Raw genomic sequence first — 55,460 nt, forward strand, 5'->3', positions numbered from 1 at the left:
GCGTAGCGTGGCAGCAGGTCCTGGTCGACAAGGCGGACTTCGATCTTGTTGGCGATGCGCACGTGGTCGGGATTGTCGGCAGAAAAGGGCGCATCGACGATGCTGACGATGAGGGTGCCGGCCTGCTTGTGCGGTTCGCCCATGACAAGCAGAAGGGCCGCTGCTTCGGGAACTTGCTGCACCGTGAGGACGGTGGGCAGATAGAGCATCCAGCCCGCACCCGGGCGGTCAGGGAACACTTTCTTCCGTGTCTGGTATCTGGTCGGCGCCACCTCCAGCGTTCTGGCCCGCCAGATACGCAGCAGGCCCTGAACCACCGTGACGACATTCTGTGTGTCCTGCAAGGACTCGACACCCCTGGCGTTCAGCCGCACCGTGCAATTGGCGAGATACGGGTCCACCGACAGGGCGTTGACGCAGACCACGCCGCCAGGCCCTTCCTTGCCATTCCAGACGGCGGTGTCGCGGCGCCAGGGCGTTTGCAACTGTTGCATCTCCGCCTTGAGAATCGCCACGGCGGCAGGCGTCGGGCCCTGGTCATCGAAGGCCCGGTTGAGCAACGACTGCTCCGGGGTGTCGGCCGGGGGATACCAATCGTTAAGCGGAAAGCCGAGCGGTTCGAGCAGCCGCGCGACCCGCCACAGGTCGTACAGTTGCTCGGTTTCGGTGGGAAGGGTGTTCCTGTCCAGGTGGAAGGTCAGTGAGATATTCATGTTACGGCTGCAGCAAGGTGCGAATGCCAAGGCCATCGAGCAAAAAAAGCCGCGCGAAATACTCGTGGGCAATGGGCTCCATGAAGTACCAGTTCAGCTGGCTCGGGGGATTTGCACGCGTGGCCCTGGCCTGCGCCGATGCCTGCCTCATGATCTTTCGCTCGCCGCCGCCAAGGCTGAAAAAGAGCCGCGGTTCGCCATCTTCCGGGTCAAAAAATTGGTCGTACCTTGCTTTTGCTTCCTGCAGCATGCATTCCGACGAACGAAATCCGTCGAAATCGATACCCGCGAAGCTCCATTCCGTGAACGGCGCGAAGCCAGTAATCCGCGCTTGGTAGTCGCGCGCAACCTCCGACATGTTCCAGTTCCGCTCGACCAGACTTCCACAGTCGGGCGGGCATGGCTGGCAGCGCTTGCCTGATTGCGTGTGGGCATCGGTGCGGGCAATCGGCGTATCCCTGGAGCGCTCGGCCTCCTCGACGCGCCGCCGCGCGACTTCGGCCGCGGTGCCGGCTGCGGCGCCGGCGCCCAATGCGATGAGGATGCGTGTGGCAAGCCCTTCGAGTAATGGCCATGCAAGCGCCGCGATCACAGACGCCCGATGGGGATGCTGCCGCCGCCGTGACTGGTACGGGCGGCGACAGTGATGATTTCTGAGGTCAAGGAGCCTCCGCGGGTGGACTGCAATCGTCGGCATGGTAGAACCCGCGGCATGTGCCTGTGACGCGAAAATTCAGCAACGCACAGGCGCAATTTCGCTGTTGGCGGCATGCTGATGTTTCTTCGAAGCATGCGGCCAGGTCGGGGATGCAGAAGGCACTTTCGCCTCAGCTCTTGGAACTTTCTCTCACCTGTTTCAGGTCGTCGCTGTTATCGGCGCCTACGAACCGCTGAAGGTTGGCCCTGTCCTGCTTGCGGGAGCGGTCGGGTAGGGCATGCACTGCCATCTAAAGGTCATGACTTTGTCGATACGCCCGCCCTCACCCCGACCCTCTCCCGCAAGCGGGAGAGGGAGTACACAAGCGGAAGCTGGAAAAGCTCGAGGCGGTTGATGCTGCTGCGGGTTTGCTCCCCTCTCCCGCTTGCGGGAGAGGGGCGAGGGTGAGGGCCGGAGCATCAATGAAGTCCGGCGCTCGCACCCGAACACAACAGCCCGATATGCATCCACCCGAGCCACAAAGCCAGCGTCAGGCCGCAGCCGCTCCTCGCGGCCTCGAACTCCACGCCACATACGCAAACGTCAGCATCCGCGCGCCCTCATATCCGCGCGCGGGCACCAGCGCGCCGCTGGCCAGCTGGTAGGCCACGACCGCATGCAAGGTCTTTTCCGGGGAATACCGGTCCCGCAAGGGGAGGTGGGGATGGAGCCGGCGCCAGCCGGGGGCGGCGCCGTCCAGGGTGGTCCAGGCCAGTGCGCAATAGCACAGGCCACGGGACGAGAGGTGCCAGAGCTGCCAGTAGCGGCCGGTCGTCTGCACGCGCTGCATCCTTGATGGCTGCAGGGCCGGCGGGGGCGACCGGCCTGCGGCTTACTGGATCTTGGCCTTGTCCTTCAGTGCCTTCATCATGGCCTGGAACTGCTCGCGTTGCCAGTTCTGGTCGCCCATCAGCATCTGCGTCAGCTGCGGCTTCACCTCTTCGAACGACGGGATCTTGGCGTCGCGCACGTCGACCAGCTCGATGATGTGCCAGCCGAACTGGGTCTTGACCGGGGTGTCGGTCATCTGGCCCTTCTTCAGGCCGGTCATCGCCGCCGAGAACTCGGGCACGTAGCTGCTGCTGTTGGCCCAGTCCAGGTCGCCGCCGTTGGCGGCCGAGCCCGGGTCCTTCGACGCGGCCTTGGCCTGGTCCTCGAACTTGGCGCCGCCCTTGATCTTGGCGATGATGGCCTTGGCGTCGGCTTCCTTTTCCACCAGGATGTGGCGGGCGTGGTATTCCTTGCCGTTGCCGAACTGCGACTTGATCTTGTCGTATTGCTTGCGCAGCTCGGCGTCGCTGGCGCCGTGGGTCTTGACGTAGTCTTCGAACACCGCGCCGGCCAGCACGTTCAGGCGGGCCTGTTCCAGTTGCTCCTGCACGTCGTCGCGCTGGGTCAGGCCGCGCTTGTTGGCTTCCTGCACGAGCAGTTCGCGGTCGATCAGCATGTTGCGGGCGCGCGTGCGCAGCTCCGGGCTGTCGGGCTGGCCGGTGCCGGCGATCAACTTGTCCAGCTTTGCCGACGGAATGGCCTTGCCATTCACGACGGCGGCATTCTGGGCGATGGCCGGCAGGCTGCCGGCAGCAAGCACAGCCGCCAGGCTGAACGAGAGGACGGTGGTCTTCATGGAATCAGGTCTGAGAGTTGCTGGAAGAATCGCGTGAGGGTGCGAGGGATTGTGCGCGGGATTGGTACTCTTGGTCGGTGAACGCAGTCACGGCGAGGGCGTGGATCTGCGTGGGGAACAGACCGCGCAGCGCATCATACACCATGCGGTGTCGAGCAACCCGGTTGTGACCCGCAAAGCGCTCGCTGACGATTGTCACGTCGTAATGTCCGCCGCCGGACGCGGCGCCGGCGTGTCCGGCGTGCAGCGCGCTGTCGTCGCGCACGGCCAGGTGGCTGGGGGCGAGTGCTGCGCGCAGCATTGCCTCGATCGTGGCGGGATCGGCTGCCATCAACGGTTTCCTTCGGTTCGTGGGGGCGGAACGGGGCGGGGCGGCGCCGTCAGTCCTGGGTGTTTTCCGGCATGTGGCGCGACAGCCAGACGCTTTGCGCGACGATGAAGACCAGCATCAGCCCCATGCTGCCGAACAGCTTGAAGTTGACCCAGGCCTCGGTCGAGAACTGGTAGGCCACGTACAGGTTGAGCACGCCCATGGCGGCGAAGAAGCCGGCCCAGGCAAGGTTCAGGCGCGCCCACACCGGATCGGGCAGGGCCACCTGCTTTTCCATCATGGCGCGGATCAGGTTCTTGCGCCACACCAGCACCGCGCCCAGCAGCGCGGCCGCGAACAGCCAGTACAGCACGGTCGGCTTCCACTTGATGAAGGTCTCGTTGTGCAGCACCAGCGTGGCGCCACCGAAGACCGCGATGATCAGCAGGCTGACCCACTGCATCGGCTCGACCTTGCGGTGCCGGAACCAGACCCAGCCGATCTGCACCACCGTGGCGGCGATGGCCACGGCGGTGGCGGTGTAGATGTCGGCCAGCTTGAATGCGGCAAAAAAAAGGATGACCGGGAACAGGTCGAACAGGAATTTCATGCGGGTCCAGGTTGTGTCCGGCGTTTTCGCCGGACCGTTCGGTATCAGGGCTGCGGGTCGCGCTTGGGCGCTTCGGCAGCGTGGGCATCATCCGCCGCACGCTGCGCGGGGTCGCGATCGTCGAATTTTAGCGCAGCCGAGTTGATGCAATAGCGCAGGCCGGTCGGCGCGGGCCCATCCTCGAACACGTGGCCGAGGTGGCTGCCGCATTCCTTGCAGCGGACTTCGATCCGCGTCATGCCGTGGCTGTGGTCGACATGCTCGGCAATGACCTCGCCGTTGATCGGGCGGAAATAGCTGGGCCAGCCGCAGCCCGCATCGAACTTGGTGGCGGATTCGAACAGCGGCGTGCCGCAGCCCACGCAGTGGTAGATGCCCTGGTCCCAGTGGTCCCAGTAGCGGCCGGTGAAGGGGCGCTCGGTGGCTGCCTCGCGCGTGACGCGGTATTCGATCTCGGAGAGTTGTGCACGCCACTCGGCGTCGGTCTTGGTGGTGGTCATGGTTGTCCTCGCGGTGTTCCTTGGAGTGGATGGCCGGTCAGGGGTTCGGCGTCCACGCTTGTCCTTGCGGCTTGTCCACGGCATTCGTCGCCGGAAATGCGCGAACCTTACACCGGCTTGCGCCGGCTTGCAGGGGCGCGGTGGCGGTCGCCGGCGTCAGGATGAGCAACTGACTTCCAGCCCCGCGGCCCAGTCCGGCGGCAGTGCGGCGTAGTGCTCGGCCTCGGGCTGTTCGTCGAAGGGGCGCGACAGCACCGCCAGCAGCCGGTCCACCTCGCTGAAGTCCTTGTCCTCGCGTGCACGGCGGATGGCGGTCTCGGCCAGGTGGTTGCGCAGCACGTATTTGGGGTTGACCGCCAGCATTTCCAGTTCGCGGGCGGCATCGTGCGATTGCTCGGCACGCAGGCGCACGCGGTAGTCGGCCATCCAGGCGTCGAAGGCGGCGCGATCGAGGAACAGGTCGCGCACCGGCGCGTCGCGCGAGGCATCGGTGGACGAAATGCCGCACAGCTTGCGCCAGAACAGCGTGTAGTCGACGCGCTGGCCGTGCAGCAGCTGGAACAGGCTGGTCAGCAGCGGCTCGTCGGTCTTGTCGTCACCCCCGGCAGGCGGGCGCAGGCCGAGCTTGGCGCGGTAGTGGCGGAAGAACGCCGCGGCGTAGCGCTCGCGGAACGGGTCCAGCGCCGCGCGCGCGGCTTCGACCGCGGCATCGCGCGCAGCTTCCTGGTCGGCCTGGCCGGGCGGCAGCCACAGCGGCAGCAGCGCCTGCGCCAGGCAATGCAGGTTCCAGAACGCCACCTGCGGCTGCTGGCTGTAGGCGTAGCGGCCCTGCGTGTCGGAGTGGTTGCAGATATGGTTGGCGTCGAACGCATCGAGGAAGCCGAACGGGCCGTAATCGATGGTCAGGCCCAGGATCGACATATTGTCGGTGTTCATCACGCCGTGGCAGAAGCCCACCGCCTGCCAGTGCGCGATCAGGTCGGCGGTGCGCAGCGAGACCTCGCGCAGCAGCGCCTGGTACGGCTGGCCGTCGTCGCGGCAGGCGGGCATGAAGTTGTCGATGACGAAATCCGCCAGCTTGCGCAGCGCGGCCACGTCGTCGTGCGCGGCGAAATGCTCGAAGTGCCCGAAGCGTATGAAGGTGGGCGACAGCCGGGTCACGACCGCGGCGGTCTCGATGGTCTCGCGCCGCACCGGCGCGTCGGAGCCCATGATCGACAGCGCGCGCGTCGTGGGCACGCCCAGCGCGGCCATCGCCTCCGAGCACAGGTACTCGCGGATCGACGAGCGCAGCACCGCGCGCCCGTCGGCCATGCGCGAATAGGGCGTCAGGCCCGCGCCCTTGAGCTGGATCTCCCAGGGGCCGGTGTCGGTCTGCGCCTGCGCCAGGCGGATGGCGCGGCCGTCGCCGAGCTGGCCGGCCCAGACCCCGAACTGGTGCCCGGAATAGACCGTCGCCAGCGGATCGGCCCAGTCCGGCACCTGGTTGCCGATAAAGGTGTCGATGAAATCTTGCCGGCTGCCGATGCTGGCGTCCCAGCCCAGCAGTGCCGCGGCCGCCGGCGCCACGCTGACCAGGTACGGCGAGGGCAGCGGCGTCGGACGCAGGCGCGTGAAGAACTGCGGGCCTAGTTCGGCAAAGCCGGGCGCGGTCGGGAATGGCAGCGGCAGGGTCGCCGGCGTGGCGGTATCGGCAACGGCTTGCGGAGCGTGCGGCGGGGGCGTGTCAGGCATCGCGTAGGGCGCTGGGGCGCCAGGTGGCAGTGCGCTTTCGTTGCGTTCGGCGCGGTGCCGCGGCACGCGTCTGAGGCGGTGCGGCGCGGCATGCGGAAGGCACGAAAATGCGATGGTGGCTAGGGAAAACGACATGTTGAGGTGCAACATGCCACGCAGTATTGTACGTCCTCAACGGCATGAGACTGCGCCCTGCCCGGACATGCCGCCATGCACCGCAAGGTTATTTCCCGCCTTCACTGAGCCCATGAATCCGGTGCATGGACTTCCGCAGAATTGCGGCCCCGACCACAGCAACGCGACGACGACAGTACGGCAGTGCACGACCGGATCGGCTTCTTGCCGATGCCATACATGCGAACGACCGTCCAAAAATAGTACGGTTGTTCGTTTTTCGGTGGAACAGAACAGCATTCAGGAGGCAGGTTCATGGCATTGATGGGTCAAATGATGAGCGCACCGCTGCTCATTTCCTCCATCATCAAACACGCCGCGCGTTATTACGGCAGCACCGAGATCGTCTCGCGGCGCACGGAGGGCGACCTGCATCGCTATACGTACCGCGACTGCGAGCTGCGTGCCCGCAAGCTGGCGCAGGCTCTCGGCGCGCTCGGCGTGAAGCAGGGCGAGCGTGTCGGTACGCTGGCCTGGAACGGCTACCGCCACCTGGAGATCTACTACGGCGTGTCCGGCATGGGTGCCGTCTGCCATACCGTCAACCCGCGCCTGTTCCCCGAGCAGATTGCCTATATCGTCAACCACGCGGAAGACGGCTATATCTTCTTCGACCTGACCTTTCTGCCGCTGGTCGAGGGCGTGGCCCCGCATTGCCCCAACGTCAGGGGCTGGGTGGCGATGACCGACCGCGCGCACATGCCGGCCGAGTCCAAGGTGCCGCTGCTGTGCTACGAAGAACTGATCGACGCGCAGGACGGCAACTACGAATGGCCACAGTTCGACGAGAACCTTGCGTCGAGCCTGTGCTACACCTCCGGCACTACCGGCAACCCGAAGGGCGCGCTGTATTCGCACCGCTCCACGGTGCTGCACTCCTACGCCTCGGCCATGCCGGATGCGCTGGGCTGCTCGGCCAGCGACGTGATCCTGCCGGTGGTGCCGATGTTCCACGTCAATGCCTGGGGCCTGCCGTATTCGGTGCCGCTGGTCGGCGCCAAACTGGTGCTGCCGGGGCCCAAGCTCGACGGTGCCTCGCTCTATGAGCTGTTCGAGCAGGAAAAGGTGACCTTCTCCGCCGGCGTGCCGACGGTGTGGCTTGGCTTGCTGCAGCACATGCAGGCGAACCAGCTCAAGTTCTCCACCTTCCGCCGCACCGTGATCGGCGGTTCGGCCGCGCCGCCGGCGATGATCCGCGCGCTCGAGGCGCTTGACGTGGAAGTGATCCATGCCTGGGGCATGACGGAGATGTCGCCGCTGGGCACCGCGAGCAAGCTGCTGGCCAAGCACCACGACCTGCCCGACGCCGAGCGCCACAAGATCCAGGAAAAGCAGGGCCGCGTGATCTACGGCGTCGACATGAAGATCGTCGATGGCGAGGGCAAGGAGCTGCCGTGGGACGGCAAGGCCTTCGGCGACCTGCTGGTGCGCGGGCCGTGGATCATCGACCGCTACTTCCGCAATGACGCCAGCCCGCTGGTCGACGGCTGGTTCCCGACCGGCGACGTCGCCACCATCGATGCCGACGGCTTCATGCAGATCACCGACCGCAGCAAGGACGTGATCAAGTCCGGCGGCGAATGGATTTCGTCGATCGATATCGAGAACGTCGCCGCCGCGCATCCGGCGGTGCACATGGCGGCCTGCATCTCCGCCTACCACCCCAAGTGGGACGAGCGCCCGCTGCTGGTGGTGGTAAAGAAGCCCGGCGCCGAGGTCAGCCGCGAGCAGCTGCTGCAGTTCTTCGAAGGCAAGGTCGCCAAGTGGTGGATTCCGGACGACGTGGCCTTTGTCACCGAGATTCCGCTGACGGCCACCGGCAAGATGCAGAAGCTGCGGCTGCGCGAGCAGTTCAAGGACTACAAGCTGCCGACTGCCTGAGGCCGGCAGGCCAGCATCCGGTGCGCCGGCCAGCTTGCGGCACGGCGCTGCCGGGGGCCGGCCACGCGGCGCGAACAGGAGGGCGCCACGCGGCCGGCCGCATCGACGACATCGAACGACAAGCCACGATAAGAGTGAAGGAGACAGGTATGACGAAAATGCGTCCGCTGGTGGCCGGTGTGGCCATGTTTGCCGCACTGGGTTCTGCGCTGGTTTCGGGGTCCGCGCTCGCGGATACGGTGAAGATCGCCTTTATCGATCCGCTCTCGGGGCTGATGGCCCCGGTAGGCCAGAACCAGCTCAAGAGCTGGCAGTACGTGGCCGATGTCGCCAACCAGAAGGGCTGGGCCGGTCCGCACAAGTTCGAGGTGGTGGGCTTCGACAACAAGCTGTCGCCGCAGGAAAGCCTGACCATCCTCAAGCAGGCGATCGACCAGGGCATCCGCTACGTGGTGCAGGGCAACGGCTCGTCGGTCGGCCTGGCGCTGCAGGATGCGGTGGCCAAGCACAACGAGCGCAACCCCGGCAAGGAGATCGTCTACCTGAACTACGCCGCGGTCGATCCGGACATGACCAATGCCAAGTGCAACTACTGGCATTTCCGCCTGGACGCCAACTCGGACATGAAGATGGAGGCGCTGACCACCTTCCTGGCCAAGGACCCGAACGTCAAGAAGGTCTACCTGATCAACCAGAACTACTCGTTCGGCCACCAGGTGGCGCGCGCCGCCAAGGACTACCTGAAGCGCAAGCGCCCGGACATCCAGATCGTCGGCGAAGACCTGCATCCGCTGGCGCAGGTCAAGGACTTCGCGCCGTACGCCGCCAAGATCAAGGCCTCCGGCGCCGATACCGTGATTACCGGCAACTGGGGCAGCGACCTCGCGCTCCTGATCAAGGCCGGCAAGGACGCCGGGCTCACCACCAACTACTACACCTACTACGCCGGCACCACCGGCGTGCCGACCGCGATGGGCGCGGCCGGCGCCGAGCACGTCAAGTACGTGGGCTACTACAACCCCAACAACAAGGGCTTCCGCGGCGCCGACATCATCGAGGGCTACAAGAAGAAGTACAACGACGACTTCTACGTGATGGCCTCGTACACCGGCATTGCCATGCTGAGCAAGGCGATGAAGGACGCCAACTCGACCGACCCGGTCAAGGTGGCCAAGGCGCTGGAAGGCATCAAGGTCGACAGCATGAACGGCACGGTCGAGATGCGCAACACCGACCACCAGGCGCAGCAGCCGCTGGTGGTGGCGACCTGGACCAAGGTCGACGGCAAGGAAGTCAAGTACGACCAGGAAAACACCGGCTACGGCTGGAAGACCAACGCGCTGATGGACCAGTACGTGTCGGCCCAGCCGACCTCGTGCCAGATGAAGCGGCCGGGCTGACCCGGCGCGGCGCGCGGCCACGCTGACAAGGTGGCCGCGCGGCCGGCATACTTCCGGTCTTTCCGGCCGGCATTCCGGCCGGCTTTCCGGTCTTTGTTCCGGACCATAACGGGGAGTGTCCGGGGGCGATGCCTGCCCCTGGCGGAGGCGCTCACCCTCGATCGACCCGGACGGTTGCCGCCGTGCGCGCGCATGGCGGCACCAGCTTGAAGGACACGCTGTGGAATTCTTCGTCATCTCACTGCTGAACGGCATCAGCTACGGGCTGCTGCTGTTCATGCTGTCGTCGGGCCTTACGCTGATCTTCAGCATGATGGGCGTGCTCAACTTTGCCCATGCCAGTTTCTACATGCTGGGCGCCTACTTTGCCTACACCATCGCCAGCAAGATCGGCTTCTGGCCGGCGCTGATCTTCGCGCCGCTGCTGGTGGCGGGCGCGGGCGCGCTGGTGGAGCGCTTCGGCCTGCGCACGGTGCACAAGTACGGCCATGTGGCCGAGCTGCTGTTCACCTTCGGCCTGGCCTACCTGATCGAGGAGGGCGTCAAGCTGGTGTGGGGCCTGGCGGCGGTGCCGTACCGGATTCCGGCCGAGCTGGACGGGCCGCTGTTCACGGTGTTCACCTCGTCGTTCCCCAAGTACCGCGCCTTCATGATGCTGGTGTCGCTGGGCATGCTGGTGGCGATCTACCTGGTGCTGACGCGCACCCGCATCGGGCTGGTGATCCAGGCCGCGCTGACCCACCCGGAGATGGTCGAGGCGCTGGGCCACAACGTGCCGCGCGTATTCATGATGGTGTTCGGCGGCGGCGCCGCGCTGGCAGGGCTGGCCGGGGTGATCGGCGGCAATGCCTTCGTCACCGAGCCGTCCATGGCCGCGGCAGTGGGGTCGATCGTGTTCGTGGTGGCGGTGGTGGGCGGCATGGGGTCGCTGGTGGGCGCGTTCATCGCGTCGATCCTGATCGGCGTGCTGCAGACCTTCGCGGTCACCATCGACGCCTCGCTGGCGGGCCTGATGACCAGCCTGGGGCTGGCGGTCAGCGAGGCCACGCCGTTCTATTCGCTGTGGAAGCTGACGGTGGCCCAGGTGGCGCCGGTGCTGCCGTACCTGCTGCTGGTGGTAATGCTGATCTTCCGCCCGCGTGGACTGATGGGAACCCGGGAGAGCTGAGGCCATGGAGCAAGCAATGCAACAACCGCGCGAGCCGGTGGCAACCGGCCGCACCCTGCGCTACCGCCCGCTGAACCTGGCGCGCTGGATCATCTGGAGCCTGACCGTGGTGGTCATGCTGGTGCTGCCGCTGTTCTTCACCGGGGGCTTCGCCATCACGCTGATGTCGCAGATGGGCATCATGATCATTTTCGCGCTGTCGTACAACATGCTGCTGGGACAGACCGGCATGCTGTCGTTTGGCCATGCGGTGTATTCCGGGCTGGGCGCCTTTATCGCGGTGCACGTGCTGAACATGGTCGGCGCCGGCAAGGTGTGGCTGCCGGTGTCGATGCTGCCGCTGGTGGGCGGGCTGGCCGGCGCGTTCTTCGGCGTCATCTTCGGCTACGTCACCACCAAGAAGGCCGGCACCACCTTCGCCATGATCACCATGGGCATCGGCGAGATGGTCTTTGCCAGCTCCCTGATGTTCCCGGAGTTCTTCGGCGGCGAGGGCGGCATCTCCACCAACCGCGTGGTCGGCGACCCGTTCCTTGGCATCAGCTTCGGGCCCGGGCGCCAGGTCTACTACCTGATCGCGGCGTGGTGCCTGGTGTCGATGGTGGCGATGTACGCCTGGACCCAGACCCCGCTGGGCCGCATTGCCAACGCGGTGCGCGACAACCCCGAGCGGGTCGAGTTCATCGGCTACAACACCCAGCGCGTGCGCTACCTGGTGCTGATCCTGTCGGCGTTCTTCGCCGGCATCTCCGGCGCGCTGGCGGCGATCAACTTCGAGATCGTCTCGGCCGAGAACGTCAGCGCGGTGCGTTCCGGCGGCGTGCTGCTGGCGGTGTTCATCGGCGGCGCAGGCGTGTTCTTCGGGCCGATCATCGGCGCGGTGGTGTTCGTGCTGTTCGCGGTGGCGCTGTCGGACCTGACCAAGGCCTGGCTGCTCTACCTCGGCCTGTTCTTCGTGCTGATGGTGATGTTCGTGCCGGGCGGCCTGGCCAGCCTGCTGCTGATGCAGCTGCCGCTGGCGGCGAAGGGCAAGCTGCGCCGCATGCTGCCGTCCTACGCGAAGGCCGGCGCGGCCGGCGTGGTGCTGCTGGTGGCGATGATCCTGACCGTCGAGCTGGTCTACAAGGTGCAGGTCGACAGCGCCAACGGCACCGCCATGAAGCTGTTCGGCATCGGCTTCGATGCCGCGACCTGGATGCCATGGCTGGCGGCCGCGGCGCTGTGGGCGGTGGGGCTGGCCGCGTGGCGGCTGGCGGTGCGCGCGTCGCGCGCGCAATGGGACAAGGTGCAGGCAGAAATCGCAGGAGGCAGGGCATGAGCGCGGCGGCACTGGAACTGACCGATGTACGCAAGAAGTTCGGCCAGACGGAAATCATCCGCGGCGTGAACCTGAGCATTCCCAAGGGCGAGCGCCACGCGCTGATCGGCCCCAACGGGGCCGGCAAGTCGACCACTTTCAACCTGATCTCGGGCCGCTTCGCGCCGAGCAGCGGCACGGTGCGCCTGAACGGTGAAGAGATCGGCGGCCTGCAGCCCTTCGTCATCAACCGCATGGGGCTGTCGCGCAGCTTCCAGATCACCAATATCTTCCACCGTCTGTCGGTGTTCGAGAACCTGCGCTGCGCGGTGCTGTGGTCGCTCGGCTACAAGTATTCGTTCTGGCACCGGCTTACCGGCCTGCGCGACGCGCGCGAGCGCGCCGAGGACGTGCTCGAGCTGATCGGCATGCAGCATCGCCGCGATACCCAGGCCGGCCTGCTGACCTATGCCGAGCAGCGCGCGCTGGAGATCGGCATCACCATCGCCGGCGGCGCCGAGGTGATCCTGCTGGACGAGCCCACCGCAGGCATGAGCCGCTCGGAATCGGACCACGCGGTCGAGCTGATCCGCAAGGTCACGGTGGGCAAGACGCTGGTGATGGTCGAGCACGACATGAGCGTGGTGTTCGGGCTGGCCGACCGCATCTCGGTGCTGGTCTACGGCGAAGTCATCGCCACCGATACCCCGCAGGCCATCCGCAACAACCGCAAGGTCAAGGAAGCCTACCTGGGCACCACGCTCGACGAGGCCACCACCGAAGGAGCGCACTGATGGGCAAGCGCATGCTGGAAGTCACGGGCCTGCACGCCTATTACGGCAAGAGCCATATCCTGCACGGCGTCGACGCGCATATCGACGAAGGCGAGATCGTGGCGCTGCTGGGGCGCAACGGGGTGGGGCGCTCGACCATGGCCAAGGCCATCCTCGGCATGGTCAAGGCCGAAGGGTCGGTGAAGTTCCGCGGGGAAGAGATCCTCGGGCGGCGCACCTTCGAGATTGCGCACCTCGGCATCGGTTACGTGCCGGAGAACCGCGACATTTTCCCCACGCTGACGGTGCGGCAGAACCTGCTGCTCGGGGAGAAGCGCAACCCGCGCCAGCCGAAGCCGCGCTGGAGCGTGGAGGATATGTTCAACATGTTCCCGCGCCTGAAGGAGCGCGAGAACACCTCGGCCGGCGTGCTGTCCGGCGGCGAGCAGCAGATGCTGACGCTGTGCCGCACGCTGATGGGGGATCCCGACCTGATCCTGATCGATGAGCCCACCGAAGGGCTGGCGCCGATGATCGTGGCGCTGGTGGGGGATTACCTGAAGACCCTGAAGGAACGCGGCGTCTCGGTGCTGCTGATCGAGCAGAAGCTGGCCATTGCGCTCGATATCTCGCAGCGGGTCTATGTCATGGGCCACGGGCATATCGTGTTCGAGGGAACGCCGGGCGAACTGAAGGCGAATGGGCAGATCAGGAAGGAGTGGCTGGAGGTATAGCTCCAGCCCTGCGAATCCCGCTTGTTTTCTCCCCTCTCCCGCTTGCGGGAGAGGGGCGGGGGAGAGGGCCGGAGCCTCAACGAAGTGCAATGCTCCGCTGTGCCCGGCCCCAACTTCTTACGCGGCCTCTCGCGTGTCCTCCGCCTTCCGCTCCGCAAACTCAAACGGCATATCCTCATACGCAATCAACCGCGACCCGGTGACCAGCCGATATCCCAGCCACAGCACCAGAAACACCGGCACGCCAATATAAGTGGCGACAATCTCCGGCCACCGGTTCGGGATGTCGGCAAAGGCCTGGAAATTCTGCCCGCCGATGATCACCACGCACAGCACCGCCGAGAAGATCGGCCCGAACGGATACAGCGGCGAACGGTAGGCGAGCTGGCTGACGTCATGGCCCTGGCGGGCCATGCCGCGGCGGAAGCGGTAGTGGCTGACGGCGATGCCGAGCCAGGCGATGAAGCCGGTCATGGCCGAGGTGTTGAGCAGCCACAGGTAGGCGGTCTTGTTGCCGAGCAGCGAGCTGAGGAAGCACAGCGCGCCGATGCCGGTGGTCGCCAGCAGCGCGTAGAACGGCACGCCGTTGCGCGTCAGCCTGGCGAACACGCGCGGGGCGCGGCGGCTGACGGCGAGGCCGTACAGGATCCGCGTCGACACGTACATGCTGGAAGTGCCCGCCGACAGCAGCGCGGTCAGCACCACCGCGTTCATCAGCCCGGCGGCGAAGGCCAGCCCGGCGTGGCGGAACACCAGCGCGAACGGGCTGACGCCCACGTCGGTCACGTCGTTGCGCAGCAGGTTGGGATCGGTATAGGGAATCAGCACCCCGATGACCAGGATCGCCAGCACGTAGAACAGCAGGATGCGCCAGAAGGTCTGGCGGATCGCGCGCGGAATGGTGACGGCGGGGCGTTCGGCCTCGCCGGCGGCGACGCCGACGGTTTCGGTGCCGAGGAAGGAGAAGCCCGCGATCATGGCCACGCCGAACATGGCCGGGATGCCGCCGACGAAGGGCGCGTCGCCGGCGGTGAAGTTATGCCAGCCGGACTGCGGGCCGCCCTGCATGATGCCGAAGATCATCAGCAGCCCGACGCCCAGGAATACCACCACGGTGATTACCTTGACCAGCGCGAACCAGTATTCGGCCTCGCCGAAGCCGCGCACCGAAAACGCGTTGAGCCCGAACATCAGCAGCAGGAAGCCGGCGCTCCACAGCACCCCGGGCACGTCGGGGAACCAGTACTGCATTACCAACTGCGCCGCGGTCAGCTCGACGGCGATGGTTACGGCCAGGCTGAACCAGTAGTTCCAGCCCAGCGCGAAGCCGAAGCCCTCGTCGACATAGAGCGCGCTGTAGGTGACAAAGGAGCCCGCCACCGGCATATGCACCGCCAGTTCGCCCAGGCTGGTCATCAGGCAATACACCATCAGGCCGAGCAGCATATACATCAGCAGCGCGCCGCCCGGGCCGGCCTGCGCGATCGACGCACCCGAGGCCACGAACAGGCCGGTGCCGACCGCGCCGCCGACGGCGATCATGGTCAGGTGGCGGGCCTTGAGCTTGCGCTGGAGGTCGTCGTGCTCGACCACCGGATGCTGGTGCCCGTGTGCCGTGGCAGCGCGCGGGGACGAAGAATGAGTTGGGGAAGACATCAGGGTCGCTGGAACTTCCGCCGCCCGGCGTCTTGTGAAGGCCAGGGGGCAAAAAACGAAAAGCCGCGAGTCTACCGCGTCTGCGCCGGCGATTTTCCCGTATCGGTCAAATAAAGGCCGATACTGGTCTGGGAGGCGGCGCGAGCGGTACGGCGAAGTGCCTTAACCGGCATCGCATGCGCTTCGCAGGAAGTCGTTAAGCACTGGCTCCATGCAGCGCGGTCAGGGGCGGCATTCGCGTTGCGCATGGCCCCGAAATGTTCGGAAATTGAAATTGAACGACCGTGCTATTTTGTGTATGCTTGTTTCGCCCAAGCGCCGGAAGGCGTTGTGGGGCGCGGGAATGCGGCGGATCGGGTCAAGGGTTAACCCGCCAGACCGCCGTGACCCGGGGCCAGTACCGGCACCAGCCGGGCTCGCCCCGCGCTGCAGAGAACATTCATTCGAGAATTCGAATCCCGAGACAACTTCTGACACCAAAGGAACCAGCATGACAGCGCAGTATCAGGTTCAGGACGGCGTAGCCGTCATCACGCTCGACAATCCCCCTGTCAACGGCCTGGGTCACAGCACCCGGCTTGGCATCGTCGAAGGCATGACCCGTGCGCTGGACGATGCCGCCGTCAAGGCGATCGTCATCACCGGCGCTGGCAAGGCTTTCTCGGGCGGCGCCGACATCCGCGAATTCAATACGCCCAAGGCCATGCAGGAGCCGACCCTGCACTCGGTGATCCGCGTGCTGGAAGCCTCGTCCAAGCCGGTGGTGGCGGCGGTGCATTCGGTCGCGATGGGCGGCGGCCTGGAACTGGCGCTGGGCTGTAACTACCGCGTCGCGTCCAAGGGCGCGCAGATCGCGCTGCCGGAAGTCAAGCTGGGCCTGCTGCCCGGCGCGGGCGGCACGCAGCGCCTGCCGCGCGTGATCGGCCTCGAGGCCGCGGCCAACATGATCGTGTCGGGTACCGCGGTGCCGTCCGAGAAGTTCGCCGGCACCAAGCTGTTCGATGAAATCGTCGAGGGTGACGTGCTGCCCGCGGCGGTCAAGTTCGCGCAGAACGTCGGCGCCGCCAGCGGCCCGCATCCGAAGGTGCGCGACCTGAAGGTGCGCCACGAGAATGCCGAAGGCTACCTCGGCTTCGCCCGCAACACCGTGGCCGCGATGGCCAAGAACTTCCCGGCGCCGCTGAAGTGCCTGGAAGCCGTGGCGGGCTCGCTCAAGCCGTTCGAGCAGGGCCTGAAGCAGGAGCGCGAGGGCTTCCTGTTCCTGGTGACCACGCCGGAATCGCGCGCGCTGCGCCACGCCTTCTTCGGCGAGCGCGCCGCCAGCAAGATTCCCGACGTGCCCGAAGGCACCCCGGTGCGCAAGATCGAGAAGGTTGCCGTGATCGGCGCCGGCACCATGGGCGGCGGCATCAGCATGAACTTCCTCAATGCGGGCATCCCGGTCACGATCCTGGAAACCAAGCAGGAAGCGCTCGACCGCGGCGTCGGCATCATTCGCAAGAACTACGAAAACAGCGCCAAGAAGGGCAAGCTGACGCAGGAGAAGGTCGAGCAGCGCATGGGACTGCTGAGCACCACGCTGTCCTATGACGACATCAAGGACGCGGACATGGTGATCGAGGCCGTGTTCGAAGAGATGGGCGTCAAGGAAATCGTCTTCAAGAAGCTGGACGAAGTGATGAAGCAAGGCGCGATCCTGGCTTCCAACACTTCCACGCTGGACGTCAACAAGATTGCCTCGTTCACCAGGCGTCCGCAGGACGTGGTCGGCATGCACTTCTTCAGCCCGGCCAACGTGATGAAGCTGCTCGAAGTGGTGCGCGGCGACAAGACCGGCAAGGACGTGCTGGCCACGGTGATGCAGGTGGCCAAGAAGATCAAGAAGACCGCGGTGGTGTCGGGCGTGTGCGACGGCTTCATCGGCAACCGCATGATCGAGCAGTACAGCCGCCAGGCCGGCTACCTGCTGGACGAAGGCGCGCTGCCCGAGCAGGTCGACAAGGCCATCGAGAAGTTCGGCTTTGCCATGGGCCCGTTCCGCATGGGCGACCTGGCCGGCAACGACATCGGCTGGGCCATCCGCAAGCGCCGCGCCGTGGACAAGCCGGACATCCAGTATTCGAAGACCGCCGACCTGCTGTGCGAGATGGGCCGCTTCGGCCAGAAGACCGGCGCGGGCTGGTACGACTACAAGGCGGGCGACCGCAAGCCGTACCCGAACCAGCAGGTCAACGACATGATCGTGCAGCATTCGAAGGACCTGGGCATCACGCGCCGCAAGATCTCGGACGAGGAGATCGTCGAGCGCCTGGTGTTCGCGCTGGTCAACGAAGGCGCCAAGATCCTGGAAGAGGGCATTGCTTCCAAGGCCTCGGATATCGACATGGTGTACCTGACCGGCTACGGCTTCCCGCTGTTCCGCGGCGGCCCGATGCTGTACGCGGACCAGGTCGGCCTGTACAACGTGGCGCTGGCCATGAAGCGCTACGCCAAGGGCTACCACGGCGAAGCCTGGCAGGTCGCGCCGCTGCTGCAGAAGCTGGCGGACGAAGGCAAGGGCTTCAACGGCTAAGACGCCATCACGGTTCTCCCTGGCACTGACATGGACACCACCCTCCGACCTGACGATTGCCTGCTGGTGATCGACGTGCAGAACGACTTCATGCCGGGCGGCGCGCTTGCCGTGCCCAACGGCGATGAGGTGGTGCCCGTCATCAACCGGCTGGCGCGCGCCTTCGGGCACGTGGTGCTGACGCAGGACTGGCATCCGGCCGCGCACGTCTCGTTCGCGGCCAGCCATGCCGGTACGCAGCCATTCCAGATGCTCACGCTGCCGTATGGCGAGCAGGTGCTGTGGCCGGTGCACTGCGTGCAGGACACGCCCGGCGCCGCGCTGCATGCGGGCCTGCACGTGCCACATGCGCGGCTGGTGATCCGCAAGGGCCACCATGCCGGCGTGGACAGCTACTCCGCCTTCATGGAAGCGGACCGCACCACGCGCACCGGGCTGGCCGGCTACCTGCGCGAGCACGGCGTCAGGCGCGTGTTCTGCGCCGGGCTGGCGACGGACTACTGCGTGGCCTGGAGCGCGCTCGATGCGCGCGCGGCCGGCTTCGAGGCCGCGGTGGTCGAGGATGCATGCCGGGCCATCGACCTGCAAGGGTCGCTGGCGCAGGCGTGGCAGGACCTCGGCGCCGCCAGCGTCGCGCGCGTGATGTCCGCCGAACTGCTCAAGGGCCAGGGCTGAACCGAAACACCGAACCGAACGACACAAGAGATTCCGAGGAGCAACACATGAACGAAGCAGTCATCGTATCCACCGCACGGACCGGCCTGGCCAAGAGCTGGAAGGGCGCCTTCAACATGACCCACGGCGCCACGCTGGGCGGCCATGCGGTCCAGCACGCCATCGCGCGCGCCAAGATCGAGGCCGCCGAGGTCGAAGACGTGCTGATGGGCTGCGCCAACCCGGAGGGCGCCACCGGCGCCAACATCGCGCGCCAGATCGCGCTGCGCGCCGGCTGCCCGGTCACCGTGCCCGGCGCCACCGTCAACCGCTTCTGCTCGTCGGGCCTGCAGACCATCGCCATGGCGGCGCAGCGCGTGATCGCCGACGAGGGCGACATCTTCGTTGCCGGCGGCGTCGAGAGCATCTCGTGCGTGCAGCAGGAGATGAACCGCCATATGGTCCAGGAAAGCTGGCTGACCAAGAACAAGCCGGAAATCTACTGGAACATGCTGCAGACCGCCGAGAACGTGGCCAAGCGCTACAACATCTCGAAGGAGCGCCAGGACGAGTACGGCGTGCGCAGCCAGCAGCGCGCCGCGGCCGCGCAGGAAGCCGGCAAGTTCAACGACGAGATCGTGCCGATGACGGTGCTCGCCGGCGTTGCCGACAAGTCCACCGGCCAGCTGGTGACGAAGGAAGTCACCATCGACCGCGACGAGGGTATCCGCCCGGATACCACGCTGGAAGGCGTGGCCAAGATCCGCAGCGCGGTGCCGGGCGGCGTGATCACCGCCGGCAATGCCTCGCAGTTCTCGGACGGCGCCTCGGCGGCGGTGGTGATGAACGCGCGCGTGGCGGCGGCCAGGGGCCTGCAGCCGCTGGGCGTGTTCCGCGGCTTTGCCGTGGCCGGCTGCGAGCCCGACGAGATGGGCATCGGCCCGGTCTTTGCCGTGCCCAAGCTGCTGAAGAAGGCCGGCCTGAAGGTCGACGACATCGGCCTGTGGGAGCTGAACGAAGCTTTCGCGGTGCAGGTGCTGTATTGCGCTGACACGCTGGGCATCCCGATGGACCGCCTCAACGTCAACGGCGGCGCGATCGCGGTGGGGCATCCGTACGGCGTGTCGGGCGCGCGCTTGGTCGGCCATGCGCTGATCGAGGGCAAGCGCCGTGGGGTGAAGTACGTGGTGGTGACCATGTGCATCGGCGGCGGGCAGGGCGCGGCCGGGTTGTTCGAAGTCCTGTAACGACCGACCGCCTGTTTGCTCCCCTCTCCCGCAAGCGGGAGAGGGGGCCCGCCATTGGTCATCCAAAGCAAGGCGTTCTTCAAGCGCTACGCCGTCCCGAGAACAGAAAAGAATTCACGGCGCCCCACGCAGTGCGCCGCCTGGAGACACCATGTCGATGATCCTTTCCCGCCGCGACCTGAATTTCATCCTGTACGAATGGCTCAAGGTCGACGAGCTGACCCGCATCCCGCGCTACGCCGACCACTCGCGCGAGACCTTCGATGCCGCGCTGGACACTTGCGAGAAGATCGCCACCGACCTGTTCGCGCCGCACAACAAGAAGAACGACCAGCAGGAACCGGAATTCGATGGCGAGACCGTCAAGATCATCCCCGAAGTCAGCACCGCGCTAAAGGCCTTCTGCGACGCCGGCCTGATGGCCGCCGGGCAGGACTACGAACTGGGCGGCATGCAGCTGCCGGTGGTGGTCGAGAAAGCCGGCTTTGCCTACTTCAAGGGCGCCAACGTCGGCACCAGCTCCTACCCGTTCCTGACTATCGGCAACGCCAACCTGCTGCTGACGCACGGCACGCCGGCGCAGGTCGAGACTTTCGTCAAGCCGGAGATGGAAGGGCGCTTCTTCGGCACCATGTGCCTGTCGGAGCCGCAGGCGGGCTCGTCGCTGTCGGATATCACCACGCGCGCCGAGTATGAGGGCGAATCGCCGCTGGGCGCGCAGTACCGGCTGCGCGGCAACAAGATGTGGATTTCCGCCGGCGAGCACGAGCTGAGCGACAACATCGTCCACCTGGTGCTGGCCAAGATCCCCGGCCCGGACGGCAAGCTGATCCCGGGCGTGAAGGGCATCTCGCTGTTCATCGTGCCCAAGTACCTGGTCAACGAAGATGGCTCGCTGGGCGAGCACAACGACGTGGTGCTGGCGGGCCTGAACCACAAGATGGGCTATCGCGGCACCACCAACTGCCTGCTGAACTTCGGCGAGGGCATGAAGTACCGGCCGGGCGGCAAGGCCGGCGCGATCGGCTACCTGGTGGGCGAGCCGCACAAGGGCCTGGCCTGCATGTTCCACATGATGAATGAGGCGCGCATCGGCGTGGGCCTGGGCGCGGTGATGCTCGGCTATACCGGCTACCTGCACGCGCTGGACTATGCGCGCAACCGTCCGCAAGGCCGCCCCGTCGGCCCCGGCGGCAAGGACGCCGCCAGCCCGCAGGTGAAGCTGGTCGAGCATGCCGATATCCGCCGCATGCTGCTGGCACAGAAGAGCTATGTCGAAGGTGGCCTGGCGCTGAACCTGTACTGTGCGCGGCTGGTGGACGAGGAGGAAGCCGCTGCCGCCGCCGGCGACCAGGAGGCGCATGCGCGCCTGGCGTTGCTGCTCGACATCCTGACCCCGATCGCCAAGAGCTGGCCGTCGCAATGGTGCCTGGAGGCCAACAACCTGGCGATCCAGGTGCATGGCGGCTACGGCTACACCCGCGAATACAACGTCGAGCAGTTCTACCGCGACAACCGCCTGAACCCGATCCACGAAGGCACGCACGGCATCCAGGGCCTGGACCTGCTCGGCCGCAAGGTGGTGATGAAGGATGGCGCCGCGTTCAGACTGCTGGGCGAGCGCGTGCAGGCCACCATCGGCCGCGCGCTGGCCGCGGACGATGCCGAACTGGCGCAGCAGGCGCGCGCACTCGGCGCCGCAACCAAGCGTCTGGCCGAGGTCACACAGACGCTGTGGAGCGCCGGCGATGCCAACGTGACGCTGGCCAATGCATCGATCTATCTCGAAGCCTTCGGACACGTGGTGGTCGCGTGGATCTGGCTGGAGCAGGCGCTGCTGGTGCAAGCCGCGCTGGCGCAGGCGAGCGGCCAGGAAGACCAGGACTTCTATCGCGGCAAGCTGGCTGCGGCGGCGTACTTCTTCCGCTTCGAGCTGCCCAGGGTCGGTCCGCAGTTCGACCTGCTGGCATCGCTCGACCGCACCACGCTGGACATGCAGGACGCCTGGTTCTGAGCGCCGGTCCTGACTGCTTACTGCCTCACTCAAGACAACCAAGGAAGAGACAACATGCGCACCATCCAGCAACTGTTTGACCTGAAGGGCAAGACCGCGCTGATCACCGGCGGCTCGCGCGGGCTTGGCCTGCAGATTGCCGAGGCGCTGGGCGAGCAGGGCGCGCGCATCGTGCTGTCGGCGCGCAAGGCCGACGAGTTACGCGCCGCGCAGGAACACCTGAAGGGCCTCGGCATCGAAGCCGACTGGATCGCCGCCGACGGCTCGCAGGAAGCCGAGATCGCGCGATTGGCCGACGAGGCCATCGCCAAACTGGGCCACGTCGACATCCTGGTCAACAACGCCGGCGCCACCTGGGGCGCCCCGGCGGAAGACCATCCGCTGGAAGCCTGGGACAAGGTGATGAACCTGAATATCCGCGGCCTGTTCCTGCTGAGCCAGCGCATCGGCAAGCTGTCGATGATCCCGCGCCGCTACGGCCGCATCATCAACGTGGCGTCGATCGCCGGCCTGGCCGGCAATCCGCCGGGCACCATGGAGACCATTGCCTACAACACCTCCAAGGGCGCGGTGGTCAATTTCACGCGCACGCTGGCGGCGGAGTGGGGCGAGCACAACATCACCGTCAACGCACTGGCGCCGGGCTTCTTCCCATCGAAGATGACCAAGGGCTCGCTCGAGCGCATGGGTGTCGAGGCCATGTGCGCGGGCGTGCCGTTGCACCGCCTGGGCGACGACGAAGACCTGAAGGGCGCGGCGCTGCTGTTCGCCAGCGATGCCGGCAAGCACATCACCGGGCAGATCCTGGCGGTCGACGGCGGCGTCAGCGCGGTTTGAGCGCAGTCCGAGCGCAGTCCGAGCGCAGTCCGAGCGACAGCCTTCGTTTGCGGCAATAATTCGGGGTCGGCGCCGGCGGGCGAACCGCCGGTGCCTCTCCAACCCCCACTTCCACTCGCATTGCCATGAACCAGTACACCGGCTCCCTGAGCCATATCCCGTTTCTCGCCGAGCTCGGCGTGACCTGCAGCCTGGCCGAGGGCGGGCGCAGCGAGATCTCGCTGCCGACCGAAAAGCGCCACCAGAACAGCTGGGACATGGCCCACGGCGGCGTGATCATGACGCTGCTCGACGTCGCCATGGCGGTGGCCGGCCGCAGCAGCGATGCCGATGGCCGCGGCGTGGTCACCATCGAGATGAAGAGCAGCTTCATGGCGCCGGGCCGCGGCCACCTGACCGCGCGCGGCACCACCGTGCACCGCACCACCACCATGGTGTTCTGCGAGGCCGAGATCGTCGATGCCGACGGCAAGACCGTGGCGCGCGGCTCGGGCACGTTCAAGTACATCCGGCGCATGCCGCCGCAGCGCCCGGGTGAAACCGATACCGGCGCCGACGGCTGAGCGCCGGCGCCAGGACAGGCGGGGCGCTCCATGTGCCGCATTGCCCCGCTTTAGCAGTTTCCATGCAGTTTCCATCTCCCATTGGAAGGAACCCGACCATGTCCAACACGTTCAAGCGCATCGTCCTGGCCTCGCGTCCCGAAGGCGCGGTCACGCCGGCCAATTTCCGGCTGGAAGAGGTGCCCGTGCCGCAGATCGCCGACGGCCAGGTGCTGGTGCGCAACCACTATCTGTCGCTCGACCCGTACATGCGCGGCCGCATGAACGAAAGCAAGTCCTACGCCGCGCCGCAGCCGCTCAATGAAGTGATGATCGGCGGCACCGTCGGTGAAGTGGTGGAAAGCAAAAACAGCAAGTTCAAGCCGGGCGACAAGGTGGTCGGCATGTTCGGCTGGCAGGAAATGGGCGTCAGCGACGGCACCGGCCTGCAGCCGGTCGATACCACGCACATCCCGCTGTCGGCCTACCTCGGCGCGGTCGGCATGCCGGGCGTGACCGCGTGGTATGGCCTGAACAAGATCATCCAGCCCAAGGCGGGCAAGACCATCGCGGTCAGCGCCGCCTCGGGCGCGGTCGGCAGCGTGGTGGGCCAGTTGGCCAAGCTGGCGGGCTGCCGCGCGGTGGGCTTTGCCGGCGGCAAGGACAAGTGCGACTACGTGGTCAATGAGCTGGGCTTCGACGCCTGTATCGACTACAAGGCGGCGAAAGACCCGAAAGAGCTCTACACCATGCTCAAGGAGGCCACGCCCGACGGCATCGACGGCTACTTCGAGAACGTCGGCGGCGATATTTTCGACGCGGTGCTGTCGCGCATGAACGCCTTCGGCCGCATCGCCCTGTGCGGCATGATCGCCGGCTATGACGGCCAGCCGCTGCCGCTGAAGAACCCGCAGCTGATCCTGGTGTCGCGCCTGACCATCGAAGGCTTTATCGTCTCCGAGCATATGGAAGTGTGGCCGCAGGCGCTGAAAGAGCTGGGCACCGCGGTCGCACAGGGCAAGCTCAAGTTCCGCGAGAGCATCGCCGAAGGCCTGGCCAGCGCGCCGGAAGCCTTCATGGGCCTGCTCAAGGGCAAGAACTTCGGCAAGCAGCTGGTCAAGCTGGTCTGACCGGCGCATGCAGGGCCGCGGCGCGCCGCACCGGCGCCGCGGGCAACGGATATCACTGGACCGACTCAGGAGACACCGATGAATGCCCCGCAAGCCCCGCAAATCCAGAGCGCCGACGAGATCGGCGCCGGCCTGCCCGAAGAGGTCAAGGCGCGCTACCGCAACCTGCCGCGGCCGCCGCAGTTCGCCACCGTGGCCGAAGAGCGCCTGCACCGCAAGCAGCGCCTCGCCGCCGCCTTCCGGCTGTTCTCGAAATTCGGCTTCGACGAAGGCGTGGCCGGCCACATCACCGCGCGCGATCCCGAGTTTCCCGATACCTTCTGGGTCAATCCCTTCGGCGTGCATTTCAGCCAGGTCCGGGTCTCCAACCTGATCCGCTGCGACCACCACGGCGACGTGGTCGAGGGCGACTACCCGGTCAATGCCGCGGCCTTCGCCATCCACTCGCGCGTGCACCAGACCCGCCCCGACGCGGTCGCCGCCGCGCATTCGCACAGCACCTATGGCCGCGCCTGGTCGACGCTGGGGCGCCCGCTCGATGCGCTGACGCAGGACGTATGCGCGTTCTACAACGACCATGCGGTCTATGACGACTTTGGCGGCGTGGTGGTGGAGCTGGACGAGGGCCAGCGCATCGCCAACGCGCTGGGCCAGAACAAGGCCGCGATCCTGCAGAACCATGGCCTGCTGACGGTCGGCAAGACCGTCGACGAAGCGGCGTGGTGGTTCATCACCATGGAACGCTCCTGCCAGGTGCAGCTGCTTGCCGAAGCGGCCGCGGCGCGCACGCAGGCGCCGCTGAAGGTGATCGCCGACGCCGCCGCACGGCAGGCGTATTCGATCGTCGGCACGGCGCAGGCGGGCTGGTTCCAGTTCCAGCCCCTCTATGCCCGCATCGTCAAGGAACAGCCCGACCTGCTGGACTGAACCCGCCTGCCCGCCATGCTGCGGGCAGCGCCCATTCGACTCACGCGACAGGACAGACGACATGAAGGATTTCTCCAACAAGGTGGCCGTCATTACCGGCGGCGCCTCGGGCTTCGGGAAGGAATTCGCCCGCATCGCCGCCGACCTCGGCATGAAGCTGGTGCTGGCCGACGTGCAGGAAGACGCGCTGGACGCGACCGTCGCCGAGTTCCAGGCGCGTAACGTGCCGGTGATCGGCTTGCGTACCGACGTGTCGCAAGCCGGGCAGGTGCAGGCACTGGCCGATGCCGCGATCGAGGCCTTCGGCAAGGTCAACCTGCTGTTCAACAATGCCGGCGTCGGCGCGGGCGGCCTGATCTGGGAAAACTCGGAGCGGGACTGGGAATGGGTGATGGGCGTCAACCTCTACGGCGTGGTACACGGGGTGCGCATCTTTACGCCGCTGATGCTGGCCGCCGCGGAGAAGGACCCGGCGTTCGAGGGGCATATCGTCAACACCGCATCGATGGCGGGCTTGCTGAATCCGCCGGCGATGGGCGTCTACAACGTGTCCAAGCACGCGGTGGTGGCGCTGACCGAAACGCTGTACCAGGACCTCGGGCTGGTGACGCAGCAGGTGCGCTGCTCGGTGCTGTGCCCGTACTTCGTGCCGACCGGCATCAGCCAGTCGCAGCGCAACCGGCCCGCCGACCTGGCCAACCAGGCGCCGCCGACGCGTTCGCAAATGGTGTCGCAGGCCTTGTCGGACAAGGCCGTCGGCTCGGGCAAGGTGAGCGCGGCGGAGGTGGCGCAAATCACCTTCGATGCCATCCGCGATGAAAGCTTCTATATTTATTCCCACCCCCAGGCGCTCGCTCCCGTGCGCCAGCGCTTCGAGGATATCGTCGGGCAGCGCAACCCCGGCGATCCGTTTGCCGACAAGCCCGAGGTCCGCGCGGGCCTCGTTGCCGCGCTGCGCGGCTGACCACGCGCCGCACAACGCCGTCACGAGGAGGACCGCATATGGAGAACAACATGGCAGCCCCCGCCGCCGTGATCCGCCACCTGCAGTACGCCACGCTGCCCAACGAAACCCGGCTGCACTACGCCAGCGCGGGCGAGCGCGGCAAGCCGCTGATGCTGTTCGTGCACGGCTTTCCGGAATTCTGGTTCGAATGGGAGGCGCAGCTGGCCGAGTTCGGCCGCACGCATTTCGCCGTCGCGCCCGACCTGCGCGGCTTCAACCTGTCGAGCAAGCCCGCCGACGTCAGCGCCTACCGGCCGCGCCATATCGTCGAAGACCTGGTGCAGCTGGTCGGCGCGCTGGGCTATGACCAGGCCGTGGTGGTGGCGCACGACTGGGGCGGCGCGATCTGCTGGAACCTCGCGATCCAGTTTCCGCAGCTGGTGCGCCAGCTGGTCATCGTCAATTCGCCGCACCCGTACCTGTTCGCGCGCGCGCTGGCCACCGATTCCGCGCAGCAGGCCGCCTCGGCGTACATGAACTGGCTGCGCAAGCCGGGCTCGGAACAGGCGCTGGCGGCCAACGACTTCGCGCTGCTGGACCGGATGCTGTCCGACGACAACGGCAAGCCGGCGGCGTGGTACACCGCCGAGACGCGCGCCAGGTATCACGCGGCGTGGTCGCAGCCGGGCGAGGGCAAGGACGCCGGCGTGCATCCGCTGACCGGCGGCGTCAATTTCTACCGGGCCTCGCCGATGCATCCGCCAGGCGAGGGCGAGCCGCCGCCCGATATTTCACGGCTGGATCCGGCGGCGTTCGTGGTCAGGGTGCCGACGCTGGTGGTGTGGGGCGAGCGCGACCGCGCGCTGCCGAAGTCGCTGGTCGACGGCCTGGCCGATTTCGTGCCCGACCTGCGGCTGGAGCGCATCCCCGAGGGCACCCACTGGGTGATCCACGAGCAGCCGGAACGGATCAACCAGCTGATCCGCAGCGCGCTGCCGGCCTGATCGGTGCGCACGCATGCGGCGGCCCAGGCCGCCGCATGCAGGCTTCAGCTCAGCCGCTCGCGATAAAGCCGGTAGTTCTCGTCGTCGAAGCAGACGAAGGTGACCTGCTCGATCTCCGGCGCGCCGGCCAGCGCTTCGCGCACCGCGGCGATGGCGATATCCGCCGCGCGTTCGCGCGGGAAGCCATAGATGCCGGTGCTGATGTTGGGGAAGGCCAGCGTGCGCAAGTGATGCTGCGCCGCCAGCCGGATGCTGTTGCGGTAGGCATTGGCGAGCTGCTCTTCCTCGCCCTGGCCTCCGCCTTGCCACACCGGCCCGACCGCGTGGATCACGTACGGTGCCGGCAGGCGGCCGCCGGTGGTCAGCACCGCCTCGCCGGTCGGGCAGCCGCCCTGCGCGTCGCGGATCGCGCGGCAGGCTTCCATGATGGCGGGGCCGCCGGCCCCGTGGATGGCCCCGTCGACGCCGCCGCCGCCGAGCAGGCCGCTGTTGGCCGCATTGACGATGGCATCGACTTCCATGCGGGTGATATCGCCATGGACTACCTGCAAGTGCTCGCCGCTCATGTTGTCTCCTGCGCTGTGGAGGGAGGGCCGCCGGACAGCCGCTTGGTCGGTCCGACCGGCGGGAGGCCGCTGGGTGCTACGCGGTGTGCTACATGGACTGCTCAAGCATACGCCGATAATCCGCGGCGCTGGCTTCTTTCGGGTTGGTCTTGTGGCAGTGGTCGAGCAGCGCGCCCGCGATCACCTTGTCGAACATGTCCTCGGTGACGCCCATCTGGCGCAGCCCGGTGGGCAGGCCCAGGCGCGCGGTCATGTCGTGCACCGCCTGCGCCAGGTCGGCGCCGTCGGGCAGGTGCATGGCGCGGCGCAGGCGCGCGTAGCGGTGATCGCGCACCACGGTGGGCGCGTCGGCATTGAAGCGCAGCACCGCCGGCATCACCACCGCGTTGAGGGTGCCGTGGTGCAGGCCGGTGCGGCCGTCGATCTTCAGCCCGCCGAGCGGGTGCGACAGCGAATGCACGCAGCCCAGTCCCTTCTGGAACGCCATCGCGCCCTGCATCGACGCGCTCATCATGTTCAGGCGCGCATCGCGGTCGTTGCCGTCGCGGGTGGCGCGCTCGATGTGGGTCCAGCCGCGCTCCAGGCCGTCGAGCGCGATACCGTCGGCGGGCGGGTTGAAGGCGGGCGCCAGGAAGGTCTCGATGCAGTGGGCGATGGCGTCCATGCCGGTGGCGGCGGTCAGGCCGGCGGGCAGGCCCAGCGTCAGCTCGGGATCGCACACCGCGGACTTGGGCAGCAGGTGCCAGGAATGGAAGCCCAGCTTGCGGCCGTCGTCCAGGATGATGATGGCGCCACGCGCGACCTCGCTGCCGGTGCCGGACGTGGTGGGCACCGCGATCAGCGGCGCGGCCCGGTCGGTGATCTTGCCGCTGCCGCCTTCGATGGTGGCATAGGTGGTCAGCTCGCCCTCGTGCGTGGCCAGGATCGCAATGCCCTTGGCCAGGTCGATCGAGGAACCGCCGCCCACCGCCACCAGCCCGTCGCAGCCTTGCTCGCGGTACTGCGCGGCGGCCTTGCGCACCATCGCCTCGGTCGGGTTCGACGGGGTCTCATCGAACACCGTCACCGGCAGGCCCGGCATCGCGTCGATGGCGCGCTGCGCCACGCCGGCCGCGACCACGCCCTGGTCCGTGACCAGCAGCGGCCGGCGGATGCCGATGCGCTCGCATTCCGACTTCAGCACGCTGACCGCGCCGAAGTCCAGGTGAATGTGTGTCAGATAGTAGATGAACGCCATGTTTGCTTGTCTCCTGCTGGGATCTGCCGCGAAATGGTGGAATTCGCGCTGGAATTCCGCGTTGTCACGGGCCTGGCCTGTGGCTGGCGCCGTGCGCTGTGCTGGGGTTCAATGGACCTGCCGCAATCGTTTCCGCTCGCCCTCGGCGTGCTGCCAGCCGATCATCGCGCAAAAACTTGCCGCGTGGCACGATGGGTAGGACTTTTCGGGGTTATCTCGGACTGCCCGGGGTCGGAAACATCTGGCATCATACTAAAATCGAACGATCGTTCACTATTCGAACTTCTCCCGATGCCGACGCCGCGCCAGCGCTGCGCGCGGGGCCTGCAGCGGGGTTTGCGCCGCATTACGCCCTATGTCCGTCGTACCGTCTTCCCCATCCGCCACGCCAGGCCTGCCGGACAGTCCGCTGGACCCGCAGATGGCCGCGTTGCTGGCCTTGATCGCGCGCGCCAAGCGGCCGCCGATCCACGCCATGGCGCCCGAAGACGCCAAGATCGCCTACGAGAAAAGCGCGCCGATCCTCGACATCAACCCGCCGCCGGTGCATACCGCGGAAGACCTGCTGGTGCCGGCCCGCGACGGCCACGCCATCCCGGTGCGGCTGTACACGCCGCGCGAAGCCAGCTGGATCGAGCCGCTGCCGCTGCTGGTGTATTTCCATGGCGGCGGCTTTACGGTCGGCAGCATCGATTCGCACGATCCGCTGTGCCGCCTGCTGTGCGGCCAGGCCGACTGCATGGTGCTGTCGGTCGATTACCGGCTCGGGCCCGCATGGCGCTTCCCGACCGCGGTCAATGACGCCTTCGATGTGCTGCACTGGGTCTTCGCCGAAGCCGACAAGCTCGGCGCCGACCCGGCGCGCATCGGGCTGGGCGGCGACAGTGCCGGCGGCACGCTGGCCGCGGCCTGCGCGGTCGAGGCACGCGATGCCGGCCTGGCGCCGGTGCTGCAACTGCTGATCTATCCGGGCACCTGCGCGCGCCAGGATACGCCGTCGCACCGCGCGCTGGCCGACGGCTACCTGCTGACGGCCGACATGATCCGCTGGTTCTTCGCGCAGTACCTGGACCAGGACGCCAGCCGCGATGACTGGCGCTTTGCCCCGCTCGACGGCGGCGGCACCGGGGCCGAGGTGGGCGGGGTGTGCCCGGCCTGGATCGCGGTGGCCGGCTACGACCCGCTGCACGACGAGGGCGTGGCCTACGCCGACAAGCTGCGCGCCGCCGGCGTTGCCGCCACGCTGGCCGACTACCCCGGCATGATCCATGACTTCTTCAAGCTGGGCCGGTTCGTGCCCGCGGTGGCGCAGGCGCATGCCGATGCCGTCGCCGCGCTGCGCACCGCGTTCGGCACCTCGCAGGACTAGGCCCCGCCTTGCGGTCGCGCCGGTCCACGCATTTTTCAAGCAGTGATTTGCAGCACTAGGAGACATCGTCAAATGCAACGCCGCCACTTCCTCGCCCGCGCGGGCATCGCCGCCGCCACCGCGGCCCTCGGTCTTGCCGCCATGCCGGCCCAGGCCCAGGCCGACAAGTTCCCGCAGCGCCCGATCCGGCTGGTGATCGGCTACACCGCCGGCGGCTCCACGGATATCCCGTTCCGCGTGCTGGCCGACAACGCCTCGAAGATCCTGGGCCAGCCCGTGATCGTCGAGAACAAGCCGGGTGCCGGCGGCGTGCTGCCGGCGCAGCTGATGCAGAGCACCGCGCCCGACGGCTACACGCTGGCGCAGGTGGCCATGCCGGTCTACCGCCTGCCGTACACCACCAAGATCAACTGGGATCCGGTCAAGGACCTGAGCTACATCATCAACCTTGCCGGCTATTCGTTCGGCCTGGTGGTGCCGGCCGATTCGCCGATCAAGACCATGCAGGACTACATCGCCTACGCCAAGGCCAACCCGGGCAAGCTGACCTACGGCTCGCCGGGCTCGATGACCACGCTGCACCTGACCATGGAAGAGCTGGCGATGAAGCAGGGCGTGCAGTTCTCGCATATCCCGTACAAGGGCAATTCGGAATCGATGCAGGCGCTGCTCGGCGGCCACGTGATGTCGGTGGCCGATACCCCGGCCTGGGCCCCGTACGTGGAGCAGGGCAAGCTGCGCCTGCTGTCGACCTGGGGCGAGAAGCGCTCGGCGCGCTTCCCCAACGTGCCGACGCTGAAGGAGCTGGGCATGGGCATCGTGCAGACCTCGCCGTTCGGCCTGGTCGCGCCCAAGGGCACCGACCCGAAGATCGTGCAGAAGCTGCATGACGCCTTCAAGAAGGCCATGGAAATGCCCAACTACCGCGAGTCGCTGGCCAAGTTCGACATGGAGCCGTTCTACATGAACACCCAGCAGTACGCACAGTTCGCGGCCGACACCGTCAAGAAGGAAAAGGCGATCATCGAGAAACTGGGGCTGGCCAAGCCGCAGTAAGCCCGCGCCGATCCACCGAGGAGACCACGCCAATGGCCAAAGAGGAGTTCCGCCACACCATCCCGCTGCGCGTGCGCTGGTCCGAAGTCGATCCGCAATCGATCGTCTTCAATGCGCACTACCTGACGTATTGCGATATCTGCGTGACCGAGTACTGGCGCGCGCTGGGCATCCGCTATCCCGAGGACGTATTGCACGCGCACGGCGTCGATATCTTCGTGGTCAAGTCGACGCTGGAGTACCACGCGTCGGCGCGCTTCGACGATCAGCTCGACATCCGCGGCCGCATGGCGCGGTTGGGGCGGTCCAGCATGCTGTTCCGGGTGGAGATGTATCGAGGCGACGAGCACCTGATCACCGGTGAAATCGTCTATGTGTGCGCGGACCCGGCGACGCAGAAGTCGGCGCCGATCCCGGGGGTGGTGCGGGAGGTGATCGAGGGGTATGAGGTGGTGAAGCCGGCGGCGTAAGGAGTCGCAGCCATCCATCAAATCCCGCTTGTTTTCTCCCCTCTCCCGCTTGCGGGAGAGGGGCGGGGGAGAGGGCAGGCGTGTGCCTTGCGACAGGGCGCGTAAGGGCACGAAAGTCCTGCCCTCTCCCTAGCCCTCTCCCGCAAGCGGGAGAGGGGACCGGCTCTCAGCAACTGAACAAGCAGTCGCAATTGCGGAACGGCAGAAGTTTACTTGCCCACTCCCGCATCCTCCATATAAGCCCGGATCACCGCATCAAAGCTCGCGTCGCTCTCGAACCCCAGCGACAAGGCGCGCTCCGCATTCCACGCGGCCGGCCACGTGCCGACGATCTTCTCGACACGCTCCTCGCGTTCCCACGTCACCAGGTCCGCCACCGCATCGCCCGCGACGCGGCGCAGCGCGTCGACCATGCCCGCGGCGGTGACCGACAGGCCCGGCAGGTTGACCACGCGGCGGTTGCCCAGGCGCTCGCCCGCGAGCTCGATGCCGTTGACCAGCGCGGCCACCGCCGCGCGCGGCGATAGCAGCCACAGCTTGGTCTCCGGTGCCACCGGGCAATTGGCCGCCACGCCCGCCAGCGGCTCGCGGATGATGCCGCTGGCGAACGACGACGCCGCCGCGTTGGGCTTGCCCGGGCGCACGCTGATGGTCGGCAGGCGCAGCACGCGGCCGTCGACAAAGCCGCGGCGGCTGTAGTCCGACAGCAGCAGTTCGCCGATGGCCTTCTGCACGCCGTACGACGATTGCGGGTTCAGCGCGGTGTCGTCCTGCACCACCGGCGGCAGCTCGCCGCCGTAGACCGCGACCGAGCTGGTGAACAGCACGCGCGGCTTGTGGCCCAGTTCGCGGCAGGTTTCGAGCAGCGCGCGCGAGGCGTCGAGGTTGACGCGCATGCCCAGCTCGAAATCGGCCTCGGCCTGGCCGCTGACCACGGCGGCGAGGTGGAACACCGCGCCGGTGTCGTGGTCGATGGCCTGGCGCAGCACCGCGGGATCGGACAGGTCGCCGGTGACCACGCGCACGCGCGCATCGTCAAGACCTTGCGGCGCGACCACGTCGAGCAGCGTCAGGCGCTCGAAGGCAACGGCCTTGCCGTCGAGGTTAAGGGTGCCGCGTTGCAGCAGCAGGCGGGCCAGCTGCAGGCCGAGGAAGCCGGCGCCGCCGGTAATCAGTACGTTCATGGCAAGAGCTCTTCAGTGGTTTTGCATCAGCGCCCGAGGTAGGGCTTGAGCCAGCCCAGGCCTGCCGAGGTGCCGGCGCGCGGGCGGTATTCGCAGCCGATCCAACCGGCATAGCCGAGCGCGTCGATGACGTCGAACAGGTAGGGATAGTGCAGCTCGCCCAGGTCCGGCTCATGGCGCTCGGGCACGCCGGCGATCTGGATATGGCCGATGCCGGCGAAGTCGCGCCTGAGCTTCATCGCGACATCGCCCTCGACGATCTGGCAGTGGTAGCAGTCGAACTGCACCTTCAGGTTGGCAGCGCCGACCTCCTTGCAGATCGCCTGGCCGTCGTCCTGGCGGTTGAGGAAATAGCCCGGCATGTCGCGCGTGTTGATCGGCTCGATCAGCACGGTCACGCCCTGCGCGGCCGCCGCATTGGCGGCAAACGCCAGGTTCTCCAGGTAGGCGGCGCGGCAGCGCGCGGGGTCGGCATCGGCCGGGATCAGGCCCGCCATTACATGGATGCGGTCATTGCCGATCACGCCGGCGTAGTCGAGCGCGCGGCCGATGGTGCCGCGGAATTCCGCCTCGCGCCCCGGCAGCGCCGCCAGGCCGCGCTCGCCCGCCGCCCAGTCGCCCGGCGGGGCATTGAACAGCGCCTGCGCGAGGCCGTTCGCGTCGAGGCGCGCGCGCAGCTCGGCGGCGGGGTGCTCGTACGGGAACAGGTACTCGACCGCCCGGAAACCGTCGGCCGCGGCAGCGGCAAAGCGGTCCAGGAAGGCGTGCTCTTGGTACATCATCGACAGGTTGGCGGCAAAGCGCGGCATGGGAAACTCCGGAAGCGAAAGCGGGTTCAGCGGTTGACCAGTTTAGCGGGCGTCAGCCACACCAGCACGGCGCCGACCACCAGGATGGCGGACAGCACGTACATCGGCAGCTGGGTGCTCTGCGTCAGGTCCTTGAGCGCGCCCACCATGTACGGCGACACGAAGCCGGCCAGGTTGCCCACCGAGTTGACCACCGCAATGCCCGAGGCCGCGGCGATGCCCGACAGGAACGAGGTCGGCAGCGACCAGAACAGCGGCGCGCAGGTCAGCACGCCGGCGGCGGCCAGCGACAGCGCGGCAATCGCCACGGTCGTATTGTTGGTGAACGAGGCGGCGATGGCAAAGCCCAGGGCACCCATCAGCGCCGGCACGATCAGGTGCCAGCGGCGCTCGCGGCGCGCGTCGGCGCTGTGGCCCAGGATGTTCATCACCACCACCGCGCAGAGGAACGGGATCGCGGACAGCAGGCCGATATTGAAGTTGCCGGTCACGCCGCTGGACTTGACCAGCGTGGGCATCCAGAAGGTCAGCGCGTACTGGCCGGTGACGAAGCAGAAGTAGATCAGGCACATCCACCACACGCGGCGGTCGGCAAACACTGCGCCGAGCGAGTGGCCATGCCCCTTGCCCGCGGCGGCGCCGGCATTGCGCTGGTCTTCCTCGATATTGCGCTTGAGCACGCGCTTCTCGTCGGCGTCCAGCCACGGCGCCTTGTCGATGCCGTCGCGCAGCACGAAGATCGTCAGCAAGCCGATCACGAACGCGGGCAGCGCCTCGAGCAGGAACATCCACTGCCAGCCGCGCATGCCGTGGGTGCCGTTGAACGCGTCCATGATCCAGCCCGACAGCGGGTTGCCGAACATGCCGGCGATGGGGATGCCCGACATGAACAGCGCGATCATCTTGGCGCGGCGGTTGGCCGGGAACCAGTAGGTCAGGTACAGGATCACGCCGGGATAGAAGCCGGCTTCGGCCAGGCCCAGCAGGAAGCGCATCACGTAGAACTGGGTCGGCGTCTGCACGAACATGAACAGCGCCGAGATGATGCCCCACGTGATCATGATGCGCGCGATCCAGATGCGCGCGCCGATCTTGTGCATCAGCAGGTTGCTGGGCAGCTCGAACAGGAAATAGCCGATGAAGAACAGGCCGGCGCCAAGGCCGAACACGGTCTCGGAGAAGGCCAGGTCCTGGCCCATCTGCAGCTTGGCGAAGCCAACATTGACGCGGTCCAGGTAGGCGACCACGTAGCACAGCATCAGGAACGGCATGATGCGCCAGAACACCTTGCTGTAGGCGCGTTTCTCGATCTGGGTGTCGGTGTCGAGCCGGGCGTTGCCGCCGAGGCTGTCGAAGGCAGGCACGCTGGCCGCCGGTTGGTTGGATGGCATCGGTGGTCTCCGGGTATGGTGGTGAGTCTGGTCTTGTGGTTGCGGCCACGCGCGGATCGCAGGCGTGCGCGTCCCCCGCGCGGTGGCCGGGGCCGCCGCGCCGGGATCAGGCCGGGGTGGTCAGGGAAGCAGCGGGGCTGGTGCTACCAGCGCGCCTGGAAGGCCTCGCGCAGCTCAGCCAGGGCGCTGTCGGGCAGCGCCGCGCGGGCGGCAAAGCCGGGTACGTCTTTCATGGTCATCCATAGCTTGGCGGTCTCCTCCAGTTCTTCCAGCGCGAACGCAGCGCGCGATACGCTGGACTCCCACACCACCGGTCCCAGGCGCTCCAGCAGCACGCCGCGCACCTGCGCGGCCAGCGTGGCCACGCGCGCGGCCACCGCGGGATCGCCCGGGCGATGGTAGGGAATCAGCGGGACATGGCCGACCTTCATCACGTAGTACGGCGTGAGCGGCGGCAGTACGTCGTCCGGTTGCCAGACACCGGCCAGCGTCAGGGCCACGAGGTGCGTCGAGTGCGTATGCACCACGGCGTGCGCCCCGGGGTTGTTGTCATAGATGGCGCGATGCAGCGTCAGCGTCTTCGACGGCTTGTCGCCCGACATCCAGGTGCCGTCGGCGGCGACCTTGGCGACCGATGCCGGGTCCATCATGCCCAGGCACGCATCGGTCGGCGTGATCAGCCAGCCGTCGTCGAGCCGCGCGCTGATATTGCCGGCCGAGCCCACGGTATAGCCGCGCTGGTACAGGCTGGCGCCGATGCGGCAGATCTCTTCGCGCAGCTTGCTTTCGGTGCTCATCACTGGCCTCCCAGCTGGCGCAGCGCTTCGTCGAAAAAGTCCGGCCCGCCGAAGTTGCCCGACTTGAGCGCGAGCGCCAGCGGCGTGGCATCCAGCGTCACGGTGGCCGGCACGCCCGGCGCGATCTGCGCGCCGATGCGCAACGCGCGCACGCCCAGCGCCTGCACCACCGCGCCCGAGGTCTCGCCGCCCGCCACCACGAAGCGGCGCGTGCCGCGTGCCTTCAGTCCGGCGGCGACCGCGGCCAGGCATTGCTCGACCAGGTGGCCGGCGCGCGCCACGCCCAGCTCGGCCTGCACCGCCTTGACCTGGTCCGGGCTGGAAGTCGCATAGACCAGCACGGGCTGGTCATGTGCGGCGGCAAAGGCGAGCGCCGCATCGGCCACGGCCTCGCCGCGCGCCAGCGCGAGCGGGTCGATGCGCAGCGCCGGGCGGCCTTGCTCGAGCCAGCGCGCCACCTGGCCGTTGGTCGCGCGCGAGGCGCTGCCGGCCAGCACCACGCCGGGGCCGTCGATGGCCGGCACCGCGTCGGCGTCGGCGCGCTGCGGCAGCAGGCCGGCGCGGCGGAAGTTCTCGGGCAGGCCCAGCGCGATGCCGGAGCCGCCGGTGATCAGCGGCAGGCTGGCGCATGCCTCGCCCAGCGTGAGCAGGTCCGCGTCGGATACCGCATCGGCAATCGCCATGCGCACGCCGTCGCCGCGCAGCGCGGCGATGCGCGCGGCCGTGGCCTGCGCCCCGCGCGCGACCGCGTCATGGCGCAGCAGCCCGACCTTGTGCTTGCTCTGGCGCTGCAGCACGCGCACCAGGTTGGCATCGGTCATCGGCGTCAGCGGATGGTGTTCCATGCCCGATTCGTTCAGCAGCGCATCGCCGACGAACAGGTGGCCGCGGAAGATGGTGCGGCCGTTCTCGGGGAAGGCCGGGCAGGCGATGGTGAAGTCGCTGTCCAGCGCCGCCAGCAGCGCCTCGGCCACCGGGCCGATATTGCCGGCGTCGGTCGAATCGAAGGTGGAGCAGTACTTGAAGACGAACTGGCGGCAGCCCTGCGCGCGCAGCCACTGCAGCGCGGCCAGCGACTCGGCCACGGCCTGGGCCGCGGGCACTGTGCGCGACTTGAGCGCGACCACCACGGCGTCGGCGCTGCCGATGTCGGCCATGGAGCCGGGCACGCCGATGGTCTGCACAGTGCGCATGCCGTTGCGCACCAGCGTGTTGGCGAGGTCGGTGGCGCCGGTGAAGTCGTCGGCGATGCAGCCAAGGAGGGCGGTCATGGTCGGTGCTCCTTATTTGACCTGTCCGGCCTGGCCCGGCAGCTCGATGCCCGGGAAGATCTTGATGACGGCCGAATCGTCTTCGGCGCCGTGGCCGGCGGTGGAGGCCATCATGAACATCTGGTGCGCCGCGGCCGACAGCGGCAGCGGGAATTTGCTGGTGCGCGCGGTGTCGAGCACCATGCCGAGGTCCTTGACGAAGATGTCGACCGCGGACAGCGGGGTGTAGTCGCCCTTCAGGATATGCGGCACGCGGTTCTCGAACATCCACGAGTTGCCGGCGCTGTGCGTGATCACGTCATAGAGCGCATCCGGGTCCACGCCTTCGCGCAGGCCCAGCGCCATCGCCTCGGCGGCGGCGGCGATATGCACGCCGGCCAGCAGCTGATTGATGATCTTGACCCTGGAGCCGGCGCCGTGCGCGGCACCCAGGCGGTACACCTTGCCGGCGATGGCGGCCAGCACGTCCTCGGCCAGCGCATAGGCTTCGGCGGGGCCCGAAGTCATCATGGTCATCTCGCCGCTGGCGGCGCGCGCGGCGCCGCCGGAGACCGGCGCGTCGAGCATCAGCAGGCCTTTTTCGGCGAGGCGCTGTGCCAGGGTCTCGGCAAAGCCCGGCGGCACCGTGGCGCTGGCGATCACCAGCTTGCCCGGCTGCATCGCAGTCACGGCACCGTCGGCGCCGAACAGCACGGCCTCGGTCTGCTGCGCGTTGACCACCAGCGTCAGCACCACGTCGCAGCGGCTGCCCAGCTCGGCCGGCGAGGCGCACGGCACGCCGCCGGCATCGGCAAAGCGCTGCAGCACTTCGGCACGCAGGTCGCAGGCGTGCACGTTGAAACCGGCCCGCAGCAGCGACTGCGCGACACCAAAGCCCATGGCACCAAGGCCGATGACGCCGATATTCCTGGACATAGGGACTCCCTGAGACAGATACGGATGGTTCGTTGCGTGCGCCGGGGCGTCAGTTGGTGGCGCCGTGCGCGGCGCCGCTCTCGTCGGCGCCGAGCTGCGCCAGCCGGTGCGCGGCGTTGTACATGTGGTTCTGCGCGGCATTGCGCGCGGCCAGCGGGTCGCCGGCGCGGATCGCGGCGACGATGGCCTGGTGTTCCTCGCGCACCTGGCGCGAAAAGTCCGCGCGCCGCGCCTCGTTGGTGCGGGTCACGCGCGTGGCGGCTTCCAGGTACTGGCTCAGGAATTCGAGCGTCTTGAGGAAATAGGGGTTGCCGGTGGCCTCGGCGATGGCGCGGTGGAAGCCCACGTCCTCGGCAACGCCGTCGCCACCCTGCGCCACGACCTCGTCGAGGCGGGCCAGCGCGGCGTCGATCGCCGCCATCGAGGCATCGGTGCGGCGCCGGGCCGCCTGCGCGGCCACCTCGGCCTCGATCGCGCGGCGCAGCTCGACGATCTGCAGCACCGCTTCGAGCGTGCCGGTGTCGGTGTAGTCGATGCGCAGCGGGCGGATGCCGGCCTGCAGCGTCACGAACACGCCGCTGCCCTGGCGCGACTCGACCACGCCTTCGTACTTGAGCCGGGAGATGGCCTCGCGCACCACGGTGCGGCTGACGCCGAACTCCTCGGACAGCACCGCCTCGGTGGGGAGCTTGTCGCCGCGGGCGAAGGCGCCGCTCTGGATCTTGTCCAGCAGCTGTTCGGCGACGTTGTCGGTCAGGGCGCGGGCAGGGACTTTCTGGAACACAGCAGGTTTCCCGGTGATTCGGTAATCAGGTCATCATACAAATTTGCTATACGGCTGCCGACCCGGGGTATACCCTGAGTTGGTGCAAAGGACCGCCGTAGTGCGCAGTGGGCTCCACAATGGTGCGCCGGCGGGCGCGCCGCCGGTTCTTTGGCGCTGGCGTATCATTGGCGCCCGTCCGTGCTTCGGCCCGGGCACGCGTCTTGTCTTCATTTGCCGCATTTACCGCCATGCCCACCACCGTCCTGATCTGCCCCTGGTCCGAAGCCCGCGAACGCGCGCGCGCCATCCGCTACACCGTCTTCGTCGAAGAGCAGGGCGTGCCGGTGGAACTGGAATGGGACGAATGGGACGAGCCCAGCTGGCATGCGCTGGCGCTGGCCGACGACGGCACGCCGCTGGCCACCGGCCGGCTGCTGCCCGACGGCCATATCGGCCGCATGGCCGTGCTGAAGCCGGCGCGCGGCAGCGGCGTCGGCGCGCTGGTGCTGGAGGCGCTGATGCGCAAGGCGGAACAGCTGGGATATCCGGAACTGGTGCTCAACGCGCAGACCCACGCGGCGCCGTTCTATGCGCGCGCGGGCTTCGAGCAGGTGGGGCCGGAATTCGAAGAGGCGGGCATCCCGCACGTGGAGATGCGCAAGCGCTTGCAGCGATAAAGCGCCGGCGCGGCGCTCAGCGCGGCGCCTGCACGATGCCGGTGTCGCGCGACAGGTTCAGCGTGCCGTGGTAGGCCACGTCGCCGATACGGCCGTCGGCGTCGAAGCTGCGCTCGTTCAGGTCGAAGCGCCCGTCGTGGCGGATGCGCAGCACCGTGCTGGCGCGCGTGCCGTACATCGGCGAGCGGATAAAGGCGGACGACAGCAGCTTTTCCCACTCCGGCGCCACGCCGGTGGCGGGCAGCTCGAAATCCGCGGCCTGGCGTTCGTCGGCCAGCATCTGCAGATAGGGCTCGGCGCTGGCGGTGGCCTGGCCGCTGTCGGCGGCCAGCACTTCGGCCAGCGCGCCGACGCGGCTGCGCACCTTGGGCCAGGGCGTATCGAGCAGCGCGTTGGACAGGCCGTACAGGCCCGGACGCAGCCGTTGCGGCTGGCGCGACGCCGAGCGGTTGCTGTACCACCACAGTTCGCGCAGGTCGCTCGCCAGCAGATTGAAGCCGTTGTACGCGCCGTCTTCACCGGCGAGGCCGTCAAGGTAGTCGAACGGCGCCGCGTGGCCGCGCAGGAAGCCCGCCACCAGTTCGCCGCGCGAGCGCGCGTCGGTGCGTTTTTCGGAGGGGGCGCGGTAATTGGTCAGCGCGGCGAAGCGGCCGTCGGCGTTGACGCCCATCCACGTGCCGGGCTCGCCGATGACCTCGGCGAGGTCGCGGCCGGCCAGCACCTGGGGCGCATCCTGCCACCAGTGCGCGGCCGCCGCGGGGCGGGCATAGAATTCATCGCGGTTGCCGGCCACGACCAGGGCATAGTCCGGGTGGGATTGCCAGGCAACCAGGATCAGACACATCGTTTTGCTTCCTTTGCCGCGGGGTTGCCGCGCCAGCGGTCCCCGCGTACTTCAGTCCGACGGCGCCGACACCTCATGCAAGGGCGCCTACAGCACGTCCAGGTCGATAAAGTGTTCGGCGCGCCGCTCGCCTTCGACCCACTGGTCCAGCCCGCTCTGGCGCCACAGCCCTTCCAGCGTGGCATCGAACGCGGGCGGCACGTCGGCGTAGCACTCCATCCAGGTCTGCACGCCGGCGCGGGTTTCCGGCCTGCGCATCAGCGTACCACCAATTCCGGTGGCTTCGGCCACCGTTTCCATCCAGCGGTGCCAGTGCGGCAGCGCCTCGGCGGCAACTGCCTCCGGCACGCGGAAATAGACGTAGAGGTGATCGCTCATGGCGGGTCCTGTGGCAATCAGCCGGCGGCCTGGGCGGCCTCGCCAAGCGGCACTGCGTAGGGCAGGCTGGCGGTGGCCACGGCGGCGCCCTCGGCGCTGCCCAGCCGCAGCGCGCTGCCGGCGGCATCGATCTTCAGCTCGGCCAGCCCGGCCCAGCCGCCATCGGGCGCGGGCGCGGCGTTGACGATCATGCCGCAGGGCTGGCCCGGATCCTCCGGCCGATAGATCTCGGCGGCGGGCGCCGGCACCTCGCCTTCGCCCCGCACCAGCCACATGCGGCGCTTGAGCGTGCCGCGGTACTGGCTGCGCGCCACGATTTCCTGGCCCGGATAGCAGCCCTTGCGGAAATTGACGCCGCCGACCAGCTCGAAATTGATCATCTGCGGCACGAACTGCTCCTGCGTCGCCGCGACGATGCGGGGCAGGCCTGACTGCACTTCGAGCCAGTCCCACAACGCCGGCGCGGCGCCAGTCAGCGTCGCGGACAGCGCCGCGCGCACCGCGTCGGCGCGCTCGGCCGGCAGCACCAGCTGCCAGCGCGGCTGGCCGGCGCCGTCCGGCAGCCGGATCACGGTGGCACCGTCGGCCGTGGCCACGTCGAATGCCCCTGCCGGCGCGGAGAGCCCGGCCGCGGCCAGCGCCCCGGCGGCGCCGGCGCCGGCAACGCCGAGGATGGCGTGGGCCGGGGTGATATCCGACAGCCTGGCCTTGGCGCGCAGCACGAACATCGACAGCCGCTTCTGCACCGCGGCCTGGATCTCGGCCGACAGCTGCAGCACGATGCCGTCGGCGTCGCGCCACATCAGGAAGGTGGCCAGCAGCCGGCCCTTGGGCGAGCAGTAGCCGGCCAGGCGCGCCGTGCCCGGCGCCAGGTCGTCGACCGCGTTGGTCAGCTGGGTGTGCAGGAAGCTGGCGGCATCGTCGCCCGCCACGCGGACGAGGCCGAGCCCGGCCGGGGTGCAGACCACGCCGCCGGCCTGCAGCGCGTCAAGGTTTGCGGCGAGTTGCTGGGCTTGGGGATTCAATGCTGGCATTGCGAGGCAATCGTCGAGGCAAATCGGGAAGGGAAGGAAACGGGCTACCGACGGTGCGTGGTGCCGGATGCGCGGGAGGCGCCGGCGCCACGGCTTACGGTCGGTGCCGGGCTGCCGGTTATTATATGGGGCTACGAGATTTTCGGCCGGCGCCGGTGGTCCGCCGCGGTGCGCGCTTGCGCCGGTGGCGCCGACGGCCGGTCCCGACAACAGATACATGAAACGTTTACTCCTCAGCCTTGGGCTTGCCGTGCTGGTGTTCGCCCTGGCGGCCGCGGGCGGCTTTGCGTGGTGGGCCAATCACCCGGTGTCGCTGAGCAAGTCGCCGGTGGAAGTGGTGATCAAGCCCAATTCCGGCGTGGCCAGCGTCGGCCGGCAGATCCAGCGTGGCGGGGTGGGCATGGACCCGCGGCTGTTCGTGCTGCTGGCGCGCCTGACCGGCCACGGCGCCACCCTGAAGGCCGGCGGTTATGAATTCGAGACCGGCGCCACGCCGCTGTCGATCCTCGGCAAGCTGGCGCGCGGCGAGGTCACGCACTACGTGGTCACGGTGATCGAGGGCTGGGAATTCCGCAAGATGCGCGCCGCGGTCGATGCCAGCCCGGCGCTGCGCCACGACACCCGCGGGATGACCGATGCCGAACTGATGAAAGCCATCGGCGCGCCCGAGGCTTCGCCCGAGGGGCTGTTCTTTCCCGACACCTACCTGTTCGCGCGCGGCAGCAGCGACCTCGAACTGTACAAGCACGCCTACCGCGCCATGCAGCGCCGCCTGAACGAGGCCTGGAACGCGCGCTCGCCCGACCTGCCGTACAAGACCCCGTACGAGGCACTGGTGATGGCGTCGATCGTCGAGAAGGAAACCGGCCAGGCCGCCGAGCGCCCGATGATCGCCGCGGTGTTCATCAACCGGCTGCGCAAGAACATGCTGCTGCAGACCGACCCGACCGTGATCTACGGCCTCGGCGAGGCCTTCGACGGCGACCTGCGCAAGCGCGACCTGCAGGCCGACACCCCGTACAATACCTACACCCGCACCGGCCTGCCGCCCACGCCGATCGCGCTGCCGGGGCTGGCCTCGCTGGCCGCGGCGACCACGCCGGCACCGTCCGACGCGCTGTACTTCGTCGCCCGCGGCGACGGCAGCAGCCATTTCTCCAACTCGCTACCCGAACACAACCGCGCGGTCGACAAGTACCAGCGCGGCAAATAGGCATTCCATGCGCGGAAAATTCATTACCTTCGAGGGCATCGACGGCGCCGGCAAGAGCACCCATATCGACTGGGTTGCCGACCGCCTGCGCGCGCGCGCCGACATCGCCGGGGTCGTCACCACGCGCGAGCCCGGCGGCACGTCGCTGGGCGAAGACCTGCGCCAGATCCTGCTGCACCGCAAGATGCACCTGGAGACCGAGGCGCTGCTGATGTTCGCGGCGCGGCGCGAGCATATTGCCGAAGTCATCGCGCCGGCGCTGGAGCGCGGCAAGTGGGTCATTTCCGACCGCTTCACCGATGCCACCTTTGCCTATCAGGGCGGCGGCCGGGGACTGGCGACCGGCCGGCTCGAAGTGCTGGAGGGCTGGGTCCAGGGCGGCCTGCAGCCCGACCTGACGCTGCTGTTCGACGTGCCGCTGGAAACCGCCAGCGCGCGCCTGGCCGCGGCGCGCACGCCGGACAAATTCGAGGCCGAATCGCGCGCCTTCTTCCAGCGCACCCGCGACGAATACCTGCGCCGCGCGGCGCAGTCGCCGCAGCGCTTCCGCGTCATCGACGCCACGCGCAGCATTGCCGATATTCGCGACGAACTTGAGAAGATCCTCGCAACTATCTGATTCGCAGGGTATTTTTATCCGGCGTCACGGCAACATTCAGCCAGTACTCGAAGTTGGACCGCTAACCTGTTGATTTACATGCTCTATCCCTGGCAGAAAGAAGACTGGCAACGGCTGGGCGCGCTGCGCGAGCGGCTGCCGCATGCCTTGCTGATCCACGGCCAGCAAGGCATCGGCAAGCGCGACCTGGCGCTGCATTTCGCCCAGGGGCTGCTGTGCGAGGCGCCGCTGGCGGACGGGCAGCCGTGCGGACAGTGCGCCGCCTGCCACTGGTTCAGCCAGGGCAACCACCCGGACTTCACCGTGGTCCGGCCCGAGGCCCTCGATGCCTCGGCCGAGGCGGAAACCGACGAGGGCGGCAAGAAAAAGGCGCCCAGCAAGATCATCCGCATGGAGCAGGTGCGCGCGCTGATCGAGGCCGTCGGCGTAGGCACGCACCGCGCCGGGCTGCGCGTGGTGGTGGTCTATCCGCTCGACGCGCTGCAGGCCGAAGGCGCCAACGCCTTGCTGAAGACGCTGGAGGAGCCGCCGCCGTCGACCGTGTTCCTGCTGGTGACCGACCGCCTGGACCGCATCCTGCCGACCATCCTGTCGCGCTGCCGCCAGTTCTCGGCGCAGCGCCCGACCCCCGAGGCAGCGCTGGCGTGGCTGCGCGGGCAGGGCGTGGCGGATGCCGAGGCGCAGCTGGCGCTGGCCGGCGGCTCGCCGCTGACCGCGCTGCATGCGGCCGAGGCCGAGGAGCAGCCGCTGCAGCGCTGGCTGGTCGGGCAGCTCGGGGCCGCGGCCGCGTTCGACGCCGCCGCGGCGGCCGAGCAACTGCAGAAGCTTCCGGTGCCCGCCGTGCTTGGCATCCTGCAGCGCTGGACGTACGATCTGCTGGCACTGCGGCTGGATGGCGGTGCCACGCCGCGGTACTTCCCCAGGGAGCGCGCCGTGCTGGCGCGCTGCGCCGGCGCTACCGATGCCTACGGCCTGCAGGGCTTTGCCGCGCGCCTGAACGCGCACCGCCGCAGCGAGAACCATCCGCTCGCGGCGCGGCTGGTGATGGAAGCGGTATTTCTGGAGTACCGGCAGCTGTTCCGCTAGCGCAGCAGCCGGCCGGGCGCGGTGCATCACAACAAGCGATAACAACAAGCCATAACAACAGGCAGCAACGTCATCAGGGGGTCAACCATGAACACGGCAGTCGCCGGCACCGGGCCGGCCGAGGCGGGCTTTGGTAGCGTCACGGGAAGCGGCAGCGGGGCGGCCTCGCGGCCCAACGTGCTGTCGCTGTCGATCAAGGACCAGGCCGGGCTGTACGCGGCCTATATGCCGTTCCTGGCGCGCGGCGGCATCTTCGTGCCGTCGAACCGGCCGTTCCGGCTCGGCGAGCAGGTGTTCCTGGTACTGTCGCTGCTGGACCGGCCGCAGAAATACCAGATCGCGGGCCACGTGGCCTGGATCACCCCCGCGGGCACGCCGATGAAGACGCCAGGCGTCGGCGTGCACCTGCCCGACGACGACAACGGACGCAACCTGCGCCGCGCGGTGGAGGAAATCCTGGGCAAGATGCTGGAGTCCGGGCGCCCCACCCAAACTTTATGAGTGTTGTGAGATTTCACTCGCAACTATTTGATTTTCGATGAATTTTTCGCTACGCATTGCCGAACCCCGCGATCTGCCGGGCATCGTCGCCATCTACAACAGCACCGTGGCTTCGCGCATGGTCACCGCCGACACCGAGCCGGTCACCGTGGCCTCGCGCCAGGCCTGGTTCGACGCTCACCAGCCCGCGCGCCGTCCGCTGTGGGTGTGCGAGGATGCCGGCGGCAGCATGGCCGGCTGGATGAGCTTTTCCGATTTCTACGGGCGCCCCGCCTATGGCGCCACCGCCGAGGTATCGATCTACCTGGACGCGCAGCGCCGCGGCCAGGGGCTGGGGCGCTACCTGCTGCAGCAGGCCATCGACCACGCGCCCACGGTCGGCGTCAACACGCTGCTCGGCTTTATCTTCGGCCACAACGCGCCCAGCCTGGGCCTGTTCGCGGCGCTGGGCTTCACGCGCTGGGGCGACCTGCCGCGCGTGGCCGTGCTCGACGGCGTCGAGCGCGACCTGATCATCGTCGGCCGCCGCGTGGACGCGGCCTGAGCGCCGCCTGAACGCCGTACCTGAGATTTCCCATGTTTGTCGATTCCCACTGTCATATCGATTTCCCCGAACTGGCCGCGCGCCTGCCGGAACTGCTGGACAACATGCGCGCCAACCAGGTCACGCATGCGCTGTGCATCTCGGTCACGCTGGAAGACTTCCCGCGCGTGCTGGCGCTGGCCGAGCAGCATCCCAACCTGTACGCGTCGGTCGGCGTGCATCCCGACTACGAAGAGGGCGAGGACCCGACCCTGGAGCGGCTGGTGGCGCTGTCGGCCCACCCGCGCGTGGTCGGCACCGGCGAGACCGGGCTGGACTACTACCGGCTCAACGGCCGCAGCATCGCCGAGATGGAATGGCAGCGCGAACGCTTCCGCACCCATATCCGCGCCGCGCGCCAGACCGGCAAGCCGCTGATCATCCATACCCGTTCCTCGGCCGACGACACCCTGCGCCTGATGCGCGAGGAAAACGCGGGCGAGGCCGGCGGCGTGATGCACTGCTTTACCGAAACCTGGGAGGTTGCCCGCCAGGCGCTGGACCAGGGCTTCCATATCTCGTTTTCCGGCATCGTCACCTTCAAGAGCGCGGCGGACCTGCAGGAAACCGCGCGCAAGGTGCCGCTCGAGCGCATGCTGATCGAGACCGATTCCCCCTACCTGGCCCCCGTGCCGTACCGCGGCAAGACCAACGAGCCGGCCTGGGTGCGCCATGTCGGCGAGTTCATCGCGCAGCTGCGCGGGGTGCCGGTGGAGCAGGTCGCGGAACAGACGACGGAAAACTTCTTTAATCTATTCAAGCACATTGACAGGAAATCTCATGTTTGACATGAAGCTTGTCCGCCGTGCCGCCGGCGCTGTCGCGCTGGCCGCCGCCACGCTCGCCCAGGCCGCGCCGGCCGACGATATGCGCAAGGCGGTGGAATTCGACGACGCCAACACCGTCAAGAAGCTGCTTGCCAGGGGCGTCGACCCCAATGTGGTCGACAACCGCGGCAACCCGGCGCTGGTGCTGGCGCTGCGCGAGAAGTCTCTGAAGGCCGCCACGGTGCTGATCCGCGCCAAGGACATCGACTTTGACAAGGCCAACCCGGCCGGCGAGACCCCCTTGATGATGGCCGCGCTGCAGGGCCAGCTCGACATGGTCAAGCTGATGGTCGACGACATGGAGGCCGAGATCAACAAGACCGGCTGGGCCCCGCTGCACTATGCCGCCACCAACGGCCACAACGACGTGGTCAAGTACCTGGTCGACCATGCCGCGTATATCGACGCCGAAAGCCCCAACGGCACCACCCCGCTGATGATGGCCGCGCGTGGCGGCCATATCGAAACCGTCAAGCTGCTGCTGGACGAAGGCGCCGACATGCGCCTGAAGAACCAGCAGGGCATGACCGTGATCGACTTTGCCGAGCGCTACAACCAGGCCGAGATCGCCAGCGGCCTGAAGGCGCGCTGGCAGAAGCTGTATCCGCAGACGCCGATCGTGGCGGCGCCGCCGCTGAAGCCGCCCGTCGCCGAGCCCGGCGGCCAGCGCCCCGCGGCGTCGCAGAGCAAGGGCTGGTAAGGCGCGGCGGCAATGGCCAGCGGTTCGCGCCTGCGCCAGTGGGCGCGCGGGCTCAAGGGCAGCCTGCTGACGCTGTGGTTCTGCAGCCGCCATCCCGGCACGCCATGGGCGGCACGGCTGCTGGGCGCGTTGGTGGTCGCTTACGCCTTCAGCCCGATCGACCTGATTCCGGATTTCATCCCGGTGCTGGGCTATCTGGATGACGTGCTGCTGGTGCCGCTGGGCATCTGGCTCACGCTGCGGATGATCCCCGCTGCGGTCAAGGACGAATGCCGCGGCCGCGCCGAGGCCTGGCAGGAAACCCATGCGCAACGGCCGCGCAATCGCGCGGCCGCCGTGGTCATCGTGCTGGTGTGGGTGGCGCTGGCCTGGCTGGCGTGGCGCTGGCTGGCGCCATACCGGGCTCCGGCCTAGGCGTCGTCGGCCAGCCGCACGCCGGTGAACTGCCAGCGCTGGTGCGGATAGAAGAAGTTGCGGTAGGTTGCGCGGATATGCGATTCGGGGGTGACGCACGACCCGCCGCGCAGCACCATCTGGCCGCTCATGAACTTGCCGTTGTACTCGCCCACCGCGCCCGCGTTGGGGCGGAAGCCCGGATAGGGCAGGAAGGCGCTGGCGGTCCATTCCCAGACGTCGCCGAACATCTGGCGCAGCACGCCGGCGGTGTTCTGCCGGTCCGGCAGCGGCCGCAGCGCGCGCCCCTCGACAAAATTCCCGGTGGCCGGCAGCCGGCTGGCCGCGTGCTCCCATTCCGCCTCGGTCGGCAGCCGGCGCTCGGCCCAGCGCGCGAACGCGTCGGCCTCGTAGAAGCTGACATGGGTCACCGGGCTGTCCGGGTCGACCGGATGCATGCCGCGCAGCGTCATCTGCCACCAGGTGCCTTCGCGCTCTTCCCAGTAGAGCGGCGCCTGGATGCCTTGCTCGCCGACCCAGCGCCAGCCGTCGGACAGCCACAGCCCGGCGCTCTGGTAGCCGCCATCCTCGATGAACTCGAACCATTGCCGGTTGCTGACCGGGTGCGAGCACAGCGTGAAGGGAGCCAGGTAGGTCTTGTGGCGCGGCGTTTCGCAATCGAAGGCGAAGGTCTCGCCGCGGTGGCCGATCTCGACCAGTCCGCCGTCGAAGCCGATCCAGTCCGGCGCGGGGCGCGGGTCGGCAATCACGGGGGCGGGCAGTTCCGGGGCAAAGGCGGGGCGCAGCGGGTTCTGCGCGAACAGGTGCAGCACGTCGGTCAGCAGCAGTTCCTGGTGCTGCTGTTCATGCTGCAGGCCAAGCGTGATCAGCGCCGCCTCGTCGTCGGTCTGGGCGCTGCCCAGCAGCGCCAGCATCGCCTCGTCGACGGCCTCGCGGTATGCCAGCACCTCGTCCAGCGACGGACGCGTCAGCAGCCCGCGCTGCGGCCGCGGATGGCGCGCGCCGACCGCTTCATAGTACGAGTTGAAGAGATAGCGGTAGGCCGGGTCCACCGGCTCGTAGTCAGGGATGCGCGCGGCCAGCACGAATTCCTCGAAAAACCACGTGGTGTGCGCCAGGTGCCATTTTGCCGGGCTGGCGTCGTCCATGGACTGCACGGTGGCATCGGCATCGGACAGGTCCGCCACCAGGGTTTCGGTGGCGGCGCGGACATGCCGGTACTGCGAAAGCAGGGCGGGTTCGTGCGGCGGATGGAGGGCGGCTCCTGGCAACAGGGCTGAAGTCATGCGGGCTCCCGGGTTGGATCGGTCGATGACTGCAGGCGGTGCGCCGCCGCGGCCAGGGGCCAGCGGCCGCGCGCCGCCCATGGCACGCGGGGCGCCGTAGCGCCCCGAACCATCATAGACCCGATCCGGTCCCGGGGCGAGCCGGCGCCGTCCTACAGCGCCGGCCCCGCGGCCCCGGTTGGCTTCAGGCCGCCAGGCGGCTGGCGTCGTTCAGCGCCGCGATCTCGGTGCGGGCACTGGCCAGGGCGGCTTCGCGGAACTCCGGACCCATCGCCAGGCCGTGGGCGCGCACGTAGGTGATGTCGGTGATGCCCAGGAAGCGGAACACGATGTCGACGGTCTTTTCGTGCAGGTCCAGCTCGTTGGCATCCTGGCGTACGCCGCCGCGCGACGACACCACGATCACGCGCTTGCCGCCGGCCAGGCCCACCGGGCCGTTCTCGGTGTACTTGAAGGTGCGGCCGGCCTGCGCGATGCGGTCGATCCAGGCCTTGAGCTGGCTGGGGATGCTGAAGTTGTACTGCGGCACGCCCACCACCAGCACGTCGGCGGCGAGGAACTCGGCCAGCCACTGCTCGGTGCGCTCCAGCTCGGCCTGCTGCACGGCGTTCAGGCCGTCCTTGGGGCCACCCAGCACCGGCAGCAGGTTGCCGGACAGGTGCGCCGGGGCGTCCTGGTCGAGGTCGCGCACGGTCACGGTGGCGGCGGGGTTGGCGGCGACCAGGTCGGCCACCACGCTGGCGGTCAGGCCGCGGGATACGGAGTTGTCGCCGAGGACGCTGGAATCGATCTGCAGGATGTTCATGTCTTTCTCCACAAGGTGCGGTTGCGATGGAGGAAAGATAGCGGCTGGCCATTGGTATCGGTAGTGAGGCAAAATGCAAAGGATTGTTCTACCGATGCAACGCCATGCCGGGCGCCATCTCCGCACATCCACGCACGATTGCGGACCCGTCCGCGTGACTCCGGAGCCATCCATGCAAGACCTCAACGACCTGTCGCTGTTCGCCCAGGTGGTCGAACACGGCAGTTTTTCCGCGGCCAGCCGCGCCACCGGCGTGCCCAAGTCGCGCCTGAGCCGGCGCATCGCCCAGCTCGAGCGCGATCTCGGCGTGCAGCTGCTGCGCCGGACCACGCGCCAGGTGCGCGTGACCCCGCTGGGGGAATCCTTCTACGAACGCTGCCGCGCCATGCTCAACGAGGCCGAGGCCGCGCGCGAGGTCATCGAGCAGGCGCGCGAGCAGCCGGGCGGCACGCTGCGGGTCAGTTGCCCCATCGCCATTGCCCAGATCCTGCTGGCACCGGCGATCGGCCACTTCATGCGCGCCAACCCGGCGGTGCGGATCGAACTGGAAACCACCAACCGGCGCGTCGACGTGATCGGCGAGGGCTTCGACCTGGCGCTGCGCGTGCGCGAGGTGATGGAAGACTCCAGCCTGGCGGTGCGTACCTTTGGCGAAAGCGAGCTGATGCTGGTGGCCAGCCCGGCGCTGCTCGACAGCATCGGCCGCCCGCGCACGCCGCAGGCGCTCGACGGCATGCCGGGCGTGGGCCAGCAGCCGCACGACGGCAAGCACGCCTGGACCTTGCGCTGCAAGACCGGGGACTCGATCCAGATCGCCTACGATCCGCGCCTGGTCACCGACGAGTTCGCGTTGCTGCGCGAGGCCGCCATCGCCGGGGTCGGCGTAGCCATGCTGCCGCGCATGTTCTGCCGCGAGGCGCTGGAGAACGGCGAGCTGGAACTGGTGCTGCCGCAGTACGACATGCCGGTCGGCACGCTGCACGCGGTGTTCCCGTCGCGCAAGGGCGTGACGCCGGCGACCCGGCGCTTCCTCGACTTCCTGGGCGAGGTGTTGCCCGAGTGCGCGCACAAGGTCGGCATGCAGCAGCCGCGCACACCGGCGATGCACCGCGTGGTGTAGCGCTGCCAGCGGCACGTGCCGGCGCCAGGTGCAAGGGCTGGTGACGGCCGCGTCGGTGCCGGCCCGTGTCGCGCATTTGCGGCTTTACGTTCACGCCGGCTCGCACTAAGGTACAGGGGCGAACCGTGCGCGTGAGGGCTAAGGCGCATGGCTCGATAACTTCTCACAGACAACGGCAAGGAGAATGGCCATGGGTGGCTCTCAGGGTTCCCAGGACTTGGGCAAGGCGCTGCTGCGCATCGTGCTTGGCGTGTTGATCCTGATGCATGGCATCGCCAAGGTCACGGGCGCGTCCGGCATCGGTTTCGTGTCGAAGGTGGTTGCCGACGCCGGCTTGCCGGCCTGGGTTGCCTACGGCGTCTACCTGGGCGAGATCGTCGCGCCGATCCTGCTGATCATCGGGCTGTGGAGCCGGCTGGCGGCGCTGGTGGTGGCGCTCAACATGCTGTTTGCCATCGGGCTGGTGCATACCAAGGAGCTTGGCATGCTGTCCAATACCGGCGGCTGGGCCCTGGAGCTGCAGGGCATGTACCTGGGGGCGGCGCTGGCGGTGGTGCTGCTGGGGGCGGGCAGGCTCAGCGTGGGTGGCCTCAACGGCAAGCTCAACTAGCGCGACCCGCAATCCCGCGCCGTGCATCCAATTCCTGGAGATGTATCGTGAATGCGTTCCGGCAACTCTTCCCGGTGGCGATGCGGGGAACGATCCCCGCGGCGGTCGCGGCGCTGCTGCTGTCGGGCTGCGCCAGCGTCCCCGACATCAAGACCGACTACAACCCCGCTACCGACTTCAGTGCCTACCGTACCTTCGGCTTCGTCGAGCGTCCCGGCACCGACCGCGCCGGCTATGAAAGCCTGACCACCCAGTACTTCAAGACCGCGGTCCAGCGCGAGCTGGGCGCGCGCGGCTACCGCTACGCGGCGCAGTCGCCGGACCTGCTGGTCAACTTCAACGCCAGGCTGCAGGAAAAGGTGGAGGTCAGCCCGGCACCCGCGCCCATGATGGGCTACTACGGCTATCGCGGCGGGCTGTATGCGCCGTGGCCGGGCTACGGCTTCTATAACGACGTCTACCGCTACACCGAGGGCACCGTGAACATCGACCTGGTCGACCGGCGCCAGATGAAGCTGGTGTGGGAAGGCGTGGCGGTCGGCAGCGTCGACACCAGCGACAAGGCCAGCGCCCAGCAGCGCATCGACAGGACCGTGGCGCAGATCTTCGCCAAGTACCCGTTCCGGGTCGGGCAGTAGCACCGGCACCGCGGCCGCCGGCGCTCAGGCCGGCGGCGTTGCCGTGGCCCGCTCGATCGCGTCCGCGACGAAGGCCTCGGCCGGCCTGGGCGCCGACCACAGGTAGCCCTGGCCCAGCGGACAGCCCAGCGCCCGCAGCGCCGCGCGCTGGGCGTCGGTCTCGATGCCCTCGGCCACGCACTCCAGTCCCAGTTCCCGGGCCAGGCCGATCATGCTGCGGCAGATCGTGGCGCGCTGGCCGTGCCCGTCGACCTCGGCGACGAACGAGCGGTCCACTTTCAGCTGCGTGAACGGCAGGTCCGCCAGCAGCTTGAGGGTGGCGATGCCCACGCCGAAATCGTCGATCGCCACGCCATAGCCGAGCAGCCGCAGCCGGTTCAGCGCGACCGACAGCGCCAGCGTGTCGGGCACAGGGTAACCCTCGGTCAGCTCCACCGTCAGCGCCTGCCGCGGCACGCCGCTGGCGGCCACCAGCGCCTCGAACGATTCCAGCACGCCCGGTCGGCACAGCGTCTGCGCAGACGCGTTCAGGCCCATCGCAATCCCGACCCCGGCGGCGCGCAGGCGCTGCAACGCCGCCAGGCACTGGCGCGCAACCAGGAAGAACACCGGGTCGGCCGCGTCGAGCGCCTCGAGCTGCGGGATGAAGTGGTCGGGCGGTACCAGGCCATGCGCGGGATGGCGCCAGCGCACCAGCGCTTCGGCCCCGACCAGGCGGCCGCTGGCGATATCGTGCTGGGGCTGCAGCATGACCAGCAAATCGGTACCGGCGCGGGTCGCGGCGAGCAGTTCCTCGGCGTCGGGGATCCAGGCGGGCACGCCGGCTTCGGCATCCTGGCGCACCAGCGCATCGGCCAGGATCACTTCGAGCGCATCGCGCGACAGCGGCTTGCGCAGCGCGTGCACGCGCGGGATGCCGGCGGCATGCGCCAGGCCGCGGTTGGAATCGAGGATGTCTTCGGCCAGCGCCGTGACCCACACCCACACCGGCGGCGCGCCAGCGAAGGCGCGCGGGCCGCGCCGGTGCAGCTCGGCGATCAATTCGGGGCCATTGCAGCCCGGCATCTCGATATCGCACAGCACCACGTCGAAGGGCTCGCGCGCCAGCAGCTCGGCCGCCTGCGTGCCGTTGTGCGCGCTGGTCAGGGCCTGCACGCCGACATGGCGCAGCAGGCCCTCGGCGGCGGCGCGCTGGAACGGGTGGTCTTCGACGACGAGGATGCGCAGCCTGGCGTAACGGATTGGCATGGAGCGTGAGCAGAAGGGGAGGGCGGCGCGCCGCGAGGCGACGCAGCCGGGTTTGCCCAATGGTAGCGCGGCGCGGCTACGCCAATGACCGGTGACACCATGGCACGGTCGTGAATAGGCCCGCGATCGCCCTGGCATCGTTGCGCAATGGCGTTGAAAAAGCGCCGCGTTACGAATATTTGCGCTTTCCGATTCAATCGCCGACTGTCATAACCGCTACAATCGCTGCCCGGTGTTTTGAAGATGGCATGTCGATAATGGGTTTGGGCTGGTTCGGGTTTTCGACTTTCTGGATAGTACCGCTGCTGTGGCGGCTGGTGACGCGCTGGCTGGCCGGCGAGCGGCGCCTGGCCGGGCCTGGCTCGCTGCGCGTATGGCTGGGCACGCTGGCGGTGCTGTGCGCGAGCGCCAGCCTGGAGGCACTGACCAGCGGCGCGGATCCCGAATCGAGCGCCGGCGGCGGCGTCGGCCGCGCGCTGGCCGGCGGCTTCGGCAACCTGTTCGGCTGGACCGGCGCCTTGCTGCTGATGCTGGGCGTGCTGGCACTGGCCGCGCCGATGGTGTTCGGCGAGACCTGGCGCAGCCTGTTCGCGCGCAAGCCGCGCCGCGCCGCCGCGCCCGCCACGGTGCCCGAGGAGGCGCCGGTGACCTTCGCCGCCACCCAGCCGCTGCGCGAGGCCGAGCGCCGCGATGCACCGGCGGCGGGCCACCCCGGCTGGACCGCGCCCGCGCCGCGCCATCGCAGTTTTGAAGCCGTCTCCGCGCGCCGCCAGCCGGCCTGGCAGCCGCCGCGCCGCACCCGTGAATCGCCGCCGCAGCCTGGCGAGCTCTGGCTGCATCATGCCGACGCGCCGGGCGCGCCCAGGCCGGTGCGTGCCCCCCAGCCAGCGCCGGCAGCCGCCGCGCCGGCAACGCGCCCCGCCCAGCCGGCGGCACGCAAGCCGGCCGCCGCCGCCCCCGCACCGGCTTCCGCGCCGCGACCGGCACAGCCGCTGCGCGGCACTGTGGTCAGCAGCCCGTTCCGCCAGCCGCAGCCGCTGGTCCGTTCGGCGATCACGACGCTGCCGGAAGCGTCCGCGAAGCCCGCCGCCGCGTCCGCGGTGCCGACCACCGCCGCCGCTGTCACCGCCACTGCCGCCGCTCCGGCCGAGATCGCTGTCGCCATGCAGGCGGCTTCCAGCGTCGAACCGGATGCCGTTGCGCCAGCGCAGGCAATCGCCGCACCCGAGACCGAGCCCACAACAGAACCGGAAATCGTGCCGGCGGCGCCAGCCATTCCTTCCGTTCCGGTGGACGACGCTGTTACCGCCGCCCCGGCCGAACCCCTTGCGCTGGATGGCGATGCCCCATCGCTGGCCGCGCTCCGGCAGGAAGCGCTCGACCTGCTGGCCGAGTTGCAGGCCCTGGCAGGCAAGCCCGCGACAGTGCAGTCGGCTGACCCGGCTTCGGACCAGTTGCCGGTAGCCATGCCCGAAGCGGCCGCGGATCCGGCCATCGACGTGAACGCTGCAGAGCCCGACCCGGTTGCGACACAGCCGCCGGCACACGCCGCGCCGGAAGCCCTCATTGAAGCGGAAGTTGAAGCTCCGTTGGCCGGCGTGCCGGAACACACGGGCGAGACCGCTCAGCAACACGAAGCAAGCGCGCCTGATCACGACGCCGAGGCCGTCGCCGTAGCCCATGCCGTGGCAAGTTCCGCGATGGAGGAGGGCGGCGAGCCCGAGCCCGAGGCCGTGGCGCTGGTCACGGCCGAAGACGCCGGCACGGAAGGCGCCCTGATGGACGGCAACGATCTGGTCGGCGAAGCCGTCGAGCCGGAGGACTTGCCGGCCGTCGACCTGGCCGATGTAGCCGACGCAACCGATGCGGTGGAAGCCGCCGGGACCGTCGAAGCTGCTA

The 55,460-nt window shown here is 68.1% G+C and carries 56 protein-coding genes (2 of these 56 cut by a window edge); 32 read left to right on the forward strand and 24 right to left on the reverse strand.

Translation table 11 applies throughout. The annotated features are described in order from the left end of the window. From C7416_RS22540 to C7416_RS22575, 8 genes are all read right to left on the reverse strand, one after another. Positions 1 to 713, reverse strand: partial view of an Imm52 family immunity protein gene (locus tag C7416_RS22540; RefSeq protein ID WP_111520995.1) — the 5' portion only. 10 nt of this gene lie to the left of the window's left edge; only the first 713 of its 723 coding nucleotides appear in the window; it begins with the start codon at positions 711 to 713; its stop codon lies beyond the left edge, outside the window. A 1-nt stretch (position 714) separates the two neighbouring features. Next, on the reverse strand, positions 715 to 1,305 hold the full coding sequence (locus C7416_RS22545; protein WP_240988162.1) for a restriction endonuclease fold toxin 5 domain-containing protein: 591 nt from the start codon (positions 1,303 to 1,305) through the stop codon (positions 715 to 717). A 595-nt stretch (positions 1,306 to 1,900) separates the two neighbouring features. Then, on the reverse strand, positions 1,901 to 2,200 hold the full coding sequence (locus C7416_RS22550) for a hypothetical protein (protein ID WP_111520997.1): 300 nt from the start codon (positions 2,198 to 2,200) through the stop codon (positions 1,901 to 1,903). 42 nt (positions 2,201 to 2,242) lie between these two features. After that, positions 2,243 to 3,037, reverse strand: a complete 795-nt coding sequence (locus C7416_RS22555; protein ID WP_062799127.1) for a peptidylprolyl isomerase — start codon at positions 3,035 to 3,037, stop codon at positions 2,243 to 2,245. A 4-nt stretch (positions 3,038 to 3,041) separates the two neighbouring features. Beyond that, positions 3,042 to 3,368, reverse strand: coding sequence for a BolA family protein (locus tag C7416_RS22560; protein ID WP_062799129.1), 327 nt, complete (start codon positions 3,366 to 3,368; stop codon positions 3,042 to 3,044). A 49-nt stretch (positions 3,369 to 3,417) separates the two neighbouring features. Further along, positions 3,418 to 3,957, reverse strand: coding sequence for a septation protein A (locus tag C7416_RS22565; RefSeq protein WP_111520998.1), 540 nt, complete (start codon positions 3,955 to 3,957; stop codon positions 3,418 to 3,420). A gap of 44 nt (positions 3,958 to 4,001) precedes the next feature. After that, entirely contained in the window at positions 4,002 to 4,457 is a 456-nt protein-coding gene (msrB, locus tag C7416_RS22570) for a peptide-methionine (R)-S-oxide reductase MsrB (RefSeq protein WP_111520999.1), read from the reverse strand. A 156-nt stretch (positions 4,458 to 4,613) separates the two neighbouring features. Further along, complete coding sequence (locus C7416_RS22575; protein WP_111521000.1) at positions 4,614 to 6,191, reverse strand: protein adenylyltransferase SelO; 1,578 nt, start codon at positions 6,189 to 6,191, stop codon at positions 4,614 to 4,616. Between the two features lie 429 nt (positions 6,192 to 6,620). Here C7416_RS22575 and C7416_RS22580 point away from each other — a divergent pair, with 429 nt between their 5' ends. The 6 genes from C7416_RS22580 (at position 6,621) to C7416_RS22605 (ending at position 13,618) form a co-directional block, all read left to right on the forward strand. Next, on the forward strand, positions 6,621 to 8,246 hold the full coding sequence (locus C7416_RS22580) for a 3-(methylthio)propionyl-CoA ligase (protein WP_111521001.1): 1,626 nt from the start codon (positions 6,621 to 6,623) through the stop codon (positions 8,244 to 8,246). Positions 8,247 to 8,395: 149 nt separating this feature from the next. Beyond that, entirely contained in the window at positions 8,396 to 9,646 is a 1,251-nt protein-coding gene (locus C7416_RS22585) for a branched-chain amino acid ABC transporter substrate-binding protein (RefSeq protein WP_111521002.1), read from the forward strand. A 220-nt stretch (positions 9,647 to 9,866) separates the two neighbouring features. Beyond that, complete coding sequence (locus C7416_RS22590) at positions 9,867 to 10,814, forward strand: branched-chain amino acid ABC transporter permease (RefSeq protein WP_062799143.1); 948 nt, start codon at positions 9,867 to 9,869, stop codon at positions 10,812 to 10,814. Between the two features lie 4 nt (positions 10,815 to 10,818). Then, the gene (locus C7416_RS22595) at positions 10,819 to 12,132 is read left to right on the forward strand and encodes a branched-chain amino acid ABC transporter permease (RefSeq protein WP_111521003.1); all 1,314 of its coding nucleotides are present in this window, start codon (positions 10,819 to 10,821) and stop codon (positions 12,130 to 12,132) included. Beyond that, complete coding sequence (locus tag C7416_RS22600) at positions 12,129 to 12,905, forward strand: ABC transporter ATP-binding protein (RefSeq protein ID WP_062799147.1); 777 nt, start codon at positions 12,129 to 12,131, stop codon at positions 12,903 to 12,905. Before C7416_RS22595 ends, C7416_RS22600 begins: the two co-directional genes overlap by 4 nt. Further along, positions 12,905 to 13,618, forward strand: coding sequence for an ABC transporter ATP-binding protein (locus tag C7416_RS22605; RefSeq protein WP_111521004.1), 714 nt, complete (start codon positions 12,905 to 12,907; stop codon positions 13,616 to 13,618). The genes C7416_RS22600 and C7416_RS22605 overlap by 1 nt, the downstream gene beginning before the upstream one ends. Before the next feature lie 117 nt (positions 13,619 to 13,735). Here C7416_RS22605 and C7416_RS22610 read toward each other — a convergent pair whose 3' ends face one another. Further along, positions 13,736 to 15,274 (reverse strand): amino acid permease, encoded by a 1,539-nt coding sequence (locus C7416_RS22610; RefSeq protein ID WP_111521005.1) that lies wholly within the window; start codon positions 15,272 to 15,274, stop codon positions 13,736 to 13,738. Positions 15,275 to 15,764: 490 nt separating this feature from the next. Here C7416_RS22610 and C7416_RS22615 point away from each other — a divergent pair, with 490 nt between their 5' ends. The 10 genes from C7416_RS22615 to C7416_RS22660 all read left to right on the forward strand — a co-directional run bounded on the left by C7416_RS22615 (position 15,765) and on the right by C7416_RS22660 (position 27,147). Then, positions 15,765 to 17,846, forward strand: a complete 2,082-nt coding sequence (locus tag C7416_RS22615; RefSeq protein WP_111521006.1) for a 3-hydroxyacyl-CoA dehydrogenase NAD-binding domain-containing protein — start codon at positions 15,765 to 15,767, stop codon at positions 17,844 to 17,846. 30 nt (positions 17,847 to 17,876) lie between these two features. Continuing rightward, positions 17,877 to 18,521 (forward strand): bifunctional nicotinamidase/pyrazinamidase, encoded by a 645-nt coding sequence (gene pncA / locus C7416_RS22620; RefSeq protein WP_111521007.1) that lies wholly within the window; start codon positions 17,877 to 17,879, stop codon positions 18,519 to 18,521. 47 nt (positions 18,522 to 18,568) lie between these two features. Continuing rightward, positions 18,569 to 19,747 carry an acetyl-CoA C-acyltransferase gene (locus C7416_RS22625; protein ID WP_018005921.1) on the forward strand — a complete coding sequence of 393 codons (1,179 nt, stop codon included), beginning with the start codon at positions 18,569 to 18,571 and terminating at the stop codon, positions 19,745 to 19,747. Positions 19,748 to 19,898: 151 nt separating this feature from the next. Next, on the forward strand, positions 19,899 to 21,761 hold the full coding sequence (locus C7416_RS22630) for an acyl-CoA dehydrogenase (protein WP_111521008.1): 1,863 nt from the start codon (positions 19,899 to 19,901) through the stop codon (positions 21,759 to 21,761). Positions 21,762 to 21,815: 54 nt separating this feature from the next. Beyond that, a complete protein-coding gene (locus C7416_RS22635) occupies positions 21,816 to 22,598 on the forward strand; it encodes an SDR family oxidoreductase (protein ID WP_111521009.1) in 783 nt (260 codons plus the stop codon). 125 nt (positions 22,599 to 22,723) lie between these two features. Beyond that, positions 22,724 to 23,161, forward strand: coding sequence for a PaaI family thioesterase (locus tag C7416_RS22640; RefSeq protein ID WP_111521010.1), 438 nt, complete (start codon positions 22,724 to 22,726; stop codon positions 23,159 to 23,161). Positions 23,162 to 23,259: 98 nt separating this feature from the next. Continuing rightward, positions 23,260 to 24,270 carry an NADP-dependent oxidoreductase gene (locus C7416_RS22645; RefSeq protein ID WP_111521011.1) on the forward strand — a complete coding sequence of 337 codons (1,011 nt, stop codon included), beginning with the start codon at positions 23,260 to 23,262 and terminating at the stop codon, positions 24,268 to 24,270. 78 nt (positions 24,271 to 24,348) lie between these two features. Beyond that, positions 24,349 to 25,197, forward strand: a complete 849-nt coding sequence (locus tag C7416_RS22650; protein ID WP_111521012.1) for a class II aldolase/adducin family protein — start codon at positions 24,349 to 24,351, stop codon at positions 25,195 to 25,197. A 61-nt stretch (positions 25,198 to 25,258) separates the two neighbouring features. Beyond that, on the forward strand, positions 25,259 to 26,161 hold the full coding sequence (locus C7416_RS22655; protein ID WP_111521013.1) for an SDR family oxidoreductase: 903 nt from the start codon (positions 25,259 to 25,261) through the stop codon (positions 26,159 to 26,161). Between the two features lie 38 nt (positions 26,162 to 26,199). After that, a complete protein-coding gene (locus C7416_RS22660) occupies positions 26,200 to 27,147 on the forward strand; it encodes an alpha/beta fold hydrolase (RefSeq protein ID WP_111521014.1) in 948 nt (315 codons plus the stop codon). 44 nt (positions 27,148 to 27,191) lie between these two features. Here C7416_RS22660 and C7416_RS22665 read toward each other — a convergent pair whose 3' ends face one another. Next, positions 27,192 to 27,713, reverse strand: a complete 522-nt coding sequence (locus C7416_RS22665; protein ID WP_111521015.1) for an O-acetyl-ADP-ribose deacetylase — start codon at positions 27,711 to 27,713, stop codon at positions 27,192 to 27,194. Between the two features lie 88 nt (positions 27,714 to 27,801). Then, entirely contained in the window at positions 27,802 to 28,950 is a 1,149-nt protein-coding gene (locus C7416_RS22670) for an iron-containing alcohol dehydrogenase (RefSeq protein WP_111521016.1), read from the reverse strand. Between the two features lie 355 nt (positions 28,951 to 29,305). On the opposite strand from C7416_RS22670, the gene C7416_RS22675 reads away from it, so the two are divergent. The 3 genes from C7416_RS22675 to C7416_RS22685 all read left to right on the forward strand — a co-directional run bounded on the left by C7416_RS22675 (position 29,306) and on the right by C7416_RS22685 (position 31,845). Continuing rightward, on the forward strand, positions 29,306 to 30,319 hold the full coding sequence (locus C7416_RS22675; protein ID WP_111521017.1) for an alpha/beta hydrolase: 1,014 nt from the start codon (positions 29,306 to 29,308) through the stop codon (positions 30,317 to 30,319). A gap of 72 nt (positions 30,320 to 30,391) precedes the next feature. Then, complete coding sequence (locus tag C7416_RS22680) at positions 30,392 to 31,375, forward strand: tripartite tricarboxylate transporter substrate binding protein (RefSeq protein ID WP_111521018.1); 984 nt, start codon at positions 30,392 to 30,394, stop codon at positions 31,373 to 31,375. 32 nt (positions 31,376 to 31,407) lie between these two features. Continuing rightward, on the forward strand, positions 31,408 to 31,845 hold the full coding sequence (locus C7416_RS22685) for a YbgC/FadM family acyl-CoA thioesterase (RefSeq protein WP_111521019.1): 438 nt from the start codon (positions 31,408 to 31,410) through the stop codon (positions 31,843 to 31,845). A gap of 209 nt (positions 31,846 to 32,054) precedes the next feature. Here the strand turns inward: C7416_RS22685 and denD are convergent, their stop codons facing one another. From denD to C7416_RS22720, 7 genes are all read right to left on the reverse strand, one after another. Continuing rightward, the gene (gene denD, locus C7416_RS22690; protein ID WP_111521020.1) at positions 32,055 to 33,029 is read right to left on the reverse strand and encodes a D-erythronate dehydrogenase; all 975 of its coding nucleotides are present in this window, start codon (positions 33,027 to 33,029) and stop codon (positions 32,055 to 32,057) included. Between the two features lie 26 nt (positions 33,030 to 33,055). Then, positions 33,056 to 33,838 (reverse strand): 2-oxo-tetronate isomerase, encoded by a 783-nt coding sequence (gene otnI / locus C7416_RS22695; RefSeq protein ID WP_111521021.1) that lies wholly within the window; start codon positions 33,836 to 33,838, stop codon positions 33,056 to 33,058. A 26-nt stretch (positions 33,839 to 33,864) separates the two neighbouring features. Then, complete coding sequence (locus tag C7416_RS22700; RefSeq protein WP_111521022.1) at positions 33,865 to 35,229, reverse strand: MFS transporter; 1,365 nt, start codon at positions 35,227 to 35,229, stop codon at positions 33,865 to 33,867. A 143-nt stretch (positions 35,230 to 35,372) separates the two neighbouring features. Continuing rightward, the gene (otnC, locus tag C7416_RS22705) at positions 35,373 to 36,026 is read right to left on the reverse strand and encodes a 3-oxo-tetronate 4-phosphate decarboxylase (protein ID WP_111521023.1); all 654 of its coding nucleotides are present in this window, start codon (positions 36,024 to 36,026) and stop codon (positions 35,373 to 35,375) included. Then, on the reverse strand, positions 36,026 to 37,297 hold the full coding sequence (gene otnK, locus C7416_RS22710) for a 3-oxo-tetronate kinase (protein ID WP_111521024.1): 1,272 nt from the start codon (positions 37,295 to 37,297) through the stop codon (positions 36,026 to 36,028). The genes otnC and otnK overlap by 1 nt, the downstream gene beginning before the upstream one ends. Positions 37,298 to 37,309: 12 nt before the next feature. Further along, positions 37,310 to 38,212, reverse strand: a complete 903-nt coding sequence (ltnD, locus tag C7416_RS22715) for an L-threonate dehydrogenase (RefSeq protein ID WP_111521025.1) — start codon at positions 38,210 to 38,212, stop codon at positions 37,310 to 37,312. A gap of 49 nt (positions 38,213 to 38,261) precedes the next feature. Continuing rightward, entirely contained in the window at positions 38,262 to 38,996 is a 735-nt protein-coding gene (locus tag C7416_RS22720; protein ID WP_111521026.1) for a FadR/GntR family transcriptional regulator, read from the reverse strand. Between the two features lie 230 nt (positions 38,997 to 39,226). On the opposite strand from C7416_RS22720, the gene C7416_RS22725 reads away from it, so the two are divergent. Next, positions 39,227 to 39,655, forward strand: coding sequence for a GNAT family N-acetyltransferase (locus C7416_RS22725; protein ID WP_111521027.1), 429 nt, complete (start codon positions 39,227 to 39,229; stop codon positions 39,653 to 39,655). 16 nt (positions 39,656 to 39,671) lie between these two features. Here the strand turns inward: C7416_RS22725 and C7416_RS22730 are convergent, their stop codons facing one another. The 3 genes from C7416_RS22730 to ygfZ all read right to left on the reverse strand — a co-directional run bounded on the left by C7416_RS22730 (position 39,672) and on the right by ygfZ (position 41,911). Then, positions 39,672 to 40,499, reverse strand: coding sequence for an NRDE family protein (locus C7416_RS22730; RefSeq protein ID WP_111521028.1), 828 nt, complete (start codon positions 40,497 to 40,499; stop codon positions 39,672 to 39,674). Positions 40,500 to 40,586: 87 nt separating this feature from the next. Continuing rightward, the gene (locus C7416_RS22735; protein WP_012352764.1) at positions 40,587 to 40,877 is read right to left on the reverse strand and encodes a DUF4936 family protein; all 291 of its coding nucleotides are present in this window, start codon (positions 40,875 to 40,877) and stop codon (positions 40,587 to 40,589) included. 17 nt (positions 40,878 to 40,894) lie between these two features. Further along, positions 40,895 to 41,911, reverse strand: a complete 1,017-nt coding sequence (gene ygfZ, locus C7416_RS22740) for a CAF17-like 4Fe-4S cluster assembly/insertion protein YgfZ (RefSeq protein WP_111521029.1) — start codon at positions 41,909 to 41,911, stop codon at positions 40,895 to 40,897. A gap of 217 nt (positions 41,912 to 42,128) precedes the next feature. Between ygfZ and mltG the strand changes: the two genes are divergently transcribed. The 8 genes from mltG (at position 42,129) to C7416_RS22780 (ending at position 47,854) form a co-directional block, all read left to right on the forward strand. After that, positions 42,129 to 43,124, forward strand: a complete 996-nt coding sequence (mltG, locus tag C7416_RS22745) for an endolytic transglycosylase MltG (RefSeq protein WP_111521030.1) — start codon at positions 42,129 to 42,131, stop codon at positions 43,122 to 43,124. A 7-nt stretch (positions 43,125 to 43,131) separates the two neighbouring features. Further along, complete coding sequence (gene tmk / locus C7416_RS22750; RefSeq protein WP_092316382.1) at positions 43,132 to 43,743, forward strand: dTMP kinase; 612 nt, start codon at positions 43,132 to 43,134, stop codon at positions 43,741 to 43,743. Positions 43,744 to 43,821: 78 nt separating this feature from the next. Beyond that, positions 43,822 to 44,829 (forward strand): DNA polymerase III subunit delta', encoded by a 1,008-nt coding sequence (locus tag C7416_RS22755; protein ID WP_018005948.1) that lies wholly within the window; start codon positions 43,822 to 43,824, stop codon positions 44,827 to 44,829. A gap of 87 nt (positions 44,830 to 44,916) precedes the next feature. Continuing rightward, positions 44,917 to 45,330 carry a PilZ domain-containing protein gene (locus tag C7416_RS22760; RefSeq protein ID WP_111521031.1) on the forward strand — a complete coding sequence of 138 codons (414 nt, stop codon included), beginning with the start codon at positions 44,917 to 44,919 and terminating at the stop codon, positions 45,328 to 45,330. 37 nt (positions 45,331 to 45,367) lie between these two features. Continuing rightward, positions 45,368 to 45,874 carry a GNAT family N-acetyltransferase gene (locus C7416_RS22765; protein WP_111521032.1) on the forward strand — a complete coding sequence of 169 codons (507 nt, stop codon included), beginning with the start codon at positions 45,368 to 45,370 and terminating at the stop codon, positions 45,872 to 45,874. A 32-nt stretch (positions 45,875 to 45,906) separates the two neighbouring features. Next, positions 45,907 to 46,701 carry a TatD family hydrolase gene (locus C7416_RS22770; protein ID WP_062799218.1) on the forward strand — a complete coding sequence of 265 codons (795 nt, stop codon included), beginning with the start codon at positions 45,907 to 45,909 and terminating at the stop codon, positions 46,699 to 46,701. Continuing rightward, positions 46,694 to 47,440, forward strand: a complete 747-nt coding sequence (locus C7416_RS22775; RefSeq protein ID WP_111521033.1) for an ankyrin repeat domain-containing protein — start codon at positions 46,694 to 46,696, stop codon at positions 47,438 to 47,440. The genes C7416_RS22770 and C7416_RS22775 overlap by 8 nt, the downstream gene beginning before the upstream one ends. Positions 47,441 to 47,452: 12 nt before the next feature. Further along, the gene (locus tag C7416_RS22780) at positions 47,453 to 47,854 is read left to right on the forward strand and encodes a YkvA family protein (RefSeq protein WP_111521034.1); all 402 of its coding nucleotides are present in this window, start codon (positions 47,453 to 47,455) and stop codon (positions 47,852 to 47,854) included. Here C7416_RS22780 and egtB read toward each other — a convergent pair. Further along, on the reverse strand, positions 47,851 to 49,140 hold the full coding sequence (gene egtB / locus C7416_RS22785) for an ergothioneine biosynthesis protein EgtB (protein ID WP_111521035.1): 1,290 nt from the start codon (positions 49,138 to 49,140) through the stop codon (positions 47,851 to 47,853). The genes C7416_RS22780 and egtB overlap by 4 nt on opposite strands. 184 nt (positions 49,141 to 49,324) lie before the next feature. Further along, positions 49,325 to 49,945: an FMN-dependent NADH-azoreductase gene (locus tag C7416_RS22790; RefSeq protein WP_111521036.1), complete on the reverse strand. Its 621-nt coding sequence runs from the start codon at positions 49,943 to 49,945 to the stop codon at positions 49,325 to 49,327. Between the two features lie 172 nt (positions 49,946 to 50,117). Between C7416_RS22790 and C7416_RS22795 the strand changes: the two genes are divergently transcribed. The 3 genes from C7416_RS22795 (at position 50,118) to C7416_RS22805 (ending at position 52,313) form a co-directional block, all read left to right on the forward strand. Next, entirely contained in the window at positions 50,118 to 51,065 is a 948-nt protein-coding gene (locus C7416_RS22795) for a LysR family transcriptional regulator (RefSeq protein ID WP_062799230.1), read from the forward strand. A gap of 190 nt (positions 51,066 to 51,255) precedes the next feature. Continuing rightward, complete coding sequence (locus C7416_RS22800; protein WP_111521037.1) at positions 51,256 to 51,675, forward strand: DoxX family protein; 420 nt, start codon at positions 51,256 to 51,258, stop codon at positions 51,673 to 51,675. 47 nt (positions 51,676 to 51,722) lie between these two features. Beyond that, positions 51,723 to 52,313: a DUF4136 domain-containing protein gene (locus C7416_RS22805; RefSeq protein WP_373424943.1), complete on the forward strand. Its 591-nt coding sequence runs from the start codon at positions 51,723 to 51,725 to the stop codon at positions 52,311 to 52,313. Between the two features lie 24 nt (positions 52,314 to 52,337). On the opposite strand, the gene C7416_RS22810 is transcribed toward C7416_RS22805, so the two are convergent. Then, positions 52,338 to 53,561, reverse strand: a complete 1,224-nt coding sequence (locus tag C7416_RS22810) for an EAL domain-containing response regulator (protein ID WP_111521038.1) — start codon at positions 53,559 to 53,561, stop codon at positions 52,338 to 52,340. Positions 53,562 to 53,818: 257 nt separating this feature from the next. Here C7416_RS22810 and C7416_RS22815 point away from each other — a divergent pair, with 257 nt between their 5' ends. Beyond that, positions 53,819 to 55,460, forward strand: partial view of a DNA translocase FtsK 4TM domain-containing protein gene (locus C7416_RS22815; RefSeq protein ID WP_111521039.1) — the 5' portion only. Its footprint extends 1,640 nt past the window's final position; the window shows 1,642 of its 3,282 coding nt (coding positions 1-1,642); the start codon lies at positions 53,819 to 53,821; its stop codon lies beyond the right edge, outside the window.

This window comes from Cupriavidus phytorum, from assembly GCF_003254285.1.
Lineage (GTDB): Bacteria > Pseudomonadota > Gammaproteobacteria > Burkholderiales > Burkholderiaceae > Cupriavidus > Cupriavidus phytorum.

Coding starts and splice junctions, on each gene's coding strand:
- otnI (WP_111521021.1), bottom strand. CDS start 33,838: ATGCCGCGCTTTGCCGCCAACCTGTCGATGATGTACCAAGAGCACGCC.
- C7416_RS22630 (WP_111521008.1), top strand. CDS start 19,899: ATGTCGATGATCCTTTCCCGCCGCGACCTGAATTTCATCCTGTACGAA.
- C7416_RS22725 (WP_111521027.1), top strand. CDS start 39,227: ATGCCCACCACCGTCCTGATCTGCCCCTGGTCCGAAGCCCGCGAACGC.
- C7416_RS22610 (WP_111521005.1), bottom strand. CDS start 15,274: ATGTCTTCCCCAACTCATTCTTCGTCCCCGCGCGCTGCCACGGCACAC.
- C7416_RS22600 (WP_062799147.1), top strand. CDS start 12,129: ATGAGCGCGGCGGCACTGGAACTGACCGATGTACGCAAGAAGTTCGGC.
- C7416_RS22595 (WP_111521003.1), top strand. CDS start 10,819: ATGGAGCAAGCAATGCAACAACCGCGCGAGCCGGTGGCAACCGGCCGC.
- otnK (WP_111521024.1), bottom strand. CDS start 37,297: ATGACCGCCCTCCTTGGCTGCATCGCCGACGACTTCACCGGCGCCACC.
- C7416_RS22790 (WP_111521036.1), bottom strand. CDS start 49,945: ATGAACATCCTGCAGATCGATTCCAGCGTCCTCGGCGACAACTCCGTA.
- msrB (WP_111520999.1), bottom strand. CDS start 4,457: ATGACCACCACCAAGACCGACGCCGAGTGGCGTGCACAACTCTCCGAG.
- C7416_RS22565 (WP_111520998.1), bottom strand. CDS start 3,957: ATGAAATTCCTGTTCGACCTGTTCCCGGTCATCCTTTTTTTTGCCGCA.
- C7416_RS22575 (WP_111521000.1), bottom strand. CDS start 6,191: ATGCCTGACACGCCCCCGCCGCACGCTCCGCAAGCCGTTGCCGATACC.
- C7416_RS22550 (WP_111520997.1), bottom strand. CDS start 2,200: ATGCAGCGCGTGCAGACGACCGGCCGCTACTGGCAGCTCTGGCACCTC.
- ltnD (WP_111521025.1), bottom strand. CDS start 38,212: ATGTCCAGGAATATCGGCGTCATCGGCCTTGGTGCCATGGGCTTTGGT.
- denD (WP_111521020.1), bottom strand. CDS start 33,029: ATGAACGTACTGATTACCGGCGGCGCCGGCTTCCTCGGCCTGCAGCTG.
- C7416_RS22775 (WP_111521033.1), top strand. CDS start 46,694: ATGTTTGACATGAAGCTTGTCCGCCGTGCCGCCGGCGCTGTCGCGCTG.
- C7416_RS22650 (WP_111521012.1), top strand. CDS start 24,349: ATGAATGCCCCGCAAGCCCCGCAAATCCAGAGCGCCGACGAGATCGGC.
- C7416_RS22585 (WP_111521002.1), top strand. CDS start 8,396: ATGACGAAAATGCGTCCGCTGGTGGCCGGTGTGGCCATGTTTGCCGCA.
- C7416_RS22655 (WP_111521013.1), top strand. CDS start 25,259: ATGAAGGATTTCTCCAACAAGGTGGCCGTCATTACCGGCGGCGCCTCG.
- C7416_RS22625 (WP_018005921.1), top strand. CDS start 18,569: ATGAACGAAGCAGTCATCGTATCCACCGCACGGACCGGCCTGGCCAAG.
- C7416_RS22755 (WP_018005948.1), top strand. CDS start 43,822: ATGCTCTATCCCTGGCAGAAAGAAGACTGGCAACGGCTGGGCGCGCTG.
- C7416_RS22580 (WP_111521001.1), top strand. CDS start 6,621: ATGGCATTGATGGGTCAAATGATGAGCGCACCGCTGCTCATTTCCTCC.
- C7416_RS22795 (WP_062799230.1), top strand. CDS start 50,118: ATGCAAGACCTCAACGACCTGTCGCTGTTCGCCCAGGTGGTCGAACAC.
- C7416_RS22800 (WP_111521037.1), top strand. CDS start 51,256: ATGGGTGGCTCTCAGGGTTCCCAGGACTTGGGCAAGGCGCTGCTGCGC.
- C7416_RS22680 (WP_111521018.1), top strand. CDS start 30,392: ATGCAACGCCGCCACTTCCTCGCCCGCGCGGGCATCGCCGCCGCCACC.
- C7416_RS22810 (WP_111521038.1), bottom strand. CDS start 53,561: ATGCCAATCCGTTACGCCAGGCTGCGCATCCTCGTCGTCGAAGACCAC.
- C7416_RS22615 (WP_111521006.1), top strand. CDS start 15,765: ATGACAGCGCAGTATCAGGTTCAGGACGGCGTAGCCGTCATCACGCTC.
- tmk (WP_092316382.1), top strand. CDS start 43,132: ATGCGCGGAAAATTCATTACCTTCGAGGGCATCGACGGCGCCGGCAAG.
- C7416_RS22730 (WP_111521028.1), bottom strand. CDS start 40,499: ATGTGTCTGATCCTGGTTGCCTGGCAATCCCACCCGGACTATGCCCTG.
- C7416_RS22735 (WP_012352764.1), bottom strand. CDS start 40,877: ATGAGCGATCACCTCTACGTCTATTTCCGCGTGCCGGAGGCAGTTGCC.
- C7416_RS22635 (WP_111521009.1), top strand. CDS start 21,816: ATGCGCACCATCCAGCAACTGTTTGACCTGAAGGGCAAGACCGCGCTG.
- C7416_RS22760 (WP_111521031.1), top strand. CDS start 44,917: ATGAACACGGCAGTCGCCGGCACCGGGCCGGCCGAGGCGGGCTTTGGT.
- C7416_RS22670 (WP_111521016.1), bottom strand. CDS start 28,950: ATGGCGTTCATCTACTATCTGACACACATTCACCTGGACTTCGGCGCG.
- egtB (WP_111521035.1), bottom strand. CDS start 49,140: ATGACTTCAGCCCTGTTGCCAGGAGCCGCCCTCCATCCGCCGCACGAA.
- C7416_RS22675 (WP_111521017.1), top strand. CDS start 29,306: ATGTCCGTCGTACCGTCTTCCCCATCCGCCACGCCAGGCCTGCCGGAC.
- C7416_RS22605 (WP_111521004.1), top strand. CDS start 12,905: ATGGGCAAGCGCATGCTGGAAGTCACGGGCCTGCACGCCTATTACGGC.
- C7416_RS22770 (WP_062799218.1), top strand. CDS start 45,907: ATGTTTGTCGATTCCCACTGTCATATCGATTTCCCCGAACTGGCCGCG.
- C7416_RS22685 (WP_111521019.1), top strand. CDS start 31,408: ATGGCCAAAGAGGAGTTCCGCCACACCATCCCGCTGCGCGTGCGCTGG.
- C7416_RS22700 (WP_111521022.1), bottom strand. CDS start 35,229: ATGCCATCCAACCAACCGGCGGCCAGCGTGCCTGCCTTCGACAGCCTC.
- C7416_RS22640 (WP_111521010.1), top strand. CDS start 22,724: ATGAACCAGTACACCGGCTCCCTGAGCCATATCCCGTTTCTCGCCGAG.
- ygfZ (WP_111521029.1), bottom strand. CDS start 41,911: ATGCCAGCATTGAATCCCCAAGCCCAGCAACTCGCCGCAAACCTTGAC.
- C7416_RS22780 (WP_111521034.1), top strand. CDS start 47,453: ATGGCCAGCGGTTCGCGCCTGCGCCAGTGGGCGCGCGGGCTCAAGGGC.
- C7416_RS22555 (WP_062799127.1), bottom strand. CDS start 3,037: ATGAAGACCACCGTCCTCTCGTTCAGCCTGGCGGCTGTGCTTGCTGCC.
- C7416_RS22645 (WP_111521011.1), top strand. CDS start 23,260: ATGTCCAACACGTTCAAGCGCATCGTCCTGGCCTCGCGTCCCGAAGGC.
- pncA (WP_111521007.1), top strand. CDS start 17,877: ATGGACACCACCCTCCGACCTGACGATTGCCTGCTGGTGATCGACGTG.
- C7416_RS22665 (WP_111521015.1), bottom strand. CDS start 27,713: ATGAGCGGCGAGCACTTGCAGGTAGTCCATGGCGATATCACCCGCATG.
- mltG (WP_111521030.1), top strand. CDS start 42,129: ATGAAACGTTTACTCCTCAGCCTTGGGCTTGCCGTGCTGGTGTTCGCC.
- otnC (WP_111521023.1), bottom strand. CDS start 36,026: ATGAGCACCGAAAGCAAGCTGCGCGAAGAGATCTGCCGCATCGGCGCC.
- C7416_RS22765 (WP_111521032.1), top strand. CDS start 45,368: ATGAATTTTTCGCTACGCATTGCCGAACCCCGCGATCTGCCGGGCATC.
- C7416_RS22560 (WP_062799129.1), bottom strand. CDS start 3,368: ATGGCAGCCGATCCCGCCACGATCGAGGCAATGCTGCGCGCAGCACTC.
- C7416_RS22660 (WP_111521014.1), top strand. CDS start 26,200: ATGGAGAACAACATGGCAGCCCCCGCCGCCGTGATCCGCCACCTGCAG.